Source organism: Streptomyces sp. NPDC041796 (assembly GCF_055590785.1).
Genome location: NZ_JBVJAH010000002.1, coordinates 421,738 through 475,800, shown reverse-complemented (window position 1 = coordinate 475,800; position 54,063 = coordinate 421,738). Strand labels below are relative to the sequence as shown.

The window sequence follows — 54,063 nt, the reverse complement described above, 5'->3', positions numbered from 1 at the left end:
AGAAGACGCCCAGGTTGTTCCCGACGAGGTCCCAGTTGCCGTCCTCGGTGTAGAACTTCACGGCGAAGCCGCGCGGGTCGCGCGCCGCCTCGGAGGAGTCACGGCCGCCGATCACGGTGGAGAACCGCACGGCCAGGTCGGTGCGCTTGCCGCGCTCCTGGAAGATCTTGGCGCGGGTGTAGCGGCTGATCGGTTCGTCGCCCCAGGTGCCGTACGCCTCGAAGTAGCCGTACGCGGTCACCCCGCGGGCGTGGACGACCCGCTCGGGGATGCGCTCCCGGTCGAAGTGGCTGATCTTCTCCAGGAACTGGTAGTTCTCCAGCGTCGCCGGGCCCCGGGCCCCGACCGTGCGCTGGTTCTGGTTGTCGTAGACAGGGTGGCCCTGCCGGTTGGTGAGTACCTTCCGGTCGTCGCCGGGGGCGGGACCCTGGCTCGAAACGTCCGTCACGATCCTCGGCTCCTCTGCTGTTTTGTCCGTATGGGTCCTACTGCACCCTATGTGTCGCAGTATGCCCCGTTACCCGCCTGCCGGGGTCCTCTAACCGCCGATCCCCGCCCGGTGGGCCGCCGCGCCGGCCCCCGCCGTCACCCCGCCGTCGCCCACCGCGGCGCTCCCGGCGTGCACGGCCAGGTGGTAGACCGCGAAGGCCCGGCCGATCACCGGCTGGGCCACATTGCGCACCCGCACCCCGTCGCTGGTCATGCCGTGCTCGGTGCCCATGTGCGCGTGGCCGTGCACGGCGAGGTCGGCGCCGCCCTCGTCGACCGCCTCGGCCAGCAGATAGCTGCCCAGGAACGGATAGATCTCCAGCGGCTCGCCCGCGAGGGTGTCGGGCACCGGCGAGTAGTGCGTCAGCGCGATCCGCACGGCGCAGTCCGCCTCGCGCAGCATGGTCAGGGACTTCCGCAGTCCTTCCGCGCACCGCCGGGTGTAGCGGATGAAGTCCTTCATCTCCGGCTCGCCGAACTCACCGCCGCTGCGCCCGGCGAAACCGCCGCCGAACCCCTTCGTCCCGGCGACGCCCACACGTACGCCACCGAGGTTCAGCACCGTGCCCTCGCCCTCCAGGACGGTCACCCCCGCCCGGTCGAGCGCCGCCGTCACCTCCGCCTCCTGGTCGCTCTGGTAGTCGTGGTTGCCCAGGACGGCGACCACGGGCACCCCCAGCCCGGTCACCTCCCCGGCCACCACCTCGCCCTCCTCGGCCGTACCGTGCCGGGTCAGGTCGCCCGCCAGCAGCAGCAGGTCCGCCTGCTCGTGGAGCTTCTCGAAGGCCGGCCGCAAGGTGCCCGTGCTCCCCGGGCCCAGATGGATGTCACCGACCGCTGCGACTCGGATCACGACAGCTCCTCGGGGTGGTCGGGGGCGTCCGCGCAGACGACGACCAGGTCCTCGCGCAGCGGGAGCCCGGCCAGTTCCTCCTGGGCGATCCGCAGGATTTCGGCCCGGCAGTCCGCGCTGGCGACGGTGCCGTACAGCATCACGCTCGTACCGCGCTGCTCGATCCTGATGCCGAGTTCGGCGATGTCCTCGCTCGCCAGCCGGTCCCGCAGATGGGCGATGCGGTACTCGGCGGTGTCGGCGGCGCTCATGGCGTTGCCTCCCGTGGTTGCCGGGGTTCGATGACGTTCAGGCGCTCCAGCAGGTACAGGAACGCCTCGGGCATCGGAGAGCCCTCGTTCTCCCGGCGCAGCAGATCCCAGTCGATCTTCTCCCGCAGCGTGCGGGCGATCGGCAGGACGGCACCGAAGTCACAGTGGTGCTCCGAGAAGGCGGCCAGCAGGCTGCCCACCAGGTCGGTCGGTGCCAGCACCGGCATCCGCACCGAATCCACCGGCAGCGTGTGGGCCCGGTCCAGCAGCTCGCGCGTCACCGGGTGCCGCGCCAGCTCGAAGATGAGGTCGATCTCCTCGCCGTGGCTCCTCGCCTTGATCAGCCAGTCCTCGGGCGGTACCCGTACCTGGATGCCGGCGGCCTCCAGATCGTGGGCGATCGCCTCCGCGTCCTCGCGCAGGATGGCGAAGTCGGTGTCGTGCTGGAGGCTCTGCGGCACCCCGTGCGCGTACGCGGCCACACTGCCGGCCAGGGCGAACGGGTGACCCGCGCTCTTGAGCAGCGCGGCGACCTGTTTGGTCGCCTCCAGGATGGCCTGGGTGCGGTCCGGAGGATGGCTGCCGCCCGGGCCGCCCGGGGCGCCCACGGGTGCGCCGACGAGCGTGCCGCCGGGCTCGCCCTCCACAGCTCTGCCGCCGGCCAGCCGCAGTCCGGACTGTCCGGTCGTGCCGGTCGCACCGGTCGGCTCGGCCGGGCCGGGCGGCCCACCGGGCTGGGTGGCGTCTTGCGAGTGGTTCCTCACGGGTGCTCAGCCCTCCTCGTCGGCCTGCGGGAGGCGGTTCGGGTACCCGGGGCTTTGCCTTTTATGGCTCGGTTCGCCTCCGGGGCGCCCACGTGGGTCAGTCGCCCCCGTTCCGGCGTTTGCGGTGGGACGCCCTGGTCAGGGCGGCCCCGGTGGCCACGAGCAGGGCGGCACCGGCCCCCAGGAGCCAGACCTTCGGGCGGGAGCCGCTGTCCGCCATCTCCTCGAGCGCCTCACCGGCCGGACCGGGGGAGAGGACGGGCTCCGAGGGTTCGGCGCCGGGTTCGGTGGAGGGCTGCGAGGGTTCGGCGCCGGGTTCGGTGGAGGGCTCCGCGGGAGGCTCGGTCGGGGGCCGGGCGTCCGTGACGGTTTCCGGGGCGGTGGGCCGGGGTTCCGGTTCCTCCGGTGCCCGGTCCGGCTGCGGCTCCGCTGCGCGCGCCGAGTCCGGCTCGGCCACCGGCTCGGGCCTCGCGGGCGGCTCCGCCTCCGCCTCCGGCAGCGGCTGTCGCTCCGGGCCGGGCGCGCGGGGACGTGACGGCGGCGGTCCGTCGCCGCACGACAGGGCAGCGGCGAAGGCGGCGCCGCGGATGCCGCCCGCGTGGGGCGCCGCCTTCAGCGCGCGGACCACGATGTCGCCCTCGATGTCCGCGGGGCTCCGGTCCGTCAGCTCCGCGCGCGGCGCGTAGACGGATCCCCTCAGCGTGTCGCCCGCCGTGAGGGCGAGGTCCGTGGCGTCGGCGAAGGTCCACAGGATGTACGGGGACTCCTCGCCCCCGACGCCCGTCAGCGCCGGCGTACGCCAGGACAGCTCGCCGCCCTCGGCCGTCGTGTCGACCACGATCACAAGGGGCCGTTCGGCCGTGGGCCGGTTCTCGAAGGCCAGCCCCCGGATGCCGGTCAGCTCCCTGCCGGTCAGCCGCAGCACGTTGGTGCGGTCGTCGGCGAGCCTGATCCGTACCGTGGCGCCGGGGGCGAGCGGGTCGAGGGGTGCCACGGTGGCCCGGCAACGGGCCAGGGCGTCGGCGCGCTGCCGGTGGCCGGTGAACAGCGCGCCGAAGTCGACGAGGCCCCGGGCGGGCCCCACCGACGCGGGCGGCTGGGCGGTGGTCAGCTCCACGCGCGGTGTCGTGCCGTAGCCCGCGCCGGCCCCGACCAGCCGGGTCTTGACCGGCTCGCCGTCCATGCCGGTGGCCCGCGTGGCGCTCCCGGACAGGTCGCCGACCTTGACGTAGCGGTCACCGGTGACCCGCAGGACCCCGTCCGCCGCGCTGCCGGCGAAGTCGACGGTGCCGTCCACCAGGAGCGCGGTGGGCCGGGCGTCGCCGGGTGCCACGAATCCGCCGGTGCCGCGCGGAGCGACGGTGTACCGCGACCCGAAGGACAGGTCGCCGCCCACGGCGACGGCGGTCTCGGCCCTTGTTCCGGCCAGCAGGGCGCCGTGCCGCGTCAGGACGCCGAAGCCGCGGTTCTCGGCCATCGGGTTGCCCGTCACGGCGGGTGCCTCGTGGGCCGCCGCCGTCGGCACGGCGTGGGGGCCCACCGCGCACAGCCCGCACAGCAGCGCCGGGATCACGGCCAGTCCAGTTGTTCGCATAGCCGAGAAAATAGGATCATCCGGCTTATGGGGGTTGCGACGCGCCCGCCCCACAAGGTGACGTTTCACCCGGTCGGCGGAGGGGGAGCGGTTGCTGCGACGTCAATGGCGCCGCGGCGGCCGGGGGTGGGAACCATGCGTGGGAAGAAGATGTTCCGACGAGCCTGGAGAACCGAACCGCCCGTCTCCGACAGCGAACGGGAACTCTTCGGCGGAGCGCTGCGCTACGACTCGGGCTGGGTCACCCACGAGTACGCCATGCTCGACCTGAAGCCCCTGGCCGCCGTACGCGCCCTGCCCCACCTCGTCGCCGGCACCCTGAGGATCGCCTGGGAATCCGACCGGCGCGCCCTGCTCACCGTCGGCGTCGCCGAGATCGGGCAGGGCCTCGCCCAGGCCGGGGGCCTGCTGCTGACGAACCAGGTCCTCCACGCCCTCTTCGCCACCGGCACCACCACCGAACGCCTCCGCGCCGCCCTGCCCGCCCTGATCGCGGCAGGCGTCCTCGCCGTCGTCAACGCGGTGCTCGCCTCCCTGTCCACCGCCGGTACCGGCCGCCTGGAGCCCAAGGTCGAACGGCTCGCCACCGAGAAGTACCTCCACCGCGCCGCCGGAGTGGAACTCGAGGCCATCGAGGACGGGGCCTTCCGCAAGCTCCTGGACTCCGCCCAGTTCGGAGCCGTCGCCGCCCGGAACATGATCGGCGCCTGCGTGGGCGCCCTCAACGGTGTCTTCACCATCGTGGCAGCGGCCGGCGTCCTCACCGTGCTCCATCCGGCGCTCCTGCCGTTGCTGGTGCTGATCGCCCTGCCCCGCGGCTGGGGAGCCATGCATGTGGCGCAGCGCCGCTACGCCTCCCGTATGAACTGGATCGAGCACGAACGGGCGGCCCGCCTGGTCAACACCCTCATCACCGCCCGCGAATCGGCCCAGGAGGTCCGCGTCCACCAGGTCGGCCGCTACCTCCTCGACAGGTTCCACGACATGGCCGAGACCTCCGAGGCCGAGCAGACCCGCCTGGCCGACGGACGCGCGGTCACCGAGCTCTTCGCCGCCGCGCTCTCCGGCGCCGCCGCCCTCCTCACCTACGCCGCCCTCGGCGCCCTGCTGGTCACCGGCCGCATGGACATCGCCATGGCCGGCACCGCCGCCCTCGCCGTACGCACCGGCTCGGCCAGCCTCAGCGCCCTGATCACCCACATCAACACCCTGCACGAGGAGTCCCTGTACGTCCGCGACCTCGACCGCTTCACAGCGGCTGCCGAGGCACGGGCGATCCCGGCCGGCGGCACCCCGGTCCCCGACTTCCCCGAGAAGATCACCTTCGAGAACGTCACCTTCCGCTACCCCGACCGCGAGGAACCCGCGCTGCGCGGTGTGTCCCTGACCATCGCCGCCGGCTCGGTCGTCGCCCTGGTCGGCGCCAACGGATCGGGCAAGTCCACGCTCGTCAAGATCCTCGCCGGTCTCCACCAGCCGGTCGACGGCCGTGTCCTGTGGGGCGACACCGACCTCGCCGACGCCGACCGGCTGGACGTCTTCCGCCATGTCGCCGTCCTCGACCAGGACTTCCAGCGCTGGCCGTTCACCCTCCACACCAATATCCGTATCGGGCAGCCCGACGCACCCCCGGGCGCGGGCCGTGTGGAGCGTGCCGCCGCCCACTCCGGCGCCGACCGGCTCGGCACCACCCTGCCGCGCGGTTACGACACCCTGCTCGCCCGCCAGTTCCGGCACGGCTCCGAACTCTCCGGCGGCCAGTGGCAGACCGTCGGCCAGGCCCGCCTGCGCTACCGCGAGGCGCTGCTCGTGATCGCCGACGAGCCCACCTCCGCCCTGGACCCCGAGGCGGAGATCGACTCCTTCCGGCGCATCCGCGCCCTCACCGGCGAGGGCAGGACCGTGGTGCTCGTCAGCCACCGCATGGCCGGGATCCAGTCCGCCGACGTCATCCACGTCCTCCATGAGGGCGCACTCGTCGAATCCGGCTCCCACCAGGAGCTGATGGACCGGCCCGACTCCCGCTACCGGCGCATGTACCTGCTCCAGGCCGACCAGTACGGCCCGCGTTCCTGACTCACCCCAGCTCCAGGGTGGTGACCCCGAAGACCCGCTCCCGGGCGAACGGACGGACCGGACCGGTGTACATCCGCGCCGTCAGGAACGACGGCTCCAGTCCGCGCGCCTCGGCGATCCGAACCGCCGCCGGATTCGACTCCGGTACGTCCACGGCGATCCGGTCCGCCCCGAACCCGTCCACGAGCGCGTCCAGCAGTGCCTCCGCGTCCCCCGGCGAGTCTGCGAACAGCGGACCGACCCGGGCACCCTCGTGCGCCGGGCGGATCACCCCGTACCCCGTCACCCGCCCGTCGACGACCCTCGCCAGCGCCCGGTGCCCGGGCGCGCCCAGCCACCGCTCCAGGAACCGGTGCCGCTCGGCCGGGTAGCAGCCGCCGTCGTACGCGGCGAGCGCGGCCGTCCCCACCTCGGCGGCGGGCACCACACCCCCGCGCGCCGGGCCCGGGCGGACCGTACCCGTGAAGCGTGCCGTGCGGTGCTCCAGGACGAACCCCGAGCGGCGGTAGTTGTCCTGCTGCGCCGGCACGCCGTCGAGCCCGACCGTGCGGCCCCCGGCGTGCGCCAGCGCCGCGTTCCAGGTGGCCAGACCGTGCCCGCGGCCGCGCCGGTCCGGACGGACCAGGTAGAAGCCCAGGAAGGCGTACGTGTCGCCGTAGTTGACGACCGAGATGGCCGAGACGGGTTCGCGCTCGCCGTCGAGCCTGCCGAGGAAGAACCCGTCGGGGTCCTGCGCGAAGAAGCTCGGCACGTCCCCGAGGCCCGGGTTCCAGCCCTCCGCCTCGGCCCATTCCCGGACCAGTGACCATTCCTCCGGCGTGGCTCGCGACACCTGAAGCGTGGACAAGGGATCTCCTCCCGGCCGTCGTGGCGTTGCCCCCGTACGCTACCCACCATGTGCTGGAGCGCGACGGCCGATCTGGCGGCGGGGACCGTCATCGCCGCGGTCGGCGCCGTATGCGTGGCACGCGCCCGTGACGTACGCGAACTCCCCCTCGCGGCACTGCCGTTGCTGCTGGGCGCCCACCAGATCGTCGAGTCGGCTGTCTGGGGCTCCGGCGGGGGCGGCGGCCCCGCGACGCTCGCCTGGGCCGTCATCGCGCTGCCGCTGTTGCCGCTCTGGGTGCCGCTCGGCGTGGTGCTCGTCACCCCTCCGGTCCACCGCGCCCGCCTCGCCGTCCCGGCCGCCGCCGGGATCGTGACGGCCGCCGCGCTCGCGTACTGCCTCGCCACCCGGCAGGTGACCGCCCACATCCGTGGCCGCACCATCGGCTACGTCCTCGACCTGCCGTACGCCCCGTTCCTCGTCGCCGGCTACCTCCTGGCCACGGTCGGCGCCCTGCTCCTCGCGGCCGACCGGCACCTGCGGCTGCTCGGGGCGGTGATCGCGGCCGGGGCGGCGCTGTGCGTGGTGCTGTGGCGCACCGAGTTCGTCTCCACCTGGTGCGCCTTCGCCGCCGTGGCCTCGCTCCTGCTGCTCGCCAGGACCCGGCGGACCGCCCGGGGCTCGCCCTAGGCCCTGCCGTCCTCCGGCCCGGGCGGTTCCGCGGCGGCCGGGTCCAGGATCCGGGTCAGGAAGTGCCGCGTACGCTCGTGCTGCGGGTCACCCACGACCCGGGCGGCCGGGCCCTCCTCCACGATCCGGCCCTCGTCCATGAACACCACCCGGTCGGCCACCTCCCGGGCGAAGCTCATCTCGTGGGTGACGACCATCATCGTCATGCCCTCCGCCGCCAGCATCCGCATCACGGCCAGCACGTCGCCGACGAGCTCGGGGTCGAGTGCCGACGTCGGCTCGTCGAACAGCATCACCTCCGGACCCATGGCCAGCGCCCGCGCGATCGCCACCCGCTGCTGCTGCCCGCCCGACAACTGCGCCGGATAGGCGTCCGCCTTGTCCGCCAGCCCGACGCGCTCCAGGTTCTCCCGGGCCACCTTCGCCGCGTGCTCCTTGGAACGCCCCAGCACCCGCCGCTGCGGCAGCGTGAGGTTCTCGGTCACCGTCACGTGGGGGAAGAGGTTGAACTGCTGGAACACCATCCCGATCCGGCGGCGTACGGCGTCGATGTCGACGTCCAGGTCCGTGACCTCCGTACCGCCCACGAACACCTGGCCCCTGGTCGGCTCCTCCAGCAGGTTCACACAGCGCAGCAGCGTCGACTTGCCGGAGCCCGAAGGCCCGATGACGCACACCACCTCGCCGGTGGCGACGGCCAGGTCGATGCCCCGCAGGACCTCGTTGTCGCCGAAGGACTTGTGCAGGCCCCGGATCTCGATCTCGTTCGGTGTCGGCATCGGTGTCCTCACTTGGCCCTGGCGGCACGGGCCTCGAGGCGGCGCACCACGAAGCTCAGCGGAATGGTCACCAGCAGGTAGCACAGACCGGCGACGAGGATGGGCGTGGAGTTGGCGGTCTGACTGGCCAGGTCCCGGCCGAACTTGGTCAGTTCGCGCTCGTCCAGGGTCACCCCGAGGAACAGCACCAGCGAGGAGTCCTTGAACAGCAGCACCAGTTCATTGGTCAGCGGCGGGATGATGATCCGGTACGCCTGAGGCAGGATCACCGACACCATCGCCCGGGCGTGCGAGAAGCCCAGCGAACGCGCCGCCTCCATCTGGCCCTTCGGCACCGCCTGGATGCCCGCCCGAATCGTTTCCGCCATGTACGCCGCGGCCACCAGCCCGAGGCCGAGGGCGACCTTGCCGTACGTGCCACCGGGGATCTCCGTACCGGGGAACGCCAGCGGTACGGCCACCCCGACGAAGATGAAGATCAGCAGCGCGGGCAGACCGCGGAAGATCTCGATGTAGACGCTCGCGGCCCACCGGTAGGGCGCCACCGACGACAGCCGCATCAGGGCGACGACCAGGCCCAGGACGAGCCCGAAGGCGAACCCGGAGACGGTGTACACCACCGTGTTGCGCAGCGCGGTGGTGATGATCTCCGGGAAGAGCCGCTCCGCCAGGTCCGCCTGCGCGAACTGGTTCTGCAGACGGTCCCAGTCGGCCAGGACCGCGATCACGACGACGACGGCGACGAAGACCGCGTACTGGACGCCCTGGGAAATCCGCCGCCGTTGACGCCTCGTCAGCCGTGAGGTCACGACTGGCCCTTGGGCAGGGGACCGATCCACTGCTCGTAGATCTTGTTGTACGTGCCGTCGGCCTTGGCGTCGGTGATGGCCTTGTCGATCGCGGCGCGCAGCTTGTCGTTGCCCTTCTTCACCGAGAAGCCGTACTGCTCGCCGGTCTCGATGTTCTGCCCGAGGGCGAAGGCGTCGGCGTTGGCCTTGTCCTTCAGCCAGCCCTGCACGACCGGGTAGTCGATGACGACGGCGTCGACCTGGCCGGTGCGCAGCCCGTTGAGGACCGCGTCGGAGCTCTCGAACGCCACCGGGTCGAAGCCCTGGCTCTTGGCATAGCTCTCGCCGGTGGTCTCCGCCTGGGCACCGAGCTTCAGCTTCTTCTCCTTGACCTCGGCGAGGGTGGTCACGCCGCTCTTCTTGCTCGCCAGCAGGGCCTGCGTGGCGTCGAAGTAGGGCACGGAGAAGTCGACGTTCTTCTTGCGGTCCGCGGTGATCGTCATCCCGGCGGCGGCCAGGTCGCACTCGCCGGAGTTGAGGAACGCGCCGGTCTTGAAGTTCTCGAACGGCGTGTCGAGGATCTTCTGGTCGACCTGGAGGTTCTTCGCCACCAGGTCGACCAGCGCCACGTCGAATCCGACGATCTCGCCGTCCTGTTCGAACTGGAAGGGCGGATACGGCAGATGGGTGCACGTCGTCAGCTTGCCCTTCTCGACCACGGGCACCCCGCCCGCCGCCTCGCCGGGCCCCTCGTCGCCGTTACCGCACCCGGTGGCGACCAGCAACAGCCCGGCCGCCGCGGCGCCGGCGGTGAAGACGGTACGGGTGCGGTGGGCGCTTCGCTTGCCGCCGGCAGTCCTCGTCACGGTTGACCTCCATGGGCGCGTGGGCGGCCTTCGGGCGGCGCCGGGGTGACGCCGGGTAACGCAGCCGCCGGGCGTGATCGTATGACACGGAGCGCGCGCCGTCGCGGAGATCGGCCATGCGGTTACCGGGCCCGGACCCGCCCGGCGGGACCCGTGTCCCGGGCCTGGGGGCAGGTCAGGGGCGGCGAGAGGGCCGTGGCCTCAGGCGGACGGGACAGCGGGCGCCCGACGGTTCGGCCTGGACCGCCGCGGGGAGCCCGTTGTCACCGTCGGCCCGGCCCGAGGTCGCGGGGCCGCACCGAACGGGGCGCGGGCGCCGATCACCTCAGCAGCCGCACGCTCAGCGTTTCCCTGACCGTTCGACCCGACCCGTTGCCCCGGCAGTCGGCCGTCCCGGAGGTGACTCTGTACAGGCTCACCGCCGAGGCCCTCAACAACGCGGTACGGCCACCAGCAGCACGCCGGGGTGCGCCTGTGGTCCTCCCCGGGGAGGCGCCCCCGGGTCCGGACCCACCCGGTCGGGCGCGTCCGGGGCAGTGACGGGATCCCTGTCCCATGCGCGGGCGAGGCCCCCCACGCCCTCACGCGCCGATCCTCCTGCGGAAGCACACGCGGTCCTGCCCCGGCCCGTCGTAGTCGCGGTGCACGGGCAGGCCCTCGACCTCGTGGTCGCTCCCCACCGGGGCGAACCCCAGCGCCCGGTGGAAGGCGATCGCCCCGGTGTTCCCCGGAGACGTCACCGCCCGCACCTCCCGGCACCCGGCCTCGGCGGCCCGCTCGAAGAACGCCATGTACAGGCCGCGGGCCAGACCTCGCCCCCGGAGCACGGGGTCGACCGCCACGAAGTGGACGTGGGCGTCCTCATCGTTGTCGGCGGAATGGAGACCCACCAGGAACGCCTTGACCCCCGTACTGTCCTCCGCGACCAGGCTCGTGCCCGCGAAGCACTGGAGGAACATCCTCGGCAGCAGCAGGGACGGCTCCCGGGCCTTGGAGCGTGTCCGCGTCTCGCCCCACCACCTGTGCGCACAATCGACCAGCGTGCGGTGGTCGGACACGCGCGCCCGGCGCAGCATCGGCATGTCAATCCCCTTCGGACTCGGTGTGCTCGGTGTGCCACCAGCGAGGGTTCGGGTCGGTTCGTCCCGTCCCCACCATGCCGCCCACCGCGCGACGCAGCGCGGCGACCTCCGGTGTGTCGCGGCGTGCGGATGACCAGGCGAGCACCGCCGTGCACGGGGGCGCGTCCGGCACGTCGACATAACGGACGCCCGGCCGGGGGAACAGCACGCGGCAACTGGCCGATACGAAACGCACGCCGTGCCCCTGGACGACCGCCGACATCCCGGCCTCGAACGTCGTGGCCCGATGGTCCGTGTACGTGACCGGCGACCCGTCCGGGCGGGGGTCCGCCGCCCAGAAGCCCCGCCACACCGGGGCCACCCGCGGCGACAACCCGATGACGGGCAGGTGCGCGAGCTCCGCGAGCGACAGGGACGGCCGGCCGGCCAGCGGATGCCCCTCCCGCAGGCACACCACCTGCCCCTCGCTCGCCAGCGGCAGCGTCTGGATGCCGGCCGGCATCGGGGCGTACGCCAGCACGGCGTCCACCCGGCCGTCCAGCAGAGCGGCGGTCTGCTCGACGAAGTCCACCTCCCGCAGCTCGACCTCGAGACCCGGGTGACGTGCCCGCAGCCGCTCCGTCAGAGCGGTGATGACGGGGAGGGCGGTGATGTAGCAGCCGAGTACCACCCTTCCCGCCAGCGTCCGCGCCTGCGCGAGCACGGCCTCACGCAGCCGATCGGCGGCGTCCACCACGGCCCGGGCCCGGGGCAGCAGCGCCTCCCCGGCGGCGGTGAGCTGAACGCGCCGGGTGGAGCGTTCCAGCAGGACGACCCCCATGTGGTCCTCCAGCCGGCGGATCTGGCGGCTGAACGCCGGCTGGCTGATGTAGAGGCGCCGGGCCGCCCGGCCGAAGTGCAGCTCCTCGGCCAGCACGAGCAGCAGCCGCAACTGGTGCACGCTCGGGTCGGACCCGCCCCCCGGGTGAACATCCATACCGTGAACGGTATCAATCACGCGGCGAGGCGCATCGCTTCGACCTTCCGTCGGGTGAGCGACCCGGCCGACTATGGAGACCGGTCGCACGGTGACCGTCGCCGGAGGGGGAACCGTCATGTCGTCCATTCGCACTTTCCGGGCAGTGCTCGCGTTGCTCGCGCTGTTCGTGCTGGTCACCGGCCTGCTGGAGATCATCGTCGGGCCCTCGCTGCTGCCCGGGAACCCCGACGTCGCCACCACCGTCGACAGCAACTACCGCTTCTTCGCCGCGATCTGGTGCAGCCTCGGCATCCTCCTGCTGTTCGTCACCTGGCGTCCGGACGACCACGCCACCGCCTTCAGGGCCGCCTTCGGCGCGGTGTTCCTCGGGGGAGTGGCACGCGGCATCTCGTACCTCGACGTGGGGGCACCGCACCCGCTGCACACGGCCTTCATCGGCGTCGAGCTGCTCCTCCCGCCGCTGATGCTGCTCTGGTACGCCCGGGTGTACCCATCGGTCCGCACACGACCGCTGCGGGGCGGGGGCGCGCGGTTGTAGATTCACCGCCGAGCGAGCGGGCCCCCGGGGCCGCGCCCGGTGAAGAGCAGTGGTGTTGGCGTGGAGGTACGGCTGTGCTGATGGTGGGCAAGATCCTGCGGTTCGACGAGGTCCGCGGTTACGGATTCATCGTCCCCAGAGAAGGCGGCGAGGACGTCTTCATGCACGCGAACGACCTGGTGGACGACAAGTACCTGTACCAGGCGGGCCGTGAGGTGGAGTTCTTCCTGGAGATGGGCGACAAGGGCCCCAAGGCGTCCGAGATCCGGCTCGTCCACCAGCCCGCCCGCCGGCCGGCGGCCACGACGGCGGACGGGCTCGTGCCGCGCGACGATCCGGACGACGACACCCTCGACGTGCTGTCCACCGCCGAGTTCCAGGCCGAGCTGACCGAGCTCCTCATCGACGCCGACGGCACCCTGACCACCGCCCAGCTCAAGCGTGTACGCACCCGCGTCACCGAGCTGGCGCGCTCGCACGGCTGGGTGGAGGGCTGACGTCCCCATGTGAAGGCACCCGTACGACGGACAGGAGCCCGCATCATGACCGCCGCACCACCGCACCGCATGGACCCCACGGGTGGCTGTCCGCACGCGGACAACGCGCGGCTCCTCGCCCGGGGCGCTGTCACGCCCGTCGTCCTGCCCGGCGGCGTACCCGGCATGGCCGTCCTCGGCCACGAGGCGCTGAAGGCGTTCCTCACCCATCCGGACGTCGCCAAGGGCGCCCAGCACTTCACCGCCCTCCGGGACGGGCTGATACCCGACGGCTGGCCCCTCGGGACCTTCGCCACCGTCACGGGCATGACCACCGCCGACGGCGCCGACCACCGACGGCTGCGCTCCCTCGTCGGCCAGGCCTTCACCACACGACGCGTGGAGGAACTGCGGCCCCGCGTCGAGTCACTGACCACCCGGCTCCTCGACGGGCTGCGACGAGCCGCCCGTGCCGGTGACGGCGTCGCCGACCTGCGGCGCCACTTCGCCCTGCCCCTCCCCATGGGCGTCATCTGCGAACTGCTCGGCGTGGACGCCGCCCACCACGACCGGCTCCACCACCTCTCCAGCCGGGTCGTCGCCACCGACATCGGACCCGACGAGGCGATGACCGCCAACCGGCAGATGGTGGAAGCCCTCCACACCGTCGTGGCGGCCCGGCGCGCCGCCCCCGGCGACGACCTGACCAGCGCCCTGATCTCCGCCCGGGACGAGGACGGCGACCGGCTGAGCGAGCCGGAACTGATCGGCACCCTGCTCCTCATGGTCGTCGCCGGGCACGAGACGACCCTCAACCTCATCACCAACGCCGTCCGCGCCCTGTGCGCCCACCGCGACCAGCTCCACCTGGTCCTCGACGGTGGGGCCCACTGGGCCGATGTCGTCGAGGAGACCCTGCGCTGGGACAGTCCCGTCAGCCACTTCCCCTTCCGCTACCCCACCCGCGACCTCACTCTCGACGGCACGCTCATCCCCAAGGGCACCCCCGTCCTCGCCGGTTACTCGGCCGCGGGCCGCGACAGCGCCGCCCACGGCCCGGACGCCCACCGGTTCGACATCACCCGCACCAGCCACGGCACCGCCACCTGTCACCTCTCGCTCGGCCACGGCCCGCACTACTGCCTGGGCGCCCCGCTGGCCCGGATGGAGGCCGGTATCGCCCTGGAACGGCTCTTCACCCGCTTCCCGTACCTGGACCTCGCCGTCCCCGAAGCCCGGCTGCCCCGCGTCCCGAGCTTCGTGGGCAACAGCGTACGAACCCTGCCCGTACGGCTGGGCCCGACCGGTCCGGTGGACCAGGCCACGCGGACCCGGCCAAACCGACCGGACAGCGCCTAGGACTTGTCCGGCCGATCAAGGTCGTCCCAGGGGTTCCGCAAGGACGCCGTACGACGGTCCCCGCCCCGGGCATGACCGATACGGGGGCCGCCCTTCCGCCCCCGTGACGGGAGGACGGCCCCGGCCCTTCCGGGGTGGCCGCCCGGTCAGTACAGCTTGTCGACGGCCGTGCTCGTGGTCTTCTTGAAGGCGGCCACGGGCGCGTTCCCGAAGTCGCCCATCTGTCCCCACCGCACGACGGTGACGGTCCTGCCGTCCCGCCCGACCGACAGCAGGGCGATGTCGGTGGCGCCCCAGGACGTCTCGGTGTGCAGGCCGCGGACGCGGGCGCCCTCCTCGACCGGCAGCTTGCCGTAGTCCCGGCCCTCGGCCTCGACGTCGGGCGAGGACTCCTCGATGCGGTCGGCGCAGGTGCGGATCAGGTCGTCGTAGTGCTTCGCCAGGGCCTTGGCCTGGGCGGCTGTGCCCGTCACGACGGTCAACTGCACGGCGCTGGTGTCCAGGTCGGTCCAGAACGCACGGTGCCGGTAGTCGTAGGCGGGCACGCCCTCCGTGCTGACGCAGAGGCCGAGTTCCTCCGGGAACCCGTCGGTGACCGGCCCGGCGGTCCAGGACGACGTCGGGTGAGGCGGCAGCTGGGACGCCGACAGGAACTTCGGCGCGGCGGCCTTCGGCGCGGCGCCGGCGGCCGGTGTCGTGAGGACCGTGCCCGCCGCGAGGGCGGCGACGGTGAGTGCGGTGAGAGCGCTCGTTCGGATGCGCATGGACATGGGTGTTCCCCCGTGGACGAGTGTGTGGACGTGGATGCCGCGGCGAGGCCGGCTGGTCGGCCCGGGCCTGCTCGGTGCGGCACGAAGAGCATCAGCGGTCACCGCGGCCGGGCGCAACAGCCGACGGCCGATCGGGCACGGTGGAACCATCCCAGCCCGTCTGACGTGCAGGTACATGGGGTGCCTGGGATACCGTCCCGGGCCGGGACGAGGTCGTACGAGGACGGGAGACCTGTGTCGGCACAGGACGACGGCGACGGCATCGACGAGGTGGCGGAGTTCGCGGCGCTGCTGCGGGCGCTGAAGGAGCGCACGGACCGGAGCTATGGCTCGCTGGCCCGCCGTCTGGGCATGAACACCTCGACGCTGCACCGCTACTGCGCGGGCGACGCGGTGCCGCTCGACTTCGCCCCCGTGGAACGCTTCGCGGCCCTGTGCGGGGCGACCCCGGAACAACGCCTGGAACTCCACCGCCGCTGGCTCCTGGCAGGGGCTGCGCGCCACGGACCTCGTACGGCGGGGGCGGCGGAGAGCGCGTCCGGCGTCGCGGCGGCGGAAGCCGTGAACGACTCGGTGCACGGACCGGGCACGGCGGTGGAGGGCATCACCGAACCGGACACGGCGCCGAAGGCCGACGGCGGCCCGGTCGCCACGCCGGACACCGCGCCGGAGGCCACCGGCAGCCCGGTCGCCGAAGCGGACCCCGCGCCCGGACCGCCCGGCGCGCCTGCGCCCCCGCTCCCGCGCCGCCCCTGGTCCCGCCGTGGACGTCTCGTGGTCGGGCTGGCCTCCGTCTGTGCCGTGCTCGCCACGCTCGGGGCCCTGTCCGTGCTGCCGGACGGGCGACGGGCGTCCGCCGACGGTCCGGCCGGGGTCACCGGTCCGACTCCGTCCGGTACGGCGGTGTCCGGTACGGCGGAGGCCAGGGCGCCGGAGCGACCGGGTGCCTCACCCAGCCCGAGCGGCACCCCCACCTCCGGGCGGCCTTCGGGCTCCGCCACTCCGAAGAAGAAGCCGGGCACCTCTCGCCCGCCCGGCGCGACATCCGTCCCGCCCCGCGGCGAACAGCCCGACGGGCTGCCGCTCACCTGGTCCGTCGACTCCCAGGCATGGCGGCTCGACTGCGGTCACGACTACGTCATCGCCAAGCCGCCGAGCAGAGTTCCCCCTCCCCCCGCCCCGCAGGACGCGGCGCCCTGGGCGGTGACGCAGAGCGCGGTGCACGGCGGCGAGACGCTCGTGCGGCTGTCGGTGCAGGGGCGCAGCGACACGGCCGTCGTGCTGGAGGCGCTGCGGGTGCGCGTGGTCGGCCGTACGGCGCCGGCCGAGGGCAACGCCTACGCCATGGACCAGGGCTGCGGCGGCTCGATCACGCCCCGGTACTTCGCCGTGGACCTGGACAAGGACCGCCCCATCGCCCGCGCGGTCGCCGGGAACGACTCCGGCAGGCCGATCCCGGCCGTGCGCATGCCCTACCGCGTCTCGGCGAAGGACCCCGAGGTGCTGCTGGTCACGGCCGAGACCGGCTCGTGCGACTGCCGCTGGTACCTGGAGCTGGACTGGTCCTCCCAGGGCCGCAAGGGCACCGTGCGCATCGACGACGACGGCCGCCCGTTCCGCACCAGCGCCATCGATGACCTGCCCCGGTACACGTACGACACCCTCGGACGCCGATGGGGGCCGTACGCTGAGGCCGATCAAGCCGACCGGAGCATGGGGTGATGGGCGGAACGGGTTGGGGCGGCAGGAGTGGGACCGCAAGGTGTTCCGAGGGACGGCCGAGCCGTACCCACTCGGCATCCGTCACGGACCCCGCCCCATGTCCATGGCAACGACCCGGCGCGGCGTGGTCACATGACCGACCGGACAGCGCCTAGGAGGACGCCGCCCCGCCCGGTGACCGGAGCGCGGACACCAGCCGCAGCAGACGCGCCTCATTGCCCGTCAGGCCCGCGCGGCGCAGCGCCTCGTCCGCCTCCGCCATCGGCGACGACAGATACACGCCCGCCATGGGAGCGAGCGCCGGGTCGCCGAGCACCGCCCGCGCCGCCTCCATCAGCCGTATGTACGCCTGGGCCGCGGCACGCTCACGCATGGTCAGGGTGGTGGTCATCTCTCGCTCCCTGTCGACCGATCGGTGTCTTCCCTGCCGTCCACTCTTGCGTACGGCACTGACAATCAGCCCGCGTCGCGCCCGCGCACGTACTGCGCCAGCCGCTCCAGGAACACCTGTTGCCCCGACACCAGCCGGGGCGCCGCCTCCGCGGGGGTCATCCATGCCACCCGGTCGATCTCCGGGAACTCCCGCATCCGTCCCGAGCCGCGCGGCCACTCCATGGTGAACGTTCCCGGTACCACCGCCGCCGGGTCCAGGTCCGCCTCCACCGCCCACACGGTGACGATCTTGCCGCTGGCCTGGCGGGTCTCGCCGAGCGGCACCGGCTCCCCGTCCGGCGCCGGCAGGCCCAGCTCCTCCACGAACTCGCGCCGCGCCGCCGCCTCGGGTGTCTCGTCCGCCTCGTACTCGCCCTTCGGCACCGACCACGCCCCCGCGTCGCGCGACGCCCAGGTGGGGCCGCCCATATGGGCGATGAGCACCTCCAGGGTTCCGCCCGAGGTGCGGAACAGCAGCAGACCCGCGCTTCGCTTCACCGTCATGCCGGAGAGTCTGCCCACGGGCCGCCGGGTTAGCGTCGGTACGCGGAACGATCACCCCGAGCGAGGGAGCGAGAGGTCAGATGTCCGTGTCCGAGGGGCCAGACCGGCCACAGCCGCCCGAGCGACCGGAGCGGGCCGGGGAGCCCAACCCGCCGGAGCCGCCCGGCCGGCCCGGGGAACCCGGGTTCCCCGCGCGGGAGGCCGCCCGTGCCGCTTCCCTGCCCGTCCTCGACGAACGGGTCACCCACTGCCGGGCCTGCCCGCGGCTGGTCGCCTGGCGCGAGCAGGTGGCCCGCGAGGGGCGCCGGGCCTACGCCGGCTGGGACTACTGGGCCAGGCCCGTGCCCGGCTTCGGACCCGAGGACGCGAGGCTCCTCGTCGTCGGCCTCGCCCCGGCGGCCCACGGAGGCAACCGCACCGGACGCATGTTCACCGGCGACCGTTCCGGCGACGTCCTCTACGCCGCCCTGCACCAGGTGGGCCTGGCCAGCCAACCGGACGCCACCGACATCCACGACGGGCTGCGCCTGTACGGAGTACGGGTCACCGCCCCCGTCCACTGCGCCCCGCCGGCCAACAGGCCCACGCCCGTCGAACGCGACACCTGCCGCCCCTGGCTCGCCGGCGAACTCCGGCTGCTGCGCCCCACCGTGCGCGCCGTCGTCGTCCTGGGCGCCTTCGGCTGGCAGGCCACGCTGCCCGCACTGGCCGCGGGCGGCTGGTCGGTGCCCCGGCCCAGGCCCGCCTTCGCACACGGGGCGCACTCCACCCTGCCCGCCACCGACGGAGGTCCGGACCTGGAACTCTTCGGCTGCTACCACGTCAGCCAGCGCAACACCTTCACCGGCCGGCTCACCCCGGCCATGCTCACGGACGTGCTCAGCCGCGCCGCGGTCGCGGCCGGACTCACACCACGGTGATCCGCACCGGTCCGCCCGCCGGATCGACCGCCGCCGCCCATCCCGCGGACAGCGGCACCGAACGCCACGGGACGACCGGGCCCCACACCCGCCGCCGGTGCAGCAGGACACCGTCCTGGCTCACCACCAGAACGGGCCGCACCAACGGCCGGGCCGCCCGCACCAGGAAACGTCCCCCGGCCGCCCCGAGCCGGTTCGGCGTCACCCACCGCAGCGGGTCGTCCACCACGACCGGGACCGGCGTCACGGGCCAGGAGGCGAAACCCGACAAGTACGCCAGCACCGGCCCGGCCACCGTCCGCCCCTCCACGACCGCCGTACCGGCCGGTTCGCCCCCGTGCAGCACGTCACCCACCGCGAACACACCCGCCACCGACGTACGGAACGCGCCGTCCACCGCCGGGCCGCGCGTCCCGCGGTCCAGCACGACCCCGCCGTACCGCGCCAGCTCGTGCTCCGGGATCCAGTCACCGGTGAACACCACGGTGTCGCACGCCACGGTCGCCACCCGCCCGTCCCTGTGCCGCACCGTTACGCCCGACAACCGCCCGTGCCCCAGGAGTTCGGTGACCGCCGTCCCCTCCAGCACCGGCACCCGCCCGCCGAGCGCCGGCGGCCGGCGCCACGGGTGCTCCGTCACCAGCGCGGCCACCTCCACGCGCGCGTGGCGCAGCGCCCGCAGCGCGTCGGAGGCGACCGGTTCCGCCCCGACGACCACCGCACGGGTGCCGACGTCCTGCCCGTAGCCGTACACCGCCCGCCGCAGTTCACCCGTGGTCAGCACCCCGGCGGGGCGTGTCCCCGGCACCAGGCGGGCACCGCGCGGCCGTTCCCGGGCACCCGTCGCCAGCACCACGGCCCTCGCGGTGAGCCGCTCCCGGCCGGACGGGCTCGTGGTGTCGAGCACGAGGGGGCCGGACCACCCAGTGGCCGTGACGCCGGTACGGAGCACCGCCCCCGCCCGCACCGCCGCGTCCGCCCACCGGCGGGGAGCTTTGGCCTCCCGCTCCAGCACCTCCACGGTGCCCGCGCCCAGGGCGGCCAGCCGCCCCGCGGCGGCGAGCCCGGCGGGTCCCGCCCCCACGACGAGCACATCGACCGTACGCGTGCCCGTCATGGCGCTCCCTCGAACAACGCCCGCAGCGCCGCCCCGCAGAAGTACCCCTGGCAGCGCCCGCCGCCCGCCCGCGTGCGGCGCCGAAGTCCGGCGGGCGAGGCGGGGGGGACCACGGAGGCGAACGCGTCACGGATCTCACCGCGCGTCACCCGCTCGCAGTGGCACACGATCTCCCCGTACGCCGGATCCGCGGCGATCAACTCCCCATCGGCGTACGGGCGGGGAAACGCCTCACCCAGGTTCGGCATCCGCACCACCGGCAGGTCCCGTGCGGCGCCCGGCTCCAGCCCGGCGTCCACCAGCAGACCCACCACATGCGCGGCGATCGCCATCGACGCGGTCAGCCCCGTCGAGCGGATGCCGCCCACGGTGACGTACCGCTGCTCCGGGTGGCAGACGATCCGGTAGTCGTCCTCCTCGGTCGCCGCCCGCAGCCCCGCGTAGACCGCCGTGACCTCCTCCTCCAGCAGCGCGGGCAGGATGCGCCGGCCCTTCTCCCGGAGGAACGCCAGCCCTTCGGCCGTCGAGCCGGTCGCCGTCTTGTCGTCGAGGTCCTCGGCGGTGGGCCCGAGCAGCACCTTGCCGTACACGGTGGGGGAGACCAGCACGCCCTTGCCGAGCGAGGTCGGCACGGGCAGCAGGATGTGCCGCACCAGGTCGCGTGCGAACGCGTCGAACACGATCAGCTGGCCGCGCCGGGGCGTCACGGTGAAGTCGTGGTGACCGAGCCGGCGGTCCAGCTCGTCGGCGTACAGGCCGGCCGCGTTGACCAGGTACCGGGTGCGCAGGATCCCGCGGCTCGTCACCAGCTCATGGCCCGGACGGACGTCCTGCACCCGGCATTCCAGGTGCAGGTCGACCCCGGCGCGCACGGCCTGCGTCGCGTAGGCGAGGGTCGTCGTCCACGGGCAGATGACGCTCTCGCCCGGCACGTACAGCGCACCGAGCGCCTCCGGGCCGAGGTGCGGTTCGCGGGCGCGCAGCTCGTCGGGGCCGATGATCCGGGCCTCCTGGTAGCCGTTCGCCTCCGCCTTGCGCGCGAGGCCCGGCAGCGCGGCGAGCTGCTCCTCGTCCCAGGCGACCAGCAGCGCGCCCAGCGGTTCCACGGGGATGCCCGCCTCGGCGGCGTACGCGACGAGCCGCCGCTGCCCCTCCCGTACGAGCCGCGCCTCCAGCGAGCCGGGCACCGCGTCGAAACCGGTGTGCAGGATCGCGGTGTTGGCCTTCGACGTGCCTTCGCCGACATCGGGCGCGGCGTCCACCAGGGCCGTGCGCAGCGGGAAGCGGGCCAGCTCGCGGGCGATGGCCGAGCCGACCACCCCGGCGCCGACGACCACCACGTCGTACGGCTCCTCGGGGAGAGGCGTCACGGCGTACGGTCCAGCAGCGTGGCCACCGCCGTACGGAAGGCACCCATCCGCTCGGCGGCCTCGTCGGCCGTGACACGTGGCTCGTACACGGCGGACGGCTGCCACCGGGGGATCGCGTCCTCGAGCGGCAGCAGCGGATCGAGGCCCAGGCGGGCGAGGGCACCCACGCCCAGGGCGGTGGCGTCCGGCAGCGCCGACACCTCGACGGGCACTTGGAGCAGATCCGCCTGGGTTTGCATCAGCAGGGCCGAGCGGGTCAGCCCGCCGTCGACGCGCAGGGACGTGAGCGGTGCGCCCAGGTCCGACCCGGCAGCCGCCGCCAGTTCCACCACCTGCGCGGCGACGCCCTCGCACAGGGCGCGCACCAGGTGCCCGGCCGTCGTGTCCAGCCCGAGTCCGGTGAGCGAGCCGCGGACGTCTCCGCGCCACCACGGTGCAGCGAGCCCGGCCAGCGACGGTACGAAGGTGACGCCGCCCGCGTCCGGGACGGAGGACCCGACCGGGTCGAGGTCGGCGGCCCCGCCGATCACCCCGAGGTCGGTGAGCCAACGGACGGCGGAGGCGGCCGTGTACACCTGCCCGTCCAGGCAGTAGCTGGTGCGCCCGCCGAGCCGCCAGGCCACACAGGCGGCCAGCCCCGCGTCACCGCGCCGGGGCCGGTCGCCGGTCTGCGCGAGCAGGAACGCCCCGGTGCCGTAGGTGCACTTGGCGGTGCCCGGCTCGGTGGCGCCCTGCGCGAGGAGCGCGGCCTGCTGGTCGACCAGGAGCCCGGTCAGCGGCAGACGCGTGCCGAAGGCTTTTGTGGCCCCCACGGGCCCCGCCGCGTCCACGAGCCGCGGCAGCCGCTCGCCGGAAAGGCCGTAGACCTCCAGCGCCTCCGGTGACCAGGTGACCTCGTCCAGGTCGAGGAGCTGGGTGCGCCCCGCGGTCGCCACGTCGGTGACGAACTCCCCGGTAAGCTGCCGCACCAGCCAGGCGTCGCTCGTCGTCACCACGCCTTCGCGGGTCGAGTGGCGGCGGATCCAGGCCATCTTCGGCGCGGCGAAGTACGGGTCGAGCGGAAGCCCGGTCAGCTCCCTCAGCCGGTCGGCGTGCGGGTCGAGTTCGTCGCAGATGCCCTCCGCCCGCTTGTCCTGCCAGACGATCGCGTCCGTCAGGGGCGCTCCGGTCGCGGGGTCCCAGGCGAGGACCGTCTCGCCCTGGTTGGCCAGGCCCACGGCGGTGACCGGCTCCCCTGCGGCGGCGAGCGCGCGGCGCCCGGCGGCCACGACCGAGTCGAGGAGCTCGCGCGGATCGACCTCCACGCGGCCGCCCGGCAGGTGACGCGGGCGCACCGGCTCCGTGGCGGAGCCGATCACTCCCCGGTCCGGGCAGACCACCAGGGCCTTGGTGCCCGAGGTGCCCTGATCGACGGCCAGTACCGGGCCCGTCATTGCCCACTCCCGTCCGTTCCGTGTCCGTTCGAGGACATCGAAAGTTCGTCGAGGTTCGTCGAGCTTGGTGACACTCGGCGAAGTTCGGCGAAGTTCGGCGAAGTTCGGCGAAGCGAAGATCGTCGAAAGATCGCCGAACGGAAGAGTGGTCCAGACCGCCCGCCACGTCAAGGCCTCTCCGTGATCGGGCGGACACGGACGGGTCGCGCGGTGGACGCAAAGGTTACTGACGGATCATCAATGACCGTAATTTTGCGGCCGGTTACGCTTCCCGCTCAAATCTGGACCGCGATCGTCCATCGAGGCCTATAGTGATCGCCGATCAACGGCCGGTAGTCACGGAGCAGTCCGACCGCTCTCCTTGGCGTACCGGCCCGACCCCCCACCGCACGCCCAGAGGACCCATGACCGTCACACCGATACCGGCCTGCCCTCCGACGGGGACGGGGTGATGCCCGGCCAGGACTTCCGGCCGGTGTACCACCCGGCGGGTCACGACAACGCCCTGCGCGGAGTGCTCCAGGACCTGCGCACCGGACGCTGGCTGTCGATGGCGCAGCTCCTGGGCGACACCGCCCGGACCGCCGACCGGTCCCTGTGGACCCGGCGTACCCAGGTGCTGGCCGCGGTGGCCGCCGGTTCCGACGTCGTCCAGGCGTGGCGGACCGAGCAGCCCCACAGCATCGCGGCGGCCGTCATGCACGCCAGGGTCACCGTGGAACGCGCCCTGCGCGCCCACCGCGAGGCGCACCCGCGCACCGGGGAACTGTGGCGGCTCGCCTGGGAGGCCTGCCAGGACGCCGCCCGGGTGGCCCCCGCCGACCCGGTGCCCTGGGTGTGCCTCCTGGCCCTCGCGGTACTGGACGACGGCCGGCGCATGGACCAGCACCGGGCGCGGCCGCCCGGGCCGATGCTGCCGCCGGGGCCGTGGGGCCTGCTCGCCGAGGCCGACAAGCGCGACCCGTACAACCGCGAGGCGTACCACCGGATGCTCCAGTTCCTGTCCACCCGGCACTCGGGCAGCGGATCCCTGCCGGAGGCCGTCAACTTCGTCCAGTGGGCCACCGCCTCGGCGCCGGAGGGTTCCGCGCTGCACGTCCTGCCCCTGTACGTCCGGGTCGAGCGGTACCGCCGCGAACGGGGCCAGGAAAGAGCCCTGGACCTGCACTGGGTCGCCGAGGACGCGGGCCGGGACGCCGACCGGGCCCTGCACGGCTGGTTCGACCGCACCGATCCCGCCGCCGAGTCGCTGCTCGACCTCAACCACCTGGCGCACGCCCTGTGGGGAGCCCTGCGGTTCGACGCCGCCGCCCGGGTCTTCACGGCGCTGGGCCCGTACTGGACCCCGCAGCCCTGGGCGTACCGCACGCACGATCCCGCCGACCAGGCCCTGGCCGAGGAGCTGTTCACCCGCGCCCGCGGCCGCTGCCTGCACGCCCCCCGCTGACCACGAACCACCCACCACTCGGAGGAAGCGCCATGTCCCGCACCCTATGGGCCGGCCCTCGGACGCCGTCCCCGCCCACGGACGAGGAGGATCGGCTGAGGGAACTCGGCTACCAGCCGGTCCTGGCCCGCCGCATGGGAGGCTTCGGCAACTTCGCCATCAGCTTCTCCGTCATCTCGGTGCTGTCCGGCTGCATGACCCTCTACGGCTTCGGCCTCGGCACCGGCGGCCCGGCCGTGATGCTGTGGGGCTGGGCGGGCGTCGGCCTGTTCGTGCTGTGCGTCGGCCTGGCGCTCGCCGAGGTGACCAGCGCGTACCCGACCTCCGGGGCCCTCTACTACATGGCCGACCGGCTCGGCGGGCGCCGCTGGGGCTGGTATACGGGCTGGCTGAACCTGCTCGGTCTGCTCGGGGCGATCGCCGGCATCGACTACGGTGCCGCGCTCTTCACCGGCGCGTTCCTCAACCTGCGGTTCGGGTTCGTCCCCACGCCGGGCTCCACCTTCGTGATCTTCCTGTGCATCCTGCTGCTGCACGCCGTGCTGAACCTCTTCGGCGTACGCCTCGTCAGCGTCCTCAACTCCATCAGCGTGTGGTGGCACCTGACCGGCGTCGCCGTCATCGTCGGGGCACTCGCGATCGTCCCCGACCGCCACCAGTCGGCCGAGTTCGTCTTCACCGAGTTCGTCAACGACACCGGCTGGGCCAACCCGTTCTACGTGGCGGCGATCGGTCTGCTGCTCGCGCAGTACACCTTCTCCGGGTACGACGCCTCCGCCCACCTCTCCGAGGAGACGTCCAACGCCTCCGTGTCGGCCGCCAAGGGCATCGTCCGGGCCATCTGGGTCTCGTGGATCGCCGGCTTCGCGCTGCTCGCCGGGCTGACCTTCGCCATCCAGGACTACGCGGGCACACAGAACAGTGCCACCGGTGTGCCACCCGCGCAGATCCTGCTCGACGCGCTCGGTTCCGGGGGCGCCTCCGCGCTGCTCCTGGTCGTGATCGTGGCGCAGCTGTTCTGCGGCAACGCCGAGGTGGCCGCCGCCAGCCGCATGGTGTTCGCCTTCAGCCGGGACAACGCGCTGCCCGGATCGGCGCTCTGGCGCAAGGTCAGCGGGCGTACCCAGACCCCCGTTCCCGCGGTCTGGCTGTCGGTCGCGGTCGCGGCCGTGCTCGCCGTGCCGTCGCTGTACTCGGCGACCGCCTACGGCGCGGTCACCGCCATCAACGTCATCGGCATCACCCCCGCGTACGCGATCCCCATCCTCCTCCGGCTGCGCGCCGGCAACAGGTTCCGGCCCGGCCCCTGGTCCCTGGGCCGCTGGAGCAGGCCGGTCGGATGGACGGCGGTCGTCTGGGTGGCGGTGGTGACGGTCCTCTTCTGCCTGCCGCAGAAGTCACCGGTCACCGTCGACTCGATGAACTACGCCGTGATCGCGCTCGCCGTGGTGCTCGCCCTCGCCACCGCGTGGTGGTACGTCGCCCGGCGCTCCTACGGCACCCCGGCCCCGTACGGCAACGCCCGCGAGCAGGCGGAGATCGCGGAGGGCATCGTCTGACGGCATGCCTCCCACCCGGGGGACTCAGCTCATGAACTCGTACGTCCACGAGGCCGATTCGGGCGCGAACCGGATGTCCGTGACCTCCAGTACGTGGCCGTGCTGGTCGCTCACGACCCGGTGCACGGTGAGGCACGTGGTGGCGACCGGGCCGTGGCCGACGCCGATCGACTCACGGCGCGTCAGCCGCAGCCCGGCGCGGTGCATCCAGTGGTACAGCAGCCGCAGGTCGGGCCGCGCCGGCCAGACCTCCGGCCGCCGGAACCGGGCGAGTTCGGGCACCTCGGCGAGCGCGTACCGGGAGAACCGGGACAGCGCCTCCTGCACGGGCGTCCCCCCGGCGCCCGGCACCTGGTGGCGGTGGACCAGCGACGGCTCGCCCGGCGCCAGGCCCAGTTGGTCGGCGAGCCCGGTCGGTGCGGGTTCCCAGTCGAGGCGCGACACGGCGGACGTGTCGGGGGTGCCGGTGCCGCAGGGGAACCGCAGGAGGCCCGGCGCGAGGACCGGCCCCGCCGCCTCCGGGGTGGTGGCGGCGGCGAACGTGCCGCGCCGCTCGGTCACCACGAGCCTTTCGTCGCGCAGCAGTTGGAGCGCGTTGCGCACGGTGTGCCGGTTGACCCGGAAGCGGTGCACCAGGGAGCGCTCGGACGGCAGCCTGGTGCCGGGGGCGATGCGCCGCTGGGTGAGGTCGTCGCGCAGCGCGGCGGCCACCCGGAGGTAGAGCGGAAGCGCCGCGGGGCTCTGGGGCTCAGCCATGTTCAACCCTCAATTTCCTTCGCTCACAGTAGTCGAGCGTGCCGTGTGGGTGATCAATCCCTATCATTGGTCTAAACCTTTATGGAAGGGGGTGCCCGGCAATCCGTCGCACTCTGGCCGAAACGGATTCACCGGCACCGCGCCCGGGTACCCGGCCCGCGCCCCCGCAGGAGCCGGTGAAGGGACACGCACGATGAGGGCCGTGACATGGCAGGGAAAGCGCGACGTACGGGTGGAGACGGTGCCCGACCCGAAGATCGAGGAGCCGACCGACGCGGTCATCAAGGTCACGTCGACCGGGCTGTGCGGCTCGGACCTCCACCTCTACGAGGTCCTGACCCCCTTCATGACCCCGGGTGACATCCTCGGCCACGAACCGATGGGCATCGTGGAGGAGGTCGGCCCCGAGGTCCCGGGCCTGAAGCCGGGCGACCGCGTGGTCGTCCCCTTCCAGATCGCCTGCGGACGCTGCTGGATGTGCACCTCCGGCCTGCCGACGCAGTGCGAGACCACCCAGGTCAGCGAGCACGGCATGGGTGCCGCACTCTTCGGCTACACCAAGCTGTACGGCGCGGTACCCGGCGGCCAGGCCGAGTACCTCCGCGTACCGCAGGCCCACTTCGGCCCGATCAAGGTCCCCGAGGGCCCGGCGGACGACCGATTCCTCTACCTGTCCGACGTGCTGCCCACCGCCTGGCAGGCCGTCCAGTACGCCGATGTCCCCCCGGGCGGCTCGGTCGCCGTCCTCGGGCTCGGCCCGATCGGCGACATGAGCTGCCGGATCGCCCTGCACCAGGGGGCCGCCCAGGTGATCGGCGTCGACCTCGTACCCGAACGCCTCCAGCGCGCCCGGGAGCAGGGTGTCGAGGTGTTCGACCTGAGCGGGTTCGACGACCACGACGAGCTCGTCGACGCCATCAAGGACCGTACGGCCGGCCGCGGCCCGGACGCCGTGATCGACGCGGTCGGCACCGAGGCCCACGGCAGCCCGCTCGCGCGCACCCAGCAGAACGCGGCCGGGCTGCTGCCCAAGGCGTGGGCGGCCCGGCTGCACCAGAAGGTGGGCGCCGACCGCCTGGCCGCGCTGTACCTGGCCATCTCCCTGGTGCGCCGCGGTGGCACCATCTCGCTGAGCGGCGTCTACGGCGGCGCGGCGGACCCGCTGCCGATGCTGACGCTGTTCGACAAGCAGATCCAGCTGCGCATGGGTCAGGCCAACGTCCGCCGCTGGGTCGACGACATCCTGCCGCTCCTCACCGACGTGGATCCGCTCGGCGTGGACGACTTCGCCACCCACCACCTGCCGCTGGCCGACGCCCCGCACGCGTACAAGATGTTCCAGCAGAAGCAGGAAGGCGCCGTGAAGGTGGTCATGCGCCCCTGAGCCGGGTCAGCCGGTGCCGCCTTCCGCCCGCAGGGGCGGCCCGGCCGGGGTCGGCGGAACCGGCTCGAAGAGCACCGCCCGGGCGATCCGGGGGGCGAACAGCACGGTCACCGGATTCACCAGGGCGAGCACGGACCGGAAGGCCCGGCCGACGACCGGGTCACCGGTGTACCGGGCCTGCACGCGCTCGAGGTACCAGGCCGCGGGCCGGTCGAGGGGCCGGGACCCCACCGCGTTGCCGGTGGCGCCCGGCATGTTCCTGTCGGACCCGGCGGAGATGTCCCAGGCCTGCCTGGAGGCGCGGAACAGCGCCCGCTGCACGCGCAGCGTCGTCGGCGTCCGGCGGGTGTCAGCGAGGGCGTCGCGCAGTGCCACCGCGCTCATCGCGGCCACCGCCATGCCCTGCCCGTAGATCGGGTTGAACGTGCACAGCGCGTCCCCGGTGGCGAGGAACCCCGCCGGGCGGCGTCCGGGGCGGTCGTAGCGGCGCCGCACGTTGGCCGTCCGGCGGAAGCTCCGTACGGGGGACTCGGCGTGCGCCTTCGTCAGCCACTCGTGCAGGATCGGGTGCGGGAGCCGCTTGGCGAAGTCCTCGAACGCGTCCCCGTCCGTGGGCGGTTCGTCACCACGCAGCCCCGACAGGGTGACGAGGTGGCGGCCGCCCTCGACGGGCATCGCCCCGCCGCCGTACGGCTGATCGGGGTTGGGGATCACGTAGTAGCCGAGGCAGTCCGCCACGCTGCCCTCGGAACCGTCCCGGTACAGGCGCGTCGCGTAGGCGAGGCCGGTCTCGATGGTCTCCTCGTACGGAGGCTCGGCACCGATCTCGGCCAGCCACTGGGGAGCCTGCGACCCACGGCCCGACGCGTCCACCACCAGGTCCGCCTCCAGCGCGCGCGTGCCGCCCTCCGCGCCGCGCTCACGCAGCCGCACGCCCCGCACGCGGCTGGCGTCACCGAGCAGGCCCACGACATCCGTGCCCTGCGCCGTGCCGATCCGGGGATCCGCCAGGACCCGGCGCCGTACGAGGTGTTCGAGCCGGGGCCGGGTGCCGGTGAAGAGCGGCGAGGTGGTGGCGGTGCGCCGGAACCACCGTCCGGCCTGCCACTGCACGACGTCCTCGGGCATGCCGACCCGGGGCGACCCCTGCTTCCGCAGCTCGTCCACCACCCCCGGCAGCAACTGCTCCAGCGCCAACTGGCCGCCCTCCAGCAGGACGTGCGTGTGCCGCCCCTGGGGTACGCCCGGGCGCGGTTCGGGCTCGTCCGGGAAGCGGTCGCGCTCGACGATCGTGACCCGCTGCGCGTGCTCGGCGAGTACCCGAGCGGCGAGCAGTCCCGCGATGCTCCCGCCGATGACCACGGCGTGCCGTGTCCCGCGGCTCGTTCCCAACTGGTCGGCGCCCCTTCGCGTCGGCGGTCTACGACTGACCAGTATCCACGGCGGATCGGGGAAGGTCGCGTGCGCCGAGGCGGAGGTGCTCGATGTGGTACACGGCCTCGTCGAGGAGCTGGGCGACGTGGTTGTCGTACAGGCTGTACTCGATCCGCCGGCCCTGCCGCACCCCGGTGACCAGGCTGAGGGCCCGCAGCAGCCGTAGCTGGTGGGACACCGCCGACTGCTCCATGGCGACCGACTCGGCCAGCTCCGTCACTCCGCAGGGCCCCTGGCGCAACCGGGTGAGGATCATCAGCCGGGACGGGGTGGCGAGGGCCTGGAGGGTGGCGGCGATGGTGGCCGCGGACTCCGCGTCCAGGCGGGCCGCCGGGGTCGTCTCACCATGCACTCCATGTCCCATGCGGGTCATCGTAGCCGCGTGTCCCGGCGTACAGATGAAGACGTCTTCATGTTTTCGGCTATGGTGGTGCCGTTTCCGCCCGCCCCGTGAAGAGGTGCACGCCCATGGCTTCCCCGGTGCTCGACACCAGGCCCGCGGTCCCGCCGGGCCGAGCCGTCCCCCCGCCCCGCCGGACCGGGCTGTTCGCCCTGCCCGAGGTCCGCTGGGCCGCGCTGTCCGCCGCCGCGTTCCTCGCCGCGCTCCCGCTCGACCTGGCCGGAGCACCCGCGTGGACCTGGGGGCCGCTCTACGCCCTCTGTTACGTCGCGGGCGGCTGGGAGCCCGGCTGGGCCGGCCTGACGGCCCTGCGCGCCAGGTCCCTGGACGTCGACCTGCTGATGGTCGTCGCGGCGATCGGCGCCGCCGCGATCGGGCAGTACCTGGACGGTGGGCTGCTCATCGTCATCTTCGCCACCTCGGGCGCCCTGGAGGCGCTCGCCACCAGGCGCACAGCCGACTCCGTGCGCGGCCTGCTGGACCTGGCGCCCGCCCGGGCCGTCCGGCTGAAGGGCTCCGGCGAGGAGCCGGTGGACGTGGCCTCCTTGAGGATCGGCGACACCGTCCTCGTACGGCCGGGGGAGCGGCTGCCCGCGGACGGCACCGTCCTCGACGGCACGAGCGACGTCGACCAGGCCACCATCACCGGCGAACCCCTGCCCGTCCCCAAGGAGCCCGGCGACGACGTCTTCGCGGGCACCCTCAACGGCACCGGGGCGCTGCGCGTACGGGTCGACAAGGACGTCTCCGAGTCCGTGATCGCCCGGATCGTCGCCATGGTGGAGGAGGCCAGCGCCACCAAGGCACCCACCCAGCTCTTCATCGAGAAGATCGAACAGCGCTACTCGGTGGGCGTGGTCGTCGCCACGCTCGCGCTGTTCGCGATCCCCCTCGCCCTCGGCGCGGACTTCACCGAGACCCTGCTGCGCGCCATGACGTTCATGATCGTGGCATCACCGTGCGCCGTGGTCCTCGCCACCATGCCGCCGCTGCTCTCCGCGATCGCCAACGCCGGCCGGCACGGCGTCCTCGTCAAGTCGGCCGTGGCGATGGAGCGACTGGCGCAGGTGGAGCGGGTCGCGCTCGACAAGACCGGCACCCTGACCGAGGGCACGCCGCGCGTCGCCGAGGTACGGCTGACCGGCCCCTCGACGGAGCCGGAGGTCCTCGCCCTGGCCGCCGCCGCCGAGCTGCCGAGCGAACACCCCCTCGCCCGCGCGGTGGTGGCCGCCGCCCGTGAACGAGGCCTGGCGGTGCCCCGCGCCACGGACTTCTCGTCCACCCCGGGGCAGGGCGTGCGGGCCCTCGTCGACGGCCGGGAGGTCACGGTGGGCCGCCCCGTCGAACCATGGCCCGCCGTCCGCGAACTGGAGGCCGACGGGCGGACCGCCGTCGTGGTGGCCTTCGACGGCGCGCCCGTCGCCGTGCTCGGCGTGGCCGACCGGCTGCGCGACGGGGCCCCGGCCGCCGTCGCCGCCCTCGCCCGGCTCAGCGGCACCGCGCCGACGCTGCTGACCGGCGACAACGAACGCGCGGCCCGGCGCGTCGCCGCCGACGCCGGCATCACCGACGTACGGGCCGGACTGCTGCCCGAGGACAAGGTCGAGGCCGTACGGGACTGGGAGCGCGCCGGGCTGCGCACCCTCGTGGTCGGCGACGGTGTCAACGACGCCCCCGCCCTCGCCGCCGCGCACAGCGGCATCGCGATGGGCCGGGCCGGCTCCGACCTGGCCCTGGAGACCGCCGACGCCGTCGTCGTACGCGACGAACTGGCCACCGTCCCGGCCGTCGTGGCCCTTTCCCGGCGCGCCCGCCGGCTCGTCGTGCAGAACCTGGTGATCGCCGGGGTGTGCATCGGCGCCCTGGTGGTCTGGGACCTGGCCGGTCATCTGCCGCTGCCCCTCGGGGTGGCGGGCCACGAGGGCTCCACCGTCCTCGTCGGCCTCAACGGCCTGCGGCTGCTGCGCGAGGCGGCCTGGCGGAAGGCGCTGGGCTAGGGCGCGTGGGCGTGCTCGTGGTCGCGGGACCCGTCCGTGGCGTGGACGTCCCACGCGGGGAAGAGGGCGTCCCGCGGGCCCCGCTCTCGCCCTCCACCACCAGGCGCGCCCCCAGGGCCCGGTAGCGGGCATCGGTGCGTGGCGCGGTGCCGACGAGGACCGGCGCCTGGTCCTGGCCGCGCGCCGCGAGTCCGTCGCCGCCCGCCGGCTCGGGCGGGAGGTTCGCCGCGTCGACGACCGTGACCCGGGGTGTCCAGCCGGGCCGGGTCGCCGGGCCTCGCGCCGTCGTCGCGCGGGAACGCGGAGGGGGCGGCGACCGGCACGGGCGCTGATGTCGCTGGACTCGATGAGGAGACGGTCGAAGCGGCCGTCGCGGCCGGCCGGCCCACCCTTCCGGCAAGTCGTCGCGGAGGGCGCAGCGGACGCATCGGCCGGTCATCACGACCGGGACGTCCCGGTCGCTCAGGCGCGGTTGAGCGGGGTCGTGTTCCGGTCGCGGAGGAGGCCGGCGAGGGCCGTGACGGGAAGGCGGGCGCCGGGGCCGGTCGCCGTGGCCGTCACCGTGCTCAGTCCTCCGGGTGGATCAGGCCGCGTTCGTACGCCTTCACCAGGCGCTGGGGCACCTGGTGGACGGTGCCGTCGATGGTGACGGAAACCAGCTGGGGCGTCGTCGCCTTCCACTGGGCGCGTCGGTGGCGGGTGTTGGAGCGGGACATCTTCCGCTTGGGTACGGCCATGGCTCTGGGACCTCCATCGTTCGGTACGGTGGCGGCCACGCTACATGAAAATGATTACCGTTAACAATCCGGCTTCCGCAGGTCCAGGTCGTCGAACGCGGCCAGCGCCTCCGTCAGCCATCCCGTCCAGAACCGCTCCAGCTCGATCCCCCCGCGCAGCACCAGATGACGCAGCCGGTCCGCCTCGGAATCGCGCTCCGGCGGGAACTGCCGCTCCTCCATCCCCAGGTACTCCTCCAACTGTGCCCGGTGCAGGGCGAGATGGCGGCGCAGCTCGTCCGCGAAGCCCTCCGTCCCCACCACCGCCGCCGCCCGCAGCCGCAGCAGCAGGGCGTCGCGGATGGGCTTGGGGTCCTCGCTGCGCCGCACCCAGTCCGTCAGCTCGGCGCGGCCCGCGGGCAGTACTTCGTACTCCTTCTTCTGCCCACGGGACGGCACCGGGGCGGGCAGGGCCCGGATGTGCCCCGCCTGCTCCAGTTTTCCCAGCTCGCGATAGATCTGCTGGTGCGTGGCCGACCAGAAGTAGCCGATCGACCGGTCGAAGCGCCGGGTCAGCTCCAGGCCCGAGGACGGCTTTTCGAGCAGAGCGGTGAGGATCGCGTACGGGAGTGACATGACCGCATCCTATGGACGCGGAAATCTCACAGGGTCGCCGCCAGCCGCGTCCCCTGGTCGATGGCGCGCTTGGCGTCCAGCTCCGCCGCCACGTCCGCGCCGCCGATCAGGTGCACCGGCACCCCGGCCGCCGCCAGCTCCTCGTGCAGCTCACGCCGCGGATCCTGGCCCGTGCACAGCACCACCGTGTCGACCGGTATGGTGCGGGCCTCGCCGTCCACGGTGATGTGCAGGCCCTCGTCGTCGATCCGGTCGTACGCGGCGCCCGCGATCATGGTCACGCCCCGGTGCTTGAGCTCCGTGCGGTGGATCCAGCCCGTCGTCTTGCCGAGGCCGGCGCCGACCTTCGACGGCTTGCGCTGCAGGAGGTGCACCGTGCGCGGCGGCCTCGGCCGCTCCGGCGCGCGCAGCCCGCCGCGCTCGGCGTAGGAGGTGTCGACGCCCCACTGCCGGAAGTACGTCTCGGGGTCCTGGCTCGCGCCCTCGCCGCCGTCCGTGAGGAACTCCGCGACGTCGAAGCCGATGCCGCCCGCCCCGATGATCGCGACCCGCTCGCCGACCGGCGCCCCGTCGCGCAGCACGTCCAGGTAGCTGACCACGGACGGGTGGTCGACGCCCGCGATGGCGGGCGTGCGCGGACTGACACCGGTCGCGACGACCACTTCGTCGTATCCGGCGAGCAGGTCCGCGGTCACGAACGTTCCCAGCTTCACGTCCACGCCGCGCAGCTGGAGCTGGGTGCGGAAGTAGCGCAGCGTCTCGTCGAACTCCTCCTTGCCCGGCACCCGCTTGGCGATGTTGAGCTGTCCGCCGATCTCGGACGCGGCGTCGAACAGGGTGACGTCATGGCCGCGTTCGGCGGCCGAGACCGAGCAGGCGAGCCCGGCCGGACCGGCGCCGACGACCGCGATCCGCTTGCGCAGCCGGGTGGGGGAGAGGACCAGTTCCGTCTCGTGGCAGGCCCGCGGGTTGACCAGACAGGAGGTGATCTTCCCGCTGAAGGTGTGGTCGAGGCACGCCTGGTTGCAGCCGATGCAGGTGTTGATGGTCTCCGGCCGGCCGTCCGCGGCCTTGGCGACGAAGTCGGGGTCGGCGAGGAACGGCCGGGCCATCGAGACCATGTCCGCGCGGCCCTCGGCCAGGATCCTCTCGGCGACCTCGGGGGTGTTGACGCGGTTGCTGGTGATCAGGGGGATGGACACCGAGCCCATCAGCCTCTTGGTGACCCAGGTGTACGCGCCGCGCGGCACGGAGGTGGCGATGGTGGGGATCCGGGCCTCGTGCCAGCCGATGCCGGTGTTGATCAGGGTCGCGCCGGCCGCCTCGATCTCCTTGGCGAGCGCGACGACCTCCTCCAGGGACGAGCCGCCCGGCACCAGGTCCAGCATGGAGAGCCGGTAGATCAGGATGAAGTCCGCGCCGAGCCGCTCGCGCGTCCGGCGGACGATCTCCAGCGGGAAGCGGACCCGGTTCTCGTAAGCGCCGCCCCAGCGGTCCTCGCGGCGGTTGGTCGCGGCGGCGATGAACTCGTTGATCAGGTAACCCTCGGAGCCCATGATCTCGACGCCGTCGTACCCCGCCGACTTCGCCAGCTCCGCCGCCCGTACGTAGTCCTCGATCGTCTGCTCGATCTCGGCGTCGGTGAGCTCGTTCGGCACGAAGGGGCTGATCGGCGCCTGGAGGGCGCTCGGAGCGACGAGGTCGCGGTGGTAGGCGTACCGCCCGAAGTGCAGGATCTGCATCGCGATCCGCCCGCCGGCCGCGTGCACGGCGTCCGTCACGACGCGGTGCTTCGCCGCCTCCTCCTCGGTGGTCAGCTTGGCCCCGCCCTCGTAGGGCCGGCCCGCCTCGTTCGGCGCGATGCCGCCGGTCACGATGAGCCCGACGCCGCCGCGGGCGCGCTCGGCGTAGAACGCGGCCATGCGCGCGAAGCCGTTCTCCGCCTCCTCCAGCCCGACGTGCATGGACCCCATGAGCACCCGGTTGGGCAGGGTGATGAACCCCAGGTCCAGGGGCTGGAGCAGGTGCGGGTACGGGGCCGGGGCCTGGGTCGCAGTCATGGGGGCGCCTCCTCGCGCGATGTCGTCGCCCCAGTTGTAGACGACGCCGCCCGCTTGTGCAACAAGTTGCATAAGCGGCCGGGCGTGAGGTGCGTAACGTCCGACGGGGAGGCGGCGCCCCCGGGTGTCACCCCTCCCGGACCGCCGCCGCCCACTCCTCCAGCTCCTCCGGGGTGCGCGGCCCCGCCTCCCCGGGCCCCAGCAGCCCCCGGTCCCGCAGCACCCGCGCCACCGCCATGCCCCACGGGCGCCGCAGGCGGGCCGCGTCCAGGAGCGACTGGTCGGCCAGGAGCTCGGCGACCGGTCCGGTGCGCAGTCCTTCCGGGGTGAGGACCGCCGCGTCGTCGGCCCAGCGGAGGGCCAGGTCCACGTCGTGCGTGGCCATCACCACCGTGGTCCCGGAGGCGCGCAGCAGGTCCAGGACCGCCAGCAGCCGTTCCTGGCCGTGCGGGTCGAGGCCGGCGGTCGGCTCGTCGAGCACGAGGACCCGGGGTCGCATGGCGACCGCGCCCGCGATCGCCGCCCGCTTGCGCTGGCCGTACGACAGCAGGTGCGTCGGCCGGTCCTCCAGCGCCGTGATGTCCAGCGCCTCCAGGGCCTCGCGCACCCGCTCCCGCACCTCCGGCTCCGTCAGCCCCAGGTTCATCGGCCCGAACGACACGTCCTGGCCCACGGACGCCGCGAACAGCTGGTCGTCCGGGTCCTGCACCACGAGCTGCACCGTCGTACGCAGCCGGGTCAGCCCCGCCCTGTCGTACGACACCTCCTGTCCCTGGAGGAGCAGCCGGCCGCCGACGCACCGCAGGCCGCCGCTCAGCAGCCGGAGCATCGTCGTCTTGCCGCTCCCGTTGCGGCCGAGCAGCGCGACGGACCGCCCCTCGGGCACGGCGAAGTCGACGCCCCGCAGCACGGCGGGGCCGTCCTCGTAGGCGTATCCCGCACCGACGAGTTCCACGACGGCAGGAGCATTCATGGCAGGAACCTTTGCAGTACGAAGGTGAGGGCGACGAGCCCCGCGAGCAGAACGGCCGTCGCCCCCAGGAACCGCCCGGAGACCGCCGTCTTCGGCACCAGCACCCGCAGCGTGCCGTCGTAACCGCGCCCCGCCAGCCCCGTCTGGAGCCGCGCCGCCCGGTCGAAGGCGCGCACGAACGCCGTCGCGCCCAGGCCCGCCAGGGAACGCCAGGTGGCCGCCCGGCTCGTCAGGCCGAGCCGGGCCGCCTGCGCCTCCCGGATCCGCCGGACCGAGTCCAGCAGCAGGAAACTGATCCGGTACATCACGAGCGCCACGTCGACCACCGGCGCCGGCACCCCCGCCCGCACCAGCCGCGGCAGCACGTCGGACACCGGCGTGGTGAACGCGAACAGCAGCACGCCCAGGGAGGCCGCCGACGTACGCAGCAGCAACCGCCCCGCGTGCACCGGTCCGTCCGGCGCGAGCGTGACGAACCCGTCCGGCCCGCCGACCTGGAACAGCAGCGGCACCGCGCCCGTCACACAGAAACCGAGCGGGATGCGCCACGCCCGCCACAGCTGACGTGCCGCGACCCCGGCCGGGCCGAGCAGCACCACGAGGGTCGCGGCGGCGACGAGTACGGCCCCCGGCCAGGGCGGCAGGCACACGGCCAGCGCCGTCAGCCCGAAGCCCAGGGCGGCCTTCTCGCACGGATGGCGGCGGCGCCAGCGGCTGCTGTGCGCCGCCGCGTCGATCGGCAGCACGGCGGCTAGGCGGAGGCGCGCGACGCGTCGGCGCCCGAGGGCCCCGCTTCCGAGGGCCCCGCTTCCGAGGGCTCCGTCCCCGGGACGTCCCCGCCCGGCGCCCCGGCGCGGGCGCGAGCCTCGCCCTGCCGACGGCCGCGCCGCAGACCGAAGTAGTAGGCCAGCACCCCGGCGCCGAGGGCGGCCTGGAGGGAGAACAGCGCCGACTCGATCTCACCGGACGGCGGCTCGTACAGCGGGCTGAACCACGGCTTGTAGTCCGGGTGCGACTCGGTGATGGCCGTCTCGGCCTGCCCGTCGGCACCCGTGAACGGCTCCTCCTTGTGGTCGCCCATCCCCAGCGCCAGCGGCAGGACGGCGAGCGCGACCACGACGAGCAGCAGCAGCGTATTGATCCTGGCGTTACGGCTCATCGGGCCACGGCCTCCTTCTTCACGGACACGACACCGAGCCGGGCCAGATCACCCTTGCTGGACTGCATCAGCAGCCGCATCACCAGCACGGTCAGCAGACCCTCGCTGACGGCCAGCGGAATCTGGGTGACGGCGAAGATCCCGCCGAACTTCGCCAGCGCCCCGACGACACCGCTGCTGGGGTCCGGGAACGCCAGCGCCAGCTGCACGCTGGTGACGCAGTACGTCGACAGGTCGGCCACGAACGCCCCGAAGAACACGCTCACCATCAGCGGCACGTCGAAGCGGCGCAGCAGCCAGTACACGCCGAAACCGGCCCACGGACCGACGATCGCCATCGAGAACGCGTTCGCGCCCAGCGTCGTCAGGCCCCCGTGCGCCAGCAGCAGCGCCTGGAAGAGCAGGGTGATGGTGCCGAGGACCGCCATGATCGGTGGCCGGAACAGGATCGCGCCCAGGCCGGTGCCGGTCGGGTGGGAGCAACTCCCGGTGACCGAGGGGATTTTCAGGGCGGACAGGACAAAAGTGAAGGCACCGGACGCGCCGAGCAGGAGAGTCGATTCGGGATTCGCCTTGACCTCGCGGGTCAGCGAACGAACGCCATGGGCGACGAAGGGAGCGGCGGCGACGGTCCAGGCGACCGCGTGCGCGGGGGGCAAATAGCCCTCGGCGATATGCATGATGTGGGGAGACCCTCTCCAGCACCTCGTGGATGGACAACGCGCCCTGGCCGGTCTCCTGGCTGACGGGAGGGGGTCCGGGGGTGTCCCCCCCGGACGACGTGCCGCCGCGACTCCGCCTTCCCGGACACCGCGGTCTCCCGCGGCGTTCCAGTGGCTTCCAGGGGTGGATTCCCCGGGAGTGGAGCCGGACTTCCCGATCACAGTGGCGAGGGCCGCACCGGTACCGCACCGGTTTCCCGTACACCAAGGCCCTGCGACAGTAGTGCGTTGACCAGGTACATCACAACCCGCGCGTCGGTGCGCGGCCCGGCTCCACCCCGTGGGCGCGCCTCACTCCTTGCGGTATCCGTACGCCTCGGACGCTGCCCGCACCACCGCGTCCAGATCCCCTCCCGCGGACGCGGTGACCACCGCCGCCACGGCGCCCTCCACGAACGGCGCGTCCACCAGACGCGTCCCCCCGGGGAGTTCGTCGCCCTCCGCGAGCAGGGCCTTCACCGTCAGGACGGCGCTGCCGAGGTCCACCAGGACGGCCACCCCCGCCCCGCCGTCGACGGCCGCCGCCGCCCGTGTGATCAGCTCCGCGCTGGTGCCGAGACCACCGTCCGGAGTGCCGCCCGCCGCCGCCACCGGCGCGGTCCCGCCACCGGCGAGGCCCCGGGCCAGCTCGGCGACCGAGGACGCGACGGCCGCGCTGTGCGAGACCAGCACGACGCCCACCCGCGCGCTCACCGAGCCCCCTCGGCGTCGGCGAGCGCCGCGATCAGCAGCGCCGAGGACGTCGCGCCCGGGTCCTGGTGACCGACGCTCCGCTCACCGAGATAGCTGGCCCGGCCCTTGCGCGCCCGCATCGGTACGGTCGCGAGGGCGCCCTGGTCCGCCGCCTCCGCCGCCGCCGCGAACGACGCACCGAGCGACTCGGCCAGCGCCTCGACGGCCGGCTCCAGCGCGTCCAGCATCGTCTTGTCCCCGGCCTTCGCCCCGCCGAGCTGCGCCACCGCCGCCACGCCCACCCGCAGCGCCTCCGCAAGCTGCACGGGCGCCACCTCGGCGGCGTCGCCCAGCGCCTTGCCGGTGCGCCGCAGCAGCGTCCCGTACAAAGGCCCCGACGCGCCGCCGACCGTCGAGATCAGCTGCTGCCCCGCGAGCCTGAGCACGGCCCCCGGCGTCATGGCCGTACCGCCCTCCAGGGCCTTGACCACCGCGGCGAAACCGCGCTGCAGATTGGCACCGTGGTCCGCGTCACCGATCGCCGAGTCGAGCTCGGTGAGCCGGTCCGCCTCCCGGTCCACGGATGCGGCCACGCCGGTCATCCAGCGCCGGAAGAACTCCGCGTCAAGCATCACGGGCCTCACATTCCCCACCGCAGGGCGGCCGTCCGCACCGGCGCGTCCCACAGTCGCAGCAGTTCCTCGTCCACCTGACACAGGGTCACCGAGCACCCGGCCATGTCGAGCGAGGTCACGTAATTGCCGACGAGCGTACGGGCCACGGAGACGCCCCGCTCGCCCAGCACCCGCTGGACCTCGGCATTGAACCCGTACAGCTCCAGCAACGGCGTCGCACCCATGCCGTTGACCAGCACCAGCACCGGACCGCTCGGCCCGAGGTCCTCCAGGACGGCGTCCACCGCCAAGTCGGCGATCTCGCCCGAGGTCATCATGGGGCGCCGCTCCCGCCCGGGCTCCCCATGGATGCCGATGCCCAACTCCAGTTCACCCGGGGGCAGATCGAACGTCGGGCTGCCCTTCGCGGGCGTGGTGCACGCGCTCAGCGCCACACCGAAACTGCGCGAACCCGCGTTCACCCGCCGGGCGATCGCCTCCACCCGCTCCAGGGGCGCCCCCTCCTCGGCGGCCGCACCGGCGATCTTCTCCACGAAGAGCGTGGCCCCGGTCCCGCGCCGCCCCGCCGTGAACGTGCTGTCGGACACGGCCACGTCGTCGTCCACGAGGACCTTGGCGACCCGCACGCCCTCGTCCTCGGCGAGCTCGGCCGCCATCTCGAAGTTCAGCACGTCCCCGGTGTAGTTCTTGACGACGAACAGCACCCCGTGCCCACTGTCCACGGCGGCCGCCGCCCGCACCATCTGGTCGGGAACGGGTGACGTGAAGACCTCGCCCGGACAGGCCGCCGCCAGCATTCCGGGCCCGACGAACCCGGCGTGCAGCGGTTCGTGCCCGGATCCGCCCCCCGACACCAGCGCCACCCGCCCGGCGACGGGCGCGTCACGCCGCACCACGACCCGGTTCTCCACGTCCACGGTGAGCTCGGGATGCGCGGCCGCGATCCCGCGCAGGGCGTCGGCGACGACGGTCTCGGCCACGTTGATCAGCATGCGCAACGGAATCTCCCAGCAGGATGGTCGGACGGGTCTCTGGCGGGACTGCAGCCGACCCTGCCACGCCGGCCGGTGCCGTGTCAGCGGGACGTCCCGGCTGAGCCGGAGCGCCGCCGGTGGGCAGCCGTTGGCGTGAACTGTGGTTCGGGCGGGTGACCCGTCGTGCCGGACCGTGAGGATGTGATTACGGTCGTTCGAGTGCCATCCCCTCTCGAAGGACGGTCCAACATGGCGAACAACGAAACCGGCGACGTCACGGGCACCAAGGACAAGAACTACAACCTGATCTGGTACGTGGAGTCCTGCCTGAACAACGCGCTGCGGCTGGAGACCTACATCAAGGACGCGGAACGGGAGAACGACGCGGAGATCGCCGACCTGTTCCGCAAGGCGCAGAGCGACAGCCGCAAGGGCGCCGAGCTGGGCAAACAGCTCCTGCGCGGCCGTCTCGGCAGCTGACCGCACAACGCGGTCCCCGGCAGGGCGGCACGCCCCTGGGCGTGCCGTTCGCCATGGGTGGGCCCCACGGGCACATCCGCCCGCACGGGACGGGGGTGGAACACGATGGCACGGCTGGAGGTGCGCGACCACGAGCTGGTCGTCCGCCTGTCGTGGTGGGAGGCGGCCGCGGCACGGCGGAGGGAAGTCCGCGTGCCCCTCGCCGCCGTGCGGGACGCCCGGGTCGAGCCCGACTGGTGGCGCAGCCTGCGGGGCACCGCCGAGCGCGGGCTCCGCAGGCCGGGGCGTTTCTGCGTGGGGACATGGCGGCACGGCGAGGGCCTGGACTTCATGGCCGTACGCGCGGGCGGCCCGGTGGCCGTCGTCGAGCTGTTCCCCGGCCGTACGTTCGCCCGCCTGTCCGTGTCCACGGCCGACGCCGAGGAGACGGTCCGGGCGGTGCGCCTGGCCGCGCGACGTGCTCCGGGTGCGTCGGGCGGGGCGTAACGGTGGCGCTCGGCGCCTGGTGTGGTCATCGGTTCCCCCCGTGCGGTCCGTCCGGCCGCCTGGTCCGTCCGCCCCCGCCGGCGACATGGCGGCGCGAAAGCCGCGCGACCCCGGTCGCCCGGGCGGGTGGTGGCGGCCACCGGTCCGGCCGGGCCGGGGACACCGCGGAAGGGCGTGCGCGGCCCCACGCGTCCGCCGTGTCGCCGCGTCAGCCGGAGATCCGCCCCACCAGACCGGCCAGCGCCCTCGCCAGCGCCTCGACGCCCTCGCCACGAGGCGCTCCCCGGTCGTCCAGGTACAGATCGCGCCGGATCTCCACCATCAGCGCGCCGACCCTCGGGTCCAGCCCGTAGTACCGCAGCGGTACGTACGTTCCCGCGAACGGCGTGTCCAGCGCCGTGCCGCCGAAGCCCGCGAACGCCTGCCGCGCCGCGTCCAGCAGCGGACCGGGCGTGTGGAAGGGGTCGGTGCCCAGACAGATGGGCGGGCGGGGCCCGTCGCCGTGGAGCTCGTACGGCAGCGCCTCCGCCGGATACGAGTGGACGTCGAGGACCACGGCGCTCCCCACCGCTTCGAGCCGGTCGGTCACCGCCGCCGTCATCGCCTCCGCGTACGGGTGGAAGTAACGGTCGATCAGGGGCTGTACGTCGGTGTCCGCCGGGCGGAGGTCCTCGCGGTGCGTGGTCCGGGTGTAGACCGCGCCCATGCCCACCGCCAGCATCTCCTCGCGCTCGTCGGGGAAGCGCTCCGGGTCGACCACCAGGCGGGACAGCCGATTGACGAACCGCCAGGGCTCCCTCCTCGCGGCCTTCGCCGCCGCGGTGGCGATCCGCTCCGTGTACGCGTCGGTGATGTGGTCCAGTTCCGCTTCGAGGGCGTGGTCGTCCAGCACGATCCCGGCGCGCACGTCCGTGGGTATCGCCCGGGAGGAGTGCGGGACATGGAGGATCACGGGGGAGTCGGTCGCGCCCGGGTGGAGCAGGAAGGGGGCGGGGGTCTCGGTCATCTGGTTCCTCGGCCGGGGTCGTCACGGGTGGCCGCTCCCGGGGTAGGCGGGGCGGCATGGGCAACATCCTGATCGGTACATGTTCCTGGACGGACAAGGCACTTGTCGGCAGCGGCTGGTACCCGCCGGCGCGACGCGACCCGGAGGGGCGACTGCGGCACTACGCCGAACGGTTCCCCCTGGTGGAGGTGGACTCCACGTACTACGCACTCCCCAGCACGCGCAACAGCCTGCTGTGGGCGGAACGCACGCCACCCGGCTTCCGTTTCGACGTCAAGGCGTTCTCCCTGCTCACCGGCCACCCGACCCGCACGGCCGCCCTGCCCGCCGACCTCCGTGGCCGCGACACGGGCGATCCCGGCTTCCTCGACGAGGTGTGGCACCGCTTCAGCGACGCCCTGCGCCCGCTGCGTGACGCGAACCGGCTCGGCACCCTGCTGTTCCAGTTCCCGCCCTGGTTCGCCCCCGGACCGCGGGCGGAGGCCGTCCTCGACCGCGTCCGGAAACGCGCCGCCGACTGGCCCGTGGCCGTGGAGTTCCGGCACCCCGACTGGTGGCGGGACGAACGGCGGCCCCGCACCACAGCCCTCTTGCGGGCCCTGGACGCGGCGGCCGTCGCGGTGGACATGGCACAGGACCTGCCCACCTCCATACCTCCGCTCACCCCGGTCACCTCCGACGACCTCGCGGTGGTCCGGTTCCACGGGCGCAGCCCCGCGTGGGGCACCGGGACCAAGGAGGACCGCTTCCGGCACCGTTACGCGGAGGACGAGCTGACCGAGTGGCGACCCCGCCTCCGCCGGCTGGCCGACCGGGTCGCGCACCTGCACGTCCTGTTCAACAACTGCTGTGCCGACGCCGCCGTACACGCCGCCGAGTGCATGACACGCCTGCTGGGTCACCGGGGACATCCTCACGACGCCATCGGGTAGACGCGCCTACACGGCCGGTCCGTACACAGTCGGGCCGGAGCCCGTCACAAGGAGGAGACATGTCCGGATTGATGACGCGTATCAAGCAGTTCACCCGCAGCCCCCAGGGCCGGCGGACGATCGCGTCGGCGCGCCGCGCCGCCGCCGACCCGCGCAACCGCGCGCAGGCCCGCCGGCTGTTCGGCCGGCTGCGCGGCCGCCGGTGACGGGAGAACGGAGGTCAGGCGTATGGGGATGGGAACGCTGACACGGTGGGAACGGGCCCTGGAGCGCTGGCAGAGTGCCCTGGTCTCCAAGGCCCGTCACCACGAGCCGGTCGAGTTGCTCGACGAGCTGCGCCGAGAGTGCGACGACCACGCCGTGGTGTGCAGCCAGAGCAGAGTCGTCGTGCCCAACGCGTACGAGGTGGAGCTGGACGCCACGGTGTACGAGGAGCTGATGCGCCACGGCGGCGGGGACGTGGGACAGGAGCTGACGGACGTCCTCGCCCGCCACGGCGAGCGCAACGGCTACGAGTGGGCGGGACCGCTGACGGTACGCATCACCCCGACGACGCGGCCGCCCGGCGACCCCTATCAGGTGGCCAGCAGCCCCATGCCCCACGTCCGCGCGGACGCCTTCCCGGCGGCCGACTGAGCACCGTACGGAGGCGCCGTCCGGGGGGCCGGGCGACGCGCTGACTGGCTGTGGGTACCGGGGAGGGCGCAGCATGGGGTAAAGGCGATGGACAGCGGCGCACGCTGGTGGCTTCCCGCGTACGGAGGCGGTGCACGCGTTGACCGGGCACATCTTTGCGAGCTGCGGGGTGGAGCTGGCCGCTGTCTACGTGCCGTCCGACACCATCGACGAACTGCGTCTGGCCGAGGTGGTCGGCGACTCCCACGGGCCGTACGAGATCCCGTCGGCGTACACCCTCTCCGGCCGCTCGGCGGTCGCCGACGCCTGCCGGGCGGGACGACCCCTGTGGCGGACGTGCGAGGAGCCGGATCCGCACGGCACGGGCGGCGGGCCGGTGTCCCTGGGCGCCCTGCCGCTCGGCGGGGACCCGCAGCTGCTCGGCTGCCTGCTCGTGGTCCGCAAGGACGGCGACGGCTTCGACACCGACCAGCGGGCGTTCCTGGAGCTGTACGCCGACCAGACGGCGGCCGGGCTGGAGGCCGCCGCCGCCCGGGTCAGCGCGCCCGTCGACGTTAGCTCACCGACCGGCCACGCCCTGCTGCCCCTGCGCGGCGGCACCTTCGCCCTGACCCTCCGCACCGGCCGGATGGACGTGGACGCCCAGGTGCTGCACCTGCTCGGCGTCGCCCGGGCGGACTTCGACGGGCACGTCTCCACACTGCTGGAGCGCGCCGTCCCGGACGACGTTCCGGCGCTGATGGCGATCGTCGAACCGGACCGGGTGGCCGCCCACGAGCAGCTCGCGTTCCGCGTCCGCCGGCCGGGCGGCGAACTGCGCTGGCTGGGGCTGCGCTGCCGCGTCGTGGCGGGTGCCGACGGCAGGCCGGACCGTGTCCTCGGCGTGGTGGGCGACGCCTCCTACCTGCGGCCCACGCCCGACGAGGTGTCCCTCGTGCAGCGGCTGTCCGCCGCGCTGGCCGGCGCCACGACGATCCGGGACGTCAGCCGGGTCGTCGTCGAGTCCCTGCGCGCGCCGCTGAACGCCACCCGCGTCGCGGTCGCCGAGCTGGAGGGCGACCGGCTCGTGGTCACCCTCCTCCATCCGCCGCAGCCCGACGCCTGGCCCGAGGTGTGGCGTTCGGAGTGGCGCTCGGAGTGGCCGGACGCCTCGACCCACACCCTGCCGACCCTGGAGAGCGCCCTGCGGGAGGGGCATGTGGCCCTCTGGCCGCCCGGCGCCCCCCTCGAACCCGGCCTCTCGGGCATCGGCCCCGGTGGGCTCGCCGTCCTTCCGCTGCCGGCGGACGGCCGGATGGTGGGGGTGTGCCTCGTCGGGTGGGACGGCGAGCACCGCTTCGGACCGGAGGAGCGCTCCCTGCTGACCGCGACGGCCGGTCTGGTGGGTCAGGCCCTGACACGCGCCCACGCCCTGAACGCCGGGCACGAACTCGCCACGATGCTCCAGCGCAGCCTCCTGCCCCGCAAGCTCCCGGCCCTGCCGGGCGGGGAGGCCGTCGCACGGTATCTGCCCGCGACGGTCGGTCTCGAAGTGGGCGGTGACTGGTACGACGTCATCCCGCTCTCCGACGGGCACGTGGCACTGGTCATCGGGGACGTGCAGGGCCACAGTGCCGGAGCCGCCACGATCATGGGGCAGATGCGCACCGCGATCCGGGCCTACGCGGTGGAGGGCCACCCGCCCGACGTCGTCGTCGCGCACGCCAACCGTCTCCTCGTCGGCATGGAGACCGACCTCTTCGCCACCTGCTGCTATGTCGACCTCGACATGGAGGAGGGTCTCGCCTGGGTGGTCCGTGCCGGGCACCTGCCGCCGCTGCTGCGGCTGCCCGACGGCACCACCGAGGCGGTCGAGATCGAGGGCGGCCCACCGCTCGGCGTCATGGCGGACGCCGACTTCCCGCTGACCGAGGTCGGCCTCCTGCCCGGCACCCTCATCACCCTCCTCACGGACGGCCTCGTGGAGTCGGCGAGCCTCCACCTGGACGACGGGATGCGCGCCGTGTGCGAGGTGCTCCGGGCGGCCGACCCGGCCGACCCCGGGCGGGTCGCCGACGAGCTCGTCGCGGGTACCCGCCGGCGGGACGACGACGTCGCCGTGCTGCTGCTGCGCTACGACGGGATGCGGATCCGTCCGATCCGTGCCCGGTGGGCCGTGTGGCGGCTGCCCGACGCCGTGATGCACGCCCGGCGCTTCACGGCGCGCACCCTGCGGGGCTGGGGTGTGACGGAGGAGGTCGACATGGCCCTGCTGGTCGTCTCCGAGCTGGTGACGAACGCCATCGCGCACACCCAGGGGGAGGTGCGGCTCGACCTCACCCTGGCCGGGGACCGTCTCCGTATCGCCGTGAACGACGCCTCGCCCCGCGCCCCCGTCAAGTCCACGAGCGTGGACTGGGAGGCCACCGGCGGCCGTGGGCTCCTGCTCGTCGAGGCGATGTCCACGGCGTGGGGCTCGGTGCCGCTCAGCGGTGGCAAACAGGTGTGGTGCGAGGTCGCCCTGTCACCACGTGAGCCGATCGACGACAGCGAGTGACGGAGGTGACCGAGGTGGTGAACGCGACACGCCGACGGGTCGTGCCCGCGGTTCTCGTGGCGGCCGGGCTGGCCCTGTCCTCCGGCCTCGCGGCCTGCGGGCAGGCCGCCGAAGTGCCCGAGGAGGGTGCGCAGGTCGCCCCCGACGGCCGGTCGATCGGTCTGCTGCTGCCCGACAACACCGACCGCTTCGACACCTTCGACCGGCCTCTGATCGAGGAACGGATCGCCGCCCTGTGCGCCGAGTGCGACGTGGAGTTCGCCAGCGCGCAACACGATGTGGCCACCCAGCAGCACCAGGTCGACACGATGATCACCAAGGGGGTCCGGGTGCTGATCCTGGACGCGGTGGACTCCAGGTCGCTGCGTTCCTCGGTCGACCGCGCACGGGAGGCGGGCATCGACGTGGTCGCCTACGACCGGCTCGTGGAGGGCCCCATCTCGGCGTACGTCTCCTTCGACGGCGAACGGGTCGGGCGGCTCCAGGGCGAGGCGCTTCTCGAGGCCCTGGGCGACGACGCGCACGGCGGCCAGATCGTGATGATGAACGGTGCCGCCACCGACCCCAACTCGGCCTGGTTCAAGGAGGGCGCCCTGTCCGCCCTGGAAGGCAAGGTCAGGATCGGCAAGGCGTACGACACCGCCGAATGGCGCCCCGTGAACGCCCACATGAACATGTCCGGGGCCATCGCCTCCCTGGGCGCCGACAGCATCGACGGGGTGTACTCCGCCAACGACGGCCTCGCCGCCGGGATCATCTCCGCCCTCAAGTCGGCGAAGATCCGGCCGCTGCCCCCGGTGACCGGGCAGGACGCGGAGCTCGCCGGGATCCAGCGGATCGTCGCGGGGGAGCAGTACATGACCGTCTACAAGCCGTTCAAGCTGGAGGCGTACGCCGCCGCTGAGATGGCCGTCGCGCTCGTACGGGGACAACAGCCGGACGGCATCGCGACGGGCACGGTCGACAGCCCCACCACCCGCGACATCCCCTCCGTACTGCTCACACCCCTCTCCGTGACCGTCGACAACATCAAGGAGACCGTGGTCAAGGACGGCATGTACACGATCGGCCAAATCTGCACCCCGAAGTACGCGGCCGACTGCAAGAGAGCCGGACTCACCCCGTGACCCGGGGGAGGGAAGTGGTTCACATGTCAGCACCACCCCTGCTGGCGCTGAAGGGCGTCTCCAAACGATTCGGCGCGGTACGGGCGCTCGCGGACGTCGACCTGGAAATCCGTGCCGGTCAGGTCGTCGCGCTGGTGGGCGACAACGGCGCCGGCAAATCCACCCTCATCAAGATCATCGCCGGAGTGGACCCCGCCGACCACGGCGTGATCGAGTGGGACGGCCGGCCCGTCCACATCACCAGGCCGCACGACGCCCAGGCCCTCGGCATCGCGACCGTCTACCAGGACCTGGCGCTGTGCGACAACCTCGATGTCGTCGGCAACCTCTTCCTCGGCCGGGAGATCCACCGGGTGGGCGTCCTCGACGAGGTGGAGATGGAGCGCCGTACCCTCGGCCTGCTCGACACCTTCTCCATCCACATGCCCAGCGTGCGGGTCCCCGTCGCCTCCCTGTCCGGCGGGCAGCGGCAGACCGTCGCCATCTCCCGCTCGCTCCTGGGCGAGCCGCGGCTGGTCCTCCTCGACGAGCCCACCGCCGCGCTGGGCATCGAGCAGACCGCCCAAGTCCTCGATCTGGTCGACCGGCTGCGGGAACGGGGCCTGGGCGTCCTTCTCATCAGTCACAACATGGGGGACGTCAAAGCCGTCGCGGACTGGATCGCGGTCCTTCGCCTCGGCCGGAACAACGGCTTCTTCGACGTGACGACGACCTCCCACGAGCAGATCATCTCCTCCATCACCGGTGCCACGGACAACGCCGTCACACGACGCACCTCCCGCGAGTGGGAGGCGGGCTGATGAGCGCCACGAACGGTGCCGGCGGCGCCGGCGGCACGAGGGCGCATCACGTCGAGGCGTTCAAGGACAGCCTCCGCAGCGGTGAACTCGGTTCCCTCCCCGTCCTGCTGAGCCTGGGATCGATCTGGCTGATCTTCGTCCTCCTGGACGAGAAGTTCCTCTCCCCCCGCAACCTGTCCAACCTGAGCGTGGACATCGTCGGTACCGGGCTGATCGCCGTGGGCGTCGTCTTCGTCCTGCTCCTGGGCGAGATCGACCTGTCGGTCGGTTCGGTGAGCGGCCTCGCGGCGGCGGCGTTCGCCGTCCTGAACGTCCAGCACGGCATGGCGGAGGGCCTCGCCGTGCTGGTCGCCGTGGTCATGGGGGCGGCGATCGGGGCCGTGCACGGGTTCTTCTTCGCCCGCGTCGGGGTGCCCGCCTTCGTGGTCACCCTGGCCGGGCTGCTGGGCTGGAACGGGCTGATGCTGTACATCCTCGGGTCGAGCGGCACCATCAACCTCGACGACGAGGGCCTGGTCGCCATGCTCACCAGCCACTACTTCAACGACGTGGCCGTCGCGTACGGGGTGGCGGCCCTCGGCACCGCCGGCTACTTCCTCGTCTCCCTGCGGGACGCGCGCCGCCGCGTCGCCGCGGGAGTGCCGTCCCGTACCCCGGGCGCGATCGCCGTACGCACCGGGGCGCTCGCCGTGGTCGCCTTCGCCGCCGCGTTCGTCCTCAACCGGTTCCAGGGGCTGCCACTCGCCCTGCTGATCTTCATCACCGTCCTCGTCGGCCTGGACTACGTCCTGCGCCGCACCACCTACGGGCGCATGATCTTCGCGCTCGGCGGTGGTGTCGAGGCCGCCCGGCGCGCCGGACTCGGGGTGGTGTGGGTGCGGATCTCGGTGTTCATGATGTCGGGCACGATGGCCGCGGTCGGCGGCCTGTTCCTGGCGTCCCGGGTCACCTCGGCCAGCCAGGCCTCCGGCGGCGGCAACCTGCTGATGAACGCCATCGCCGCGGCGGTCATCGGCGGCACCAGTCTCTTCGGCGGACGGGGCCGGGTATGGTCCGCGCTGCTGGGCGTCCTGGTCATCCAGTCGATCGCCTCGGGCGTCGCCCTGCTGGGCATCCAGGCCGCCGTGCAGTTCATGATCACGGGCGGGGTGCTGCTGGTCGCCGTGGTCATCGACTCCCTGTCGCGGCGCGCCCAGAAGGCGCACGGCCGGGTCTGACACCGTGCGCCCCTCCGTCGCCGGGCGGGGGCATGGCCCGCCGTCTGCGTGGGACCCGTCAAGTCTCGTCGTTCCGGAACGAGACGGAGGGAAAGGCCGTGAGCAGCGCGAAGCAAGAACGAGCGGAGGCCGCGAAGCTTCCCGATGACGATGTGATCGGCGTCCTGTTGCGTCAGCACGCGCTGATCCGCGACCTCTTCGCGGAGGTGAGGAGCGCCGGGGGCGAGCGGCCCAAGCGGGAGGCCTTCGACGCGCTGAGGGCACTCCTCGCGGTGCACGAGACCGCGGAGGAGCTGATCCTGCGCCCCGTCGCGACCGACACGGCCGGGCAGGAGGAGGCGGACGCCCGCAACCAGGAGGAGAAGGCGGCCAACAGGGTCCTCGCCGAACTCGAGCGGATGGACGTCTCCAGCCCCGAGTTCGACGATCTGCTCCGCAGGTTCGAGAAGGACGTCATCAGCCACGCGGAGCACGAGGAGAAGGAGGAGTTCCCGTCCGTGCTCCGGGAGTGCCCCGAAGCCCGGCGCAAGAGGCTGGGCGGTCAGCTCCGGATCGTGGAGAAACTCGCCCCCACCCACCCGCACCCCAGGACGGCCGGGTCACCGACCGCGCAGTGGGTCGCAGGGCCGTTCGCGGCCATGCTCGACCGGACCAGGGACGCGCTGAAGCACGTCAGCAGCCGCTGAGGGCCGTCCCAGTGCGACTCCCGCACCCCCGGCGGCGGGTCAGCGAGCCGGCCGCCGGCGGCCCAGCAGGACGCCCAGGGCAACCATCGCGACACCCAGGGCGAAGTGCAGCCAGTTGTCGGCGGTGTTGACCGGGACGAAGTTGGCGGCGCTGTCGTGGTCGATGAACAGCCCGTACAGCCACAGGGCCAGGTAGATCACGCCGCCCACGACCAGGAAGGACCGGGCGGCCGACGCGGACCGTGCCATCGCCAGGCCCGCCAGGCCGAAGGCCACGTGCACGAGGTTGTGCAGGACGGACACCTGGAACACGCCGAACAGCTTCGCCTCGGAGTCGTGCTCGGCGAACTTGAGGGTGTCGTAGTCGGTGGTGATCCCGGGGACGAACCCCAGGACGCCCACCAGGAGGAACACGACACCCACGAGCAGCGCGGCCTGCTGCACAGGGGTCCGGGGGGCCACGGGCGTACCACGCAGACTGTTCATGATCGGGCTTCCTTCACGGGGGACGACCGCATGGGCCGTCTGGATCACCACTTAAGGCGTGATTACCCGTACTGTCTGCATTTATCCCGCCCTTACGCCCGCCGGTCCTCCCGCCCCGGCCCGGTCGGGGGACGCCCCGGCCGGTTCACTTCAGCGGGTCGCGGCCCGGTATGTGCCGGGCTCGCCCGCGGTCGTGTCCACCCCCGCGTCGAAGTGCCTCGGCGTCTCGTCGCGGTCCTCGTCGCCACCGCTCACGACCGCTTGCCCCTCTTGCACCTTTCCCTCGACGGTCTTCCCGTGGCTGCTCCAGGTGACCTCGTCACCTTTGCCGAGCTTCTTGTCCTTGGCCATGGGGCGCCTTCCTTCCGGTCTCCGTGGCGGGCCCGACCCTCGGCCCCCTGCGTGTGTTCCCGCCACGGCACTCCGCTCGTCACCCGGCGGCGCACGCCCGGGGAAGACCACCCCGATGCCGTACCGAGGTCCCCCCGGGCGACCGGGCCGTCAGCCGAGCTTCTTGAGGAGCTCGGCCGCCAGCGGCGCGGAGGAGGCCGGGTTCTGACCGGTGACCAGGTTGCGGTCGACGACCACGTTCGGCGCCCACGGCTCGCCCTCCCGGAAGTCGGCACCGATCTCCACCAGGCGGTTCTGCAACAGCCACTTCGCCTTGTCGGCGAGGCCCGCCTGGGTCTCCTCCACGTTGGTGAAGCCGGTCAGCCGGTAGCCGGCGAAGGCGTTGGTGCCGTCCTCCTTGCCGGCGGCGAGCATGGCCGCCGGGCCGTGGCACACCACGCCCAGCGGCAGGCCCGACTCCAGCGCGCGGGTCAGCAGCCGGCCCGACTCGGCGTCCACCGCCAGGTCCTCCATAGGCCCGTGGCCGCCGGGGTAGAACACCGCGGCGTACTCGCCGAGGTCCACGTCTCCGAGGGCCACCGGGCGCTGGAGGGCGGAGATGGACGCAAGGGCGCCCGCGATCCGGTCGGCGCTCTCCTGGCCGCCGTTGACCTCGGGGGCGAGGCTCGCCCGGTCCACGGTGGGTACGACACCGCCCGGAGTGGCGACCACGACCTCGTGCCCGGCCGCCGTGAACGCCTCGTACGGGGCGACGGCCTCCTCGGCCCAGAACCCGCTGGGGTGCTTGGTGCCGTCCGCCAGCGTCCAGTGGTCGGCGCCGGTCATCACGAAAAGGATCTTCGACATGGTGTGTCTCCCTGGTGTGCGGTCGATGTCTTCGACCGTAAGCCGGGCACCCACAGAGATCCAATGGGGAAACCGATCGGCGGTATCGGGATTCCTATGCCTGACGGGCCGGGTGCGCCGCGATCGACGCGACCGGCGCCGTGTCACTGAGGTGCCCCACCTGGTGCCGCGCCCGGTCAGCGGCCGCAGGTGCCCCGGAGATGGCCGCCGTGGTGGGTGCGGGCGGGGCCGCCTTGGTCCGGTCGTCGGGTGCGTTCGCCACCGAGGACCAGGTACGGAGCCGGTGGCTGGCCGCGTCGTCCAGGCTCACCGGGGCGCCGCGCTGCTCGGCCAGCCGGCTCGCCTCACGGCCGAGCGCCGCGATGTCGTCCCAGCGCAGCCGCAGTACGACCGACACCTCCGCGCCGCCGTCCGGGAGTCCTCGCATCGTCGGCTCGTCGCGCTCGTTCATCGCCGCTCCTGTCATTGCCGCAGAGACGTTTCATCGCATGAGTACGGACCGTCCCGGCGCCCCGTTCAGGACCCGGCCGGAACAATCCGTCCCCACCTTCCCCCGAATGGGCGTGCGGGCAGCCGCGGGTGCACGCTGGAGGAGTGACGGAGTGACCTGGAGGTGTGAGTGATGAAGACGATCGTCGGATGGCACGTGGACATCGAGTTCACCGAGGACGAGGTCGCGGGCAAGACCCGTGCGGCCTGCATGGTCAGGCTCCCGGACGGCACCGAGCTCCGCGCCCACGGCCACGCCAAGCGGCACCCGGACGACATGGAACAGCAGCGCGTCGGCGAGGAGATCGCCGCCGCCCGCTGCCTCAACGAACTCTCACGAAATCTGATGAAGAAGGCCGGGGGTGAGATCGAGGAGGTGACACACATCCCGGCGCACCTGGCCATGTGAGCCCCGGCCGCACGGGACGGGTCACGGCCGGCCGCCGGCCGTGACCCGTCCCGTGCGCACCACACGCCCCGGCGGGGGACCGGCGGTCACGACGACCGCGCCTCCCGCGTCCGGGCCCTGTTCGCCCGGCGAATGGCCTCCAGGAGCTCCGGCTTCGACATCCGCGACCGGCCTGCGATGTCCAGCTTGCCCGCGAGTTCGTACAGGTGCTGCTTGGAGGCGTTCTCGTCGACGCCCTCACCACTGCGGCCGCCCTGCTGCCTCGGCCGCGCCGCCAGCGGGTCCGACGGCCCCTTGCGGCCGCCCTCCTTGCGCTCCCAGTGGTCACCGACCTTCTCGTGCGTGTGCTTCAGGGCGCTGTACGCCACCCGGTGGGCACGCTCGCCCTCGCCGTACTCCTCGACCGCCGAGTCGTGCGCCTTCACCCACGTACGCTGCGCGCTCCTCGGTGAGCGCCGCAGGGTCGACGGCATCTCCTGCTCTCCCGGCACGCTCCTCACCTCCCTGTCACGCTCCACCGAAGGACGGGTGTCCGCGCGGCGCCACGACAAACGGGCCGCGAACGGGGCCATGAGTGCCGGGGACGGGGGCACACGAGGGCCCGAGGGAACCGATGCGGTCGATGCCCGGCGTACGGCCGGGGCTGTCGGGGCCCGGGAAGGACGCAACAGCACATGTCGCAGGTCGAGGAATCCATCGAGGTCGGCGTGCCGGTGCGCACCGCCTACAACCAGTGGACCCAGTTCGAGAGCTTTCCGGAGTTCATGGAAGGCGTCGAGCGGATCGAGCAGCGCACCGACACCCTCACCCACTGGGTGACCCAGGTGAACGGCGCCGCACGGGAGTTCGACGCAGAGATCACCGAGCAGGTCCCGGACGAGCGGGTCGCCTGGACCACCGTCGGCGGTGGGGCACGGCAGGCCGGTGTGGTGACGTTCCACCGCATCGACGCCACGACCACGAAGGTGATGCTGCAGATGGACTTCGAGCCCGACGGATTCACCGAGACCGTCGGCGACAAGCTCGGCTTCGTCAAGCGGCAGGTCACCGGCGACCTCAAGCGGTTCAAGTCCTTCATCGAATCACGCGGCACCGAGACCGGCGCCTGGCGCGGCCAGGTCTGACGCGCGTACACGGCGGCGGGGGCGGGCCACCCGTCCGGACGGGTGATGTGACGCCGCGTCCGGGCCGGGCCTGCCGCCCTCCGGCGGGTCCTGCTGGCAGAGTCGGAGCCGTTAACTCCAAGCGCCCCCACGGGGCTGCTGGGCCGGGGGGGGGGGGGGGGGGAGGGGGGGGGGGGGGGGGGGGGGGGGGGGGGGGGGGGGGGGGGGGGAAGGGGGGGGGGGGGGAGGGATGGAGCAGAGGGGGGGAGGG

At 73.1% G+C, this 54,063-nt stretch carries 59 protein-coding genes and 1 riboswitch (1 of these 60 only partly in view); of the genes, 23 read left to right on the top strand and 36 right to left on the bottom strand.

What is annotated here, in order from left to right:
* The 5 genes from ACZ6C1_RS05575 to ACZ6C1_RS05555 all read right to left on the bottom strand — a co-directional run.
* Positions 1-448: the 5' portion of a catalase gene (locus tag ACZ6C1_RS05575; RefSeq protein ID WP_469237942.1), read on the bottom strand. The gene continues 1,211 nt to the left of window position 1, outside the view; 448 of the gene's 1,659 nt are visible here — the first part of the coding sequence; the start codon lies at positions 446-448; its stop codon lies off the left edge, out of view.
* A gap of 90 nt (positions 449-538) precedes the next feature.
* A complete protein-coding gene (locus ACZ6C1_RS05570; RefSeq protein ID WP_469237940.1) occupies positions 539-1,342 on the bottom strand; it encodes a metallophosphoesterase family protein in 804 nt (267 codons plus the stop codon).
* A complete protein-coding gene (locus tag ACZ6C1_RS05565) occupies positions 1,339-1,593 on the bottom strand; it encodes a hypothetical protein (protein ID WP_469237938.1) in 255 nt (84 codons plus the stop codon). Before ACZ6C1_RS05565 ends, ACZ6C1_RS05570 begins: the two co-directional genes overlap by 4 nt.
* Positions 1,590-2,201 (bottom strand): nucleotidyltransferase family protein, encoded by a 612-nt coding sequence (locus ACZ6C1_RS05560; RefSeq protein WP_469238189.1) that lies wholly within the window; start codon positions 2,199-2,201, stop codon positions 1,590-1,592. Before ACZ6C1_RS05560 ends, ACZ6C1_RS05565 begins: the two co-directional genes overlap by 4 nt.
* A 253-nt stretch (positions 2,202-2,454) precedes the next feature.
* Positions 2,455-3,951, bottom strand: a complete 1,497-nt coding sequence (locus tag ACZ6C1_RS05555) for a collagen-binding domain-containing protein (protein ID WP_469237936.1) — start codon at positions 3,949-3,951, stop codon at positions 2,455-2,457.
* A gap of 135 nt (positions 3,952-4,086) precedes the next feature.
* Between ACZ6C1_RS05555 and ACZ6C1_RS05550 the strand changes: the two genes are divergently transcribed.
* Positions 4,087-6,027 (top strand): ATP-binding cassette domain-containing protein, encoded by a 1,941-nt coding sequence (locus tag ACZ6C1_RS05550; protein WP_469237934.1) that lies wholly within the window; start codon positions 4,087-4,089, stop codon positions 6,025-6,027.
* A gap of 1 nt (position 6,028) precedes the next feature.
* Here ACZ6C1_RS05550 and ACZ6C1_RS05545 read toward each other — a convergent pair whose 3' ends face one another.
* Positions 6,029-6,874 (bottom strand): GNAT family N-acetyltransferase, encoded by an 846-nt coding sequence (locus ACZ6C1_RS05545; RefSeq protein ID WP_469237933.1) that lies wholly within the window; start codon positions 6,872-6,874, stop codon positions 6,029-6,031.
* Positions 6,875-6,922: 48 nt separating this feature from the next.
* Between ACZ6C1_RS05545 and ACZ6C1_RS05540 the strand changes: the two genes are divergently transcribed.
* The gene (locus ACZ6C1_RS05540; RefSeq protein ID WP_469237931.1) at positions 6,923-7,543 is read left to right on the top strand and encodes a DUF6629 family protein; all 621 of its coding nucleotides are present in this window, start codon (positions 6,923-6,925) and stop codon (positions 7,541-7,543) included.
* Here the strand turns inward: ACZ6C1_RS05540 and ACZ6C1_RS05535 are convergent.
* From ACZ6C1_RS05535 to ACZ6C1_RS05515, 5 genes are all read right to left on the bottom strand, one after another.
* The gene (locus ACZ6C1_RS05535) at positions 7,540-8,322 is read right to left on the bottom strand and encodes an amino acid ABC transporter ATP-binding protein (protein ID WP_469237929.1); all 783 of its coding nucleotides are present in this window, start codon (positions 8,320-8,322) and stop codon (positions 7,540-7,542) included. The genes ACZ6C1_RS05540 and ACZ6C1_RS05535 overlap by 4 nt on opposite strands.
* Before the next feature lie 8 nt (positions 8,323-8,330).
* Positions 8,331-9,131: an amino acid ABC transporter permease gene (locus tag ACZ6C1_RS05530; protein ID WP_469237927.1), complete on the bottom strand. Its 801-nt coding sequence runs from the start codon at positions 9,129-9,131 to the stop codon at positions 8,331-8,333.
* Entirely contained in the window at positions 9,128-9,976 is an 849-nt protein-coding gene (locus ACZ6C1_RS05525; RefSeq protein WP_469237925.1) for an ABC transporter substrate-binding protein, read from the bottom strand. The genes ACZ6C1_RS05530 and ACZ6C1_RS05525 overlap by 4 nt, the downstream gene beginning before the upstream one ends.
* Positions 9,977-10,557: 581 nt before the next feature.
* Positions 10,558-11,058, bottom strand: a complete 501-nt coding sequence (locus tag ACZ6C1_RS05520; protein WP_469237923.1) for a GNAT family N-acetyltransferase — start codon at positions 11,056-11,058, stop codon at positions 10,558-10,560.
* Position 11,059: 1 nt separating this feature from the next.
* Complete coding sequence (locus ACZ6C1_RS05515; RefSeq protein ID WP_469237921.1) at positions 11,060-12,034, bottom strand: LysR family transcriptional regulator; 975 nt, start codon at positions 12,032-12,034, stop codon at positions 11,060-11,062.
* 118 nt (positions 12,035-12,152) lie between these two features.
* Here ACZ6C1_RS05515 and ACZ6C1_RS05510 point away from each other — a divergent pair, with 118 nt between their 5' ends.
* From ACZ6C1_RS05510 to ACZ6C1_RS05500, 3 genes are all read left to right on the top strand, one after another.
* Positions 12,153-12,575: a DUF4345 domain-containing protein gene (locus ACZ6C1_RS05510; RefSeq protein WP_469237919.1), complete on the top strand. Its 423-nt coding sequence runs from the start codon at positions 12,153-12,155 to the stop codon at positions 12,573-12,575.
* Positions 12,576-12,649: 74 nt separating this feature from the next.
* The gene (locus ACZ6C1_RS05505; protein WP_469237917.1) at positions 12,650-13,072 is read left to right on the top strand and encodes a cold-shock protein; all 423 of its coding nucleotides are present in this window, start codon (positions 12,650-12,652) and stop codon (positions 13,070-13,072) included.
* Positions 13,073-13,117: 45 nt separating this feature from the next.
* Positions 13,118-14,410 carry a cytochrome P450 family protein gene (locus ACZ6C1_RS05500; RefSeq protein ID WP_469237915.1) on the top strand — a complete coding sequence of 431 codons (1,293 nt, stop codon included), beginning with the start codon at positions 13,118-13,120 and terminating at the stop codon, positions 14,408-14,410.
* A gap of 146 nt (positions 14,411-14,556) precedes the next feature.
* Here ACZ6C1_RS05500 and ACZ6C1_RS05495 read toward each other — a convergent pair whose 3' ends face one another.
* Positions 14,557-15,180 carry a hypothetical protein gene (locus ACZ6C1_RS05495; RefSeq protein WP_469237913.1) on the bottom strand — a complete coding sequence of 208 codons (624 nt, stop codon included), beginning with the start codon at positions 15,178-15,180 and terminating at the stop codon, positions 14,557-14,559.
* 234 nt (positions 15,181-15,414) lie between these two features.
* On the opposite strand from ACZ6C1_RS05495, the gene ACZ6C1_RS05490 reads away from it, so the two are divergent.
* Positions 15,415-16,902 carry a helix-turn-helix domain-containing protein gene (locus tag ACZ6C1_RS05490; protein WP_469237912.1) on the top strand — a complete coding sequence of 496 codons (1,488 nt, stop codon included), beginning with the start codon at positions 15,415-15,417 and terminating at the stop codon, positions 16,900-16,902.
* A gap of 151 nt (positions 16,903-17,053) precedes the next feature.
* Here the strand turns inward: ACZ6C1_RS05490 and ACZ6C1_RS05485 are convergent, their stop codons facing one another.
* Both ACZ6C1_RS05485 and ACZ6C1_RS05480 read right to left on the bottom strand, forming a co-directional pair.
* Positions 17,054-17,293, bottom strand: coding sequence for a hypothetical protein (locus ACZ6C1_RS05485; protein WP_469237910.1), 240 nt, complete (start codon positions 17,291-17,293; stop codon positions 17,054-17,056).
* 65 nt (positions 17,294-17,358) lie between these two features.
* Entirely contained in the window at positions 17,359-17,838 is a 480-nt protein-coding gene (locus tag ACZ6C1_RS05480; protein WP_469237908.1) for an NUDIX hydrolase, read from the bottom strand.
* A gap of 218 nt (positions 17,839-18,056) precedes the next feature.
* Between ACZ6C1_RS05480 and ACZ6C1_RS05475 the strand changes: the two genes are divergently transcribed.
* Positions 18,057-18,758, top strand: a complete 702-nt coding sequence (locus ACZ6C1_RS05475) for a uracil-DNA glycosylase (protein ID WP_469238187.1) — start codon at positions 18,057-18,059, stop codon at positions 18,756-18,758.
* Here the strand turns inward: ACZ6C1_RS05475 and ACZ6C1_RS05470 are convergent.
* The 3 genes from ACZ6C1_RS05470 to ACZ6C1_RS05460 are packed head-to-tail and all read right to left on the bottom strand — an operon-like array spanning position 18,745 to position 22,678.
* Positions 18,745-19,875: an NAD(P)/FAD-dependent oxidoreductase gene (locus ACZ6C1_RS05470; protein ID WP_469237906.1), complete on the bottom strand. Its 1,131-nt coding sequence runs from the start codon at positions 19,873-19,875 to the stop codon at positions 18,745-18,747. The genes ACZ6C1_RS05475 and ACZ6C1_RS05470 overlap by 14 nt on opposite strands.
* Positions 19,872-21,245, bottom strand: coding sequence for an FAD-dependent oxidoreductase (locus tag ACZ6C1_RS05465; protein ID WP_469237904.1), 1,374 nt, complete (start codon positions 21,243-21,245; stop codon positions 19,872-19,874). The genes ACZ6C1_RS05470 and ACZ6C1_RS05465 overlap by 4 nt, the downstream gene beginning before the upstream one ends.
* Positions 21,242-22,678 (bottom strand): FGGY family carbohydrate kinase, encoded by a 1,437-nt coding sequence (locus ACZ6C1_RS05460; RefSeq protein ID WP_469237902.1) that lies wholly within the window; start codon positions 22,676-22,678, stop codon positions 21,242-21,244. Before ACZ6C1_RS05460 ends, ACZ6C1_RS05465 begins: the two co-directional genes overlap by 4 nt.
* A gap of 451 nt (positions 22,679-23,129) precedes the next feature.
* Here ACZ6C1_RS05460 and ACZ6C1_RS05455 point away from each other — a divergent pair, with 451 nt between their 5' ends.
* Positions 23,130-24,125 (top strand): hypothetical protein, encoded by a 996-nt coding sequence (locus tag ACZ6C1_RS05455; protein WP_469237900.1) that lies wholly within the window; start codon positions 23,130-23,132, stop codon positions 24,123-24,125.
* A 32-nt stretch (positions 24,126-24,157) separates the two neighbouring features.
* Positions 24,158-25,684: an amino acid permease gene (locus ACZ6C1_RS05450; RefSeq protein WP_469237899.1), complete on the top strand. Its 1,527-nt coding sequence runs from the start codon at positions 24,158-24,160 to the stop codon at positions 25,682-25,684.
* 24 nt (positions 25,685-25,708) lie between these two features.
* Here the strand turns inward: ACZ6C1_RS05450 and ACZ6C1_RS05445 are convergent, their stop codons facing one another.
* Positions 25,709-26,440: a GntR family transcriptional regulator gene (locus tag ACZ6C1_RS05445; RefSeq protein ID WP_469237898.1), complete on the bottom strand. Its 732-nt coding sequence runs from the start codon at positions 26,438-26,440 to the stop codon at positions 25,709-25,711.
* Between the two features lie 193 nt (positions 26,441-26,633).
* On the opposite strand from ACZ6C1_RS05445, the gene ACZ6C1_RS05440 reads away from it, so the two are divergent.
* Entirely contained in the window at positions 26,634-27,824 is a 1,191-nt protein-coding gene (locus tag ACZ6C1_RS05440) for a zinc-dependent alcohol dehydrogenase (RefSeq protein ID WP_469237897.1), read from the top strand.
* A 6-nt stretch (positions 27,825-27,830) separates the two neighbouring features.
* Here ACZ6C1_RS05440 and ACZ6C1_RS05435 read toward each other — a convergent pair whose 3' ends face one another.
* Both ACZ6C1_RS05435 and ACZ6C1_RS05430 read right to left on the bottom strand, forming a co-directional pair.
* Positions 27,831-29,216 carry an FAD-dependent oxidoreductase gene (locus ACZ6C1_RS05435; protein ID WP_469237895.1) on the bottom strand — a complete coding sequence of 462 codons (1,386 nt, stop codon included), beginning with the start codon at positions 29,214-29,216 and terminating at the stop codon, positions 27,831-27,833.
* Positions 29,217-29,244: 28 nt separating this feature from the next.
* On the bottom strand, positions 29,245-29,622 hold the full coding sequence (locus ACZ6C1_RS05430) for an ArsR/SmtB family transcription factor (RefSeq protein WP_469237893.1): 378 nt from the start codon (positions 29,620-29,622) through the stop codon (positions 29,245-29,247).
* Positions 29,623-29,726: 104 nt separating this feature from the next.
* Between ACZ6C1_RS05430 and ACZ6C1_RS05425 the strand changes: the two genes are divergently transcribed.
* The gene (locus tag ACZ6C1_RS05425) at positions 29,727-31,655 is read left to right on the top strand and encodes a heavy metal translocating P-type ATPase (RefSeq protein WP_469237891.1); all 1,929 of its coding nucleotides are present in this window, start codon (positions 29,727-29,729) and stop codon (positions 31,653-31,655) included.
* Between the two features lie 566 nt (positions 31,656-32,221).
* Here the strand turns inward: ACZ6C1_RS05425 and rpmF are convergent.
* From rpmF to dhaK, 10 genes are all read right to left on the bottom strand, one after another.
* Entirely contained in the window at positions 32,222-32,392 is a 171-nt protein-coding gene (gene rpmF, locus ACZ6C1_RS05420; protein WP_469237890.1) for a 50S ribosomal protein L32, read from the bottom strand.
* A 60-nt stretch (positions 32,393-32,452) separates the two neighbouring features.
* Positions 32,453-33,007 (bottom strand): PadR family transcriptional regulator, encoded by a 555-nt coding sequence (locus ACZ6C1_RS05415; protein WP_469237889.1) that lies wholly within the window; start codon positions 33,005-33,007, stop codon positions 32,453-32,455.
* Positions 33,008-33,033: 26 nt separating this feature from the next.
* Positions 33,034-35,067 carry an oxidoreductase gene (locus ACZ6C1_RS05410; RefSeq protein WP_469237888.1) on the bottom strand — a complete coding sequence of 678 codons (2,034 nt, stop codon included), beginning with the start codon at positions 35,065-35,067 and terminating at the stop codon, positions 33,034-33,036.
* Positions 35,068-35,194: 127 nt separating this feature from the next.
* Positions 35,195-36,040: an energy-coupling factor ABC transporter ATP-binding protein gene (locus tag ACZ6C1_RS05405; protein ID WP_469237887.1), complete on the bottom strand. Its 846-nt coding sequence runs from the start codon at positions 36,038-36,040 to the stop codon at positions 35,195-35,197.
* Positions 36,037-36,786, bottom strand: a complete 750-nt coding sequence (gene cbiQ, locus ACZ6C1_RS05400; protein ID WP_469237886.1) for a cobalt ECF transporter T component CbiQ — start codon at positions 36,784-36,786, stop codon at positions 36,037-36,039. The genes ACZ6C1_RS05405 and cbiQ overlap by 4 nt, the downstream gene beginning before the upstream one ends.
* Positions 36,787-36,791: 5 nt before the next feature.
* Complete coding sequence (locus tag ACZ6C1_RS05395; RefSeq protein ID WP_469237885.1) at positions 36,792-37,199, bottom strand: energy-coupling factor ABC transporter substrate-binding protein; 408 nt, start codon at positions 37,197-37,199, stop codon at positions 36,792-36,794.
* Positions 37,196-37,879: an energy-coupling factor ABC transporter permease gene (locus tag ACZ6C1_RS05390; protein ID WP_469237883.1), complete on the bottom strand. Its 684-nt coding sequence runs from the start codon at positions 37,877-37,879 to the stop codon at positions 37,196-37,198. Before ACZ6C1_RS05390 ends, ACZ6C1_RS05395 begins: the two co-directional genes overlap by 4 nt.
* A 31-nt stretch (positions 37,880-37,910) precedes the next feature.
* A riboswitch (cobalamin riboswitch) is annotated at positions 37,911-38,145 on the bottom strand.
* 67 nt (positions 38,146-38,212) lie between these two features.
* Positions 38,213-38,614 (bottom strand): PTS-dependent dihydroxyacetone kinase phosphotransferase subunit DhaM, encoded by a 402-nt coding sequence (locus ACZ6C1_RS05385; protein ID WP_469237881.1) that lies wholly within the window; start codon positions 38,612-38,614, stop codon positions 38,213-38,215.
* Positions 38,611-39,225, bottom strand: coding sequence for a dihydroxyacetone kinase subunit DhaL (gene dhaL, locus ACZ6C1_RS05380; RefSeq protein WP_469238185.1), 615 nt, complete (start codon positions 39,223-39,225; stop codon positions 38,611-38,613). The genes ACZ6C1_RS05385 and dhaL overlap by 4 nt, the downstream gene beginning before the upstream one ends.
* 8 nt (positions 39,226-39,233) lie before the next feature.
* Complete coding sequence (gene dhaK, locus ACZ6C1_RS05375; RefSeq protein WP_469237879.1) at positions 39,234-40,226, bottom strand: dihydroxyacetone kinase subunit DhaK; 993 nt, start codon at positions 40,224-40,226, stop codon at positions 39,234-39,236.
* A gap of 225 nt (positions 40,227-40,451) precedes the next feature.
* On the opposite strand from dhaK, the gene ACZ6C1_RS05370 reads away from it, so the two are divergent.
* Together ACZ6C1_RS05370 and ACZ6C1_RS05365 are read left to right on the top strand one after the other, a co-directional pair.
* Complete coding sequence (locus tag ACZ6C1_RS05370; RefSeq protein WP_469237877.1) at positions 40,452-40,682, top strand: hypothetical protein; 231 nt, start codon at positions 40,452-40,454, stop codon at positions 40,680-40,682.
* 105 nt (positions 40,683-40,787) lie between these two features.
* Positions 40,788-41,168 (top strand): hypothetical protein, encoded by a 381-nt coding sequence (locus tag ACZ6C1_RS05365; protein ID WP_469237875.1) that lies wholly within the window; start codon positions 40,788-40,790, stop codon positions 41,166-41,168.
* A 208-nt stretch (positions 41,169-41,376) separates the two neighbouring features.
* Here ACZ6C1_RS05365 and ACZ6C1_RS05360 read toward each other — a convergent pair whose 3' ends face one another.
* Positions 41,377-42,174 carry an N-formylglutamate amidohydrolase gene (locus tag ACZ6C1_RS05360; RefSeq protein ID WP_469237873.1) on the bottom strand — a complete coding sequence of 266 codons (798 nt, stop codon included), beginning with the start codon at positions 42,172-42,174 and terminating at the stop codon, positions 41,377-41,379.
* Positions 42,175-42,230: 56 nt separating this feature from the next.
* Between ACZ6C1_RS05360 and ACZ6C1_RS05355 the strand changes: the two genes are divergently transcribed.
* From ACZ6C1_RS05355 to ACZ6C1_RS05320, 8 genes are all read left to right on the top strand, one after another.
* On the top strand, positions 42,231-43,106 hold the full coding sequence (locus ACZ6C1_RS05355) for a DUF72 domain-containing protein (RefSeq protein WP_469237871.1): 876 nt from the start codon (positions 42,231-42,233) through the stop codon (positions 43,104-43,106).
* Positions 43,107-43,165: 59 nt separating this feature from the next.
* A complete protein-coding gene (locus ACZ6C1_RS05350) occupies positions 43,166-43,312 on the top strand; it encodes a hypothetical protein (RefSeq protein ID WP_469237869.1) in 147 nt (48 codons plus the stop codon).
* 22 nt (positions 43,313-43,334) lie between these two features.
* Complete coding sequence (locus tag ACZ6C1_RS05345) at positions 43,335-43,742, top strand: DUF3662 domain-containing protein (RefSeq protein ID WP_469237867.1); 408 nt, start codon at positions 43,335-43,337, stop codon at positions 43,740-43,742.
* 139 nt (positions 43,743-43,881) lie between these two features.
* Positions 43,882-46,278, top strand: coding sequence for a SpoIIE family protein phosphatase (locus tag ACZ6C1_RS05340; protein WP_469238183.1), 2,397 nt, complete (start codon positions 43,882-43,884; stop codon positions 46,276-46,278).
* A gap of 17 nt (positions 46,279-46,295) precedes the next feature.
* Positions 46,296-47,405 (top strand): sugar ABC transporter substrate-binding protein, encoded by a 1,110-nt coding sequence (locus ACZ6C1_RS05335; protein WP_469238181.1) that lies wholly within the window; start codon positions 46,296-46,298, stop codon positions 47,403-47,405.
* A gap of 14 nt (positions 47,406-47,419) precedes the next feature.
* Positions 47,420-48,205, top strand: coding sequence for an ATP-binding cassette domain-containing protein (locus ACZ6C1_RS05330; RefSeq protein WP_469237865.1), 786 nt, complete (start codon positions 47,420-47,422; stop codon positions 48,203-48,205).
* Entirely contained in the window at positions 48,205-49,422 is a 1,218-nt protein-coding gene (locus ACZ6C1_RS05325; RefSeq protein ID WP_469237864.1) for a sugar ABC transporter permease, read from the top strand. The genes ACZ6C1_RS05330 and ACZ6C1_RS05325 overlap by 1 nt, the downstream gene beginning before the upstream one ends.
* 98 nt (positions 49,423-49,520) lie before the next feature.
* Positions 49,521-50,108 carry a hemerythrin domain-containing protein gene (locus ACZ6C1_RS05320; protein ID WP_469237862.1) on the top strand — a complete coding sequence of 196 codons (588 nt, stop codon included), beginning with the start codon at positions 49,521-49,523 and terminating at the stop codon, positions 50,106-50,108.
* A gap of 39 nt (positions 50,109-50,147) precedes the next feature.
* Here ACZ6C1_RS05320 and ACZ6C1_RS05315 read toward each other — a convergent pair whose 3' ends face one another.
* The 4 genes from ACZ6C1_RS05315 to ACZ6C1_RS05300 all read right to left on the bottom strand — a co-directional run bounded on the left by ACZ6C1_RS05315 (position 50,148) and on the right by ACZ6C1_RS05300 (position 52,242).
* Positions 50,148-50,594, bottom strand: a complete 447-nt coding sequence (locus ACZ6C1_RS05315) for a DUF4383 domain-containing protein (protein ID WP_469237860.1) — start codon at positions 50,592-50,594, stop codon at positions 50,148-50,150.
* Between the two features lie 150 nt (positions 50,595-50,744).
* Positions 50,745-50,945, bottom strand: a complete 201-nt coding sequence (locus ACZ6C1_RS05310; protein ID WP_469237858.1) for a hypothetical protein — start codon at positions 50,943-50,945, stop codon at positions 50,745-50,747.
* Between the two features lie 150 nt (positions 50,946-51,095).
* Entirely contained in the window at positions 51,096-51,791 is a 696-nt protein-coding gene (locus ACZ6C1_RS05305; protein ID WP_469237856.1) for a type 1 glutamine amidotransferase domain-containing protein, read from the bottom strand.
* Positions 51,792-51,885: 94 nt separating this feature from the next.
* Positions 51,886-52,242, bottom strand: a complete 357-nt coding sequence (locus ACZ6C1_RS05300; protein WP_469237854.1) for a hypothetical protein — start codon at positions 52,240-52,242, stop codon at positions 51,886-51,888.
* A gap of 171 nt (positions 52,243-52,413) precedes the next feature.
* On the opposite strand from ACZ6C1_RS05300, the gene ACZ6C1_RS05295 reads away from it, so the two are divergent.
* On the top strand, positions 52,414-52,689 hold the full coding sequence (locus ACZ6C1_RS05295) for a DUF1876 domain-containing protein (RefSeq protein ID WP_469237852.1): 276 nt from the start codon (positions 52,414-52,416) through the stop codon (positions 52,687-52,689).
* A gap of 86 nt (positions 52,690-52,775) precedes the next feature.
* On the opposite strand, the gene ACZ6C1_RS05290 is transcribed toward ACZ6C1_RS05295, so the two are convergent.
* On the bottom strand, positions 52,776-53,180 hold the full coding sequence (locus tag ACZ6C1_RS05290) for a ChaB family protein (protein WP_469237850.1): 405 nt from the start codon (positions 53,178-53,180) through the stop codon (positions 52,776-52,778).
* A gap of 183 nt (positions 53,181-53,363) precedes the next feature.
* Between ACZ6C1_RS05290 and ACZ6C1_RS05285 the strand changes: the two genes are divergently transcribed.
* On the top strand, positions 53,364-53,813 hold the full coding sequence (locus ACZ6C1_RS05285; protein WP_469237848.1) for an SRPBCC family protein: 450 nt from the start codon (positions 53,364-53,366) through the stop codon (positions 53,811-53,813).
* Positions 53,814-54,063 lie beyond the last annotated feature (250 nt).

Excerpts from the sequence above, each read along its gene's own strand:
- ACZ6C1_RS05565 (WP_469237938.1), bottom strand. The coding sequence starts at position 1,593 with ATGAGCGCCGCCGACACCGCCGAGTACCGCATCGCCCATCTGCGGGAC.
- ACZ6C1_RS05555 (WP_469237936.1), bottom strand. The coding sequence starts at position 3,951 with ATGCGAACAACTGGACTGGCCGTGATCCCGGCGCTGCTGTGCGGGCTG.
- ACZ6C1_RS05550 (WP_469237934.1), top strand. The coding sequence starts at position 4,087 with ATGCGTGGGAAGAAGATGTTCCGACGAGCCTGGAGAACCGAACCGCCC.
- ACZ6C1_RS05540 (WP_469237931.1), top strand. The coding sequence starts at position 6,923 with ATGTGCTGGAGCGCGACGGCCGATCTGGCGGCGGGGACCGTCATCGCC.
- ACZ6C1_RS05535 (WP_469237929.1), bottom strand. The coding sequence starts at position 8,322 with ATGCCGACACCGAACGAGATCGAGATCCGGGGCCTGCACAAGTCCTTC.
- ACZ6C1_RS05520 (WP_469237923.1), bottom strand. The coding sequence starts at position 11,058 with ATGCCGATGCTGCGCCGGGCGCGCGTGTCCGACCACCGCACGCTGGTC.
- ACZ6C1_RS05515 (WP_469237921.1), bottom strand. The coding sequence starts at position 12,034 with ATGGATGTTCACCCGGGGGGCGGGTCCGACCCGAGCGTGCACCAGTTG.
- ACZ6C1_RS05510 (WP_469237919.1), top strand. The coding sequence starts at position 12,153 with ATGTCGTCCATTCGCACTTTCCGGGCAGTGCTCGCGTTGCTCGCGCTG.
- ACZ6C1_RS05500 (WP_469237915.1), top strand. The coding sequence starts at position 13,118 with ATGACCGCCGCACCACCGCACCGCATGGACCCCACGGGTGGCTGTCCG.
- ACZ6C1_RS05495 (WP_469237913.1), bottom strand. The coding sequence starts at position 15,180 with ATGTCCATGCGCATCCGAACGAGCGCTCTCACCGCACTCACCGTCGCC.
- ACZ6C1_RS05485 (WP_469237910.1), bottom strand. The coding sequence starts at position 17,293 with ATGACCACCACCCTGACCATGCGTGAGCGTGCCGCGGCCCAGGCGTAC.
- ACZ6C1_RS05480 (WP_469237908.1), bottom strand. The coding sequence starts at position 17,838 with ATGACGGTGAAGCGAAGCGCGGGTCTGCTGCTGTTCCGCACCTCGGGC.
- ACZ6C1_RS05470 (WP_469237906.1), bottom strand. The coding sequence starts at position 19,875 with ATGACGGGCACGCGTACGGTCGATGTGCTCGTCGTGGGGGCGGGACCC.
- ACZ6C1_RS05460 (WP_469237902.1), bottom strand. The coding sequence starts at position 22,678 with ATGACGGGCCCGGTACTGGCCGTCGATCAGGGCACCTCGGGCACCAAG.
- ACZ6C1_RS05455 (WP_469237900.1), top strand. The coding sequence starts at position 23,130 with ATGCCCGGCCAGGACTTCCGGCCGGTGTACCACCCGGCGGGTCACGAC.
- ACZ6C1_RS05450 (WP_469237899.1), top strand. The coding sequence starts at position 24,158 with ATGTCCCGCACCCTATGGGCCGGCCCTCGGACGCCGTCCCCGCCCACG.
- ACZ6C1_RS05445 (WP_469237898.1), bottom strand. The coding sequence starts at position 26,440 with ATGGCTGAGCCCCAGAGCCCCGCGGCGCTTCCGCTCTACCTCCGGGTG.
- ACZ6C1_RS05440 (WP_469237897.1), top strand. The coding sequence starts at position 26,634 with ATGAGGGCCGTGACATGGCAGGGAAAGCGCGACGTACGGGTGGAGACG.
- ACZ6C1_RS05430 (WP_469237893.1), bottom strand. The coding sequence starts at position 29,622 with ATGGGACATGGAGTGCATGGTGAGACGACCCCGGCGGCCCGCCTGGAC.
- ACZ6C1_RS05425 (WP_469237891.1), top strand. The coding sequence starts at position 29,727 with ATGGCTTCCCCGGTGCTCGACACCAGGCCCGCGGTCCCGCCGGGCCGA.
- rpmF (WP_469237890.1), bottom strand. The coding sequence starts at position 32,392 with ATGGCCGTACCCAAGCGGAAGATGTCCCGCTCCAACACCCGCCACCGA.
- ACZ6C1_RS05415 (WP_469237889.1), bottom strand. The coding sequence starts at position 33,007 with ATGTCACTCCCGTACGCGATCCTCACCGCTCTGCTCGAAAAGCCGTCC.
- ACZ6C1_RS05410 (WP_469237888.1), bottom strand. The coding sequence starts at position 35,067 with ATGACTGCGACCCAGGCCCCGGCCCCGTACCCGCACCTGCTCCAGCCC.
- ACZ6C1_RS05405 (WP_469237887.1), bottom strand. The coding sequence starts at position 36,040 with ATGAATGCTCCTGCCGTCGTGGAACTCGTCGGTGCGGGATACGCCTAC.
- ACZ6C1_RS05395 (WP_469237885.1), bottom strand. The coding sequence starts at position 37,199 with ATGAGCCGTAACGCCAGGATCAATACGCTGCTGCTGCTCGTCGTGGTC.
- ACZ6C1_RS05390 (WP_469237883.1), bottom strand. The coding sequence starts at position 37,879 with ATGCATATCGCCGAGGGCTATTTGCCCCCCGCGCACGCGGTCGCCTGG.
- dhaL (WP_469238185.1), bottom strand. The coding sequence starts at position 39,225 with ATGCTTGACGCGGAGTTCTTCCGGCGCTGGATGACCGGCGTGGCCGCA.
- ACZ6C1_RS05370 (WP_469237877.1), top strand. The coding sequence starts at position 40,452 with ATGGCGAACAACGAAACCGGCGACGTCACGGGCACCAAGGACAAGAAC.
- ACZ6C1_RS05365 (WP_469237875.1), top strand. The coding sequence starts at position 40,788 with ATGGCACGGCTGGAGGTGCGCGACCACGAGCTGGTCGTCCGCCTGTCG.
- ACZ6C1_RS05360 (WP_469237873.1), bottom strand. The coding sequence starts at position 42,174 with ATGACCGAGACCCCCGCCCCCTTCCTGCTCCACCCGGGCGCGACCGAC.
- ACZ6C1_RS05355 (WP_469237871.1), top strand. The coding sequence starts at position 42,231 with ATGGGCAACATCCTGATCGGTACATGTTCCTGGACGGACAAGGCACTT.
- ACZ6C1_RS05350 (WP_469237869.1), top strand. The coding sequence starts at position 43,166 with ATGTCCGGATTGATGACGCGTATCAAGCAGTTCACCCGCAGCCCCCAG.
- ACZ6C1_RS05345 (WP_469237867.1), top strand. The coding sequence starts at position 43,335 with ATGGGGATGGGAACGCTGACACGGTGGGAACGGGCCCTGGAGCGCTGG.
- ACZ6C1_RS05325 (WP_469237864.1), top strand. The coding sequence starts at position 48,205 with ATGAGCGCCACGAACGGTGCCGGCGGCGCCGGCGGCACGAGGGCGCAT.
- ACZ6C1_RS05315 (WP_469237860.1), bottom strand. The coding sequence starts at position 50,594 with ATGAACAGTCTGCGTGGTACGCCCGTGGCCCCCCGGACCCCTGTGCAG.
- ACZ6C1_RS05310 (WP_469237858.1), bottom strand. The coding sequence starts at position 50,945 with ATGGCCAAGGACAAGAAGCTCGGCAAAGGTGACGAGGTCACCTGGAGC.
- ACZ6C1_RS05305 (WP_469237856.1), bottom strand. The coding sequence starts at position 51,791 with ATGTCGAAGATCCTTTTCGTGATGACCGGCGCCGACCACTGGACGCTG.
- ACZ6C1_RS05300 (WP_469237854.1), bottom strand. The coding sequence starts at position 52,242 with ATGAACGAGCGCGACGAGCCGACGATGCGAGGACTCCCGGACGGCGGC.
- ACZ6C1_RS05295 (WP_469237852.1), top strand. The coding sequence starts at position 52,414 with ATGAAGACGATCGTCGGATGGCACGTGGACATCGAGTTCACCGAGGAC.
- ACZ6C1_RS05285 (WP_469237848.1), top strand. The coding sequence starts at position 53,364 with ATGTCGCAGGTCGAGGAATCCATCGAGGTCGGCGTGCCGGTGCGCACC.